General features: G+C 68.3%; 49 protein-coding genes and 1 pseudogene (1 of these 50 running past the window's edge). 30 read left to right on the top strand and 20 right to left on the bottom strand.

What is annotated here, in order from left to right; all coding sequences use genetic code 11:
- Together ACWGID_RS20195 and ACWGID_RS20200 are read left to right on the top strand one after the other, a co-directional pair.
- Window positions 1-476: pseudogene (locus tag ACWGID_RS20195) on the top strand (hypothetical protein); the annotation flags it as partial.
- On the top strand, window positions 470-1,810 hold the full coding sequence (locus tag ACWGID_RS20200) for an amidohydrolase (RefSeq protein WP_452198616.1): 1,341 nt from the start codon (window positions 470-472) through the stop codon (window positions 1,808-1,810). The pseudogene ACWGID_RS20195 and the gene ACWGID_RS20200, both read left to right, overlap by 7 nt.
- A 1-nt stretch (window position 1,811) precedes the next feature.
- On the opposite strand, the gene ACWGID_RS20205 is transcribed toward ACWGID_RS20200, so the two are convergent.
- Window positions 1,812-2,543 (bottom strand): hypothetical protein, encoded by a 732-nt coding sequence (locus ACWGID_RS20205; protein ID WP_452198618.1) that lies wholly within the window; start codon window positions 2,541-2,543, stop codon window positions 1,812-1,814.
- 161 nt (window positions 2,544-2,704) lie between these two features.
- Between ACWGID_RS20205 and ACWGID_RS20210 the strand changes: the two genes are divergently transcribed.
- From ACWGID_RS20210 to ACWGID_RS20240, 7 genes are all read left to right on the top strand, one after another.
- Window positions 2,705-3,502, top strand: a complete 798-nt coding sequence (locus tag ACWGID_RS20210) for a dienelactone hydrolase family protein (RefSeq protein WP_452198620.1) — start codon at window positions 2,705-2,707, stop codon at window positions 3,500-3,502.
- Window positions 3,503-3,658: 156 nt separating this feature from the next.
- Window positions 3,659-4,339, top strand: a complete 681-nt coding sequence (locus ACWGID_RS20215; RefSeq protein ID WP_452198622.1) for a hypothetical protein — start codon at window positions 3,659-3,661, stop codon at window positions 4,337-4,339.
- An 88-nt stretch (window positions 4,340-4,427) separates the two neighbouring features.
- Window positions 4,428-5,690, top strand: a complete 1,263-nt coding sequence (locus tag ACWGID_RS20220; RefSeq protein WP_452198624.1) for an ROK family protein — start codon at window positions 4,428-4,430, stop codon at window positions 5,688-5,690.
- A 13-nt stretch (window positions 5,691-5,703) separates the two neighbouring features.
- The gene (locus tag ACWGID_RS20225) at window positions 5,704-6,867 is read left to right on the top strand and encodes a Gfo/Idh/MocA family protein (RefSeq protein ID WP_452198626.1); all 1,164 of its coding nucleotides are present in this window, start codon (window positions 5,704-5,706) and stop codon (window positions 6,865-6,867) included.
- Complete coding sequence (gene xylA, locus ACWGID_RS20230; protein WP_452198628.1) at window positions 6,864-8,024, top strand: xylose isomerase; 1,161 nt, start codon at window positions 6,864-6,866, stop codon at window positions 8,022-8,024. The genes ACWGID_RS20225 and xylA overlap by 4 nt, the downstream gene beginning before the upstream one ends.
- Window positions 8,025-8,081: 57 nt before the next feature.
- Window positions 8,082-8,402, top strand: a complete 321-nt coding sequence (locus ACWGID_RS20235) for a hypothetical protein (RefSeq protein WP_452198630.1) — start codon at window positions 8,082-8,084, stop codon at window positions 8,400-8,402.
- 2 nt (window positions 8,403-8,404) lie between these two features.
- Window positions 8,405-9,121, top strand: a complete 717-nt coding sequence (locus tag ACWGID_RS20240; protein ID WP_452198632.1) for a YqjF family protein — start codon at window positions 8,405-8,407, stop codon at window positions 9,119-9,121.
- On the opposite strand, the gene ACWGID_RS20245 is transcribed toward ACWGID_RS20240, so the two are convergent.
- Window positions 9,111-9,833, bottom strand: coding sequence for a hypothetical protein (locus ACWGID_RS20245; protein WP_452198633.1), 723 nt, complete (start codon window positions 9,831-9,833; stop codon window positions 9,111-9,113). The two genes, ACWGID_RS20240 and ACWGID_RS20245, sit on opposite strands and share 11 nt — an antisense overlap.
- A gap of 66 nt (window positions 9,834-9,899) precedes the next feature.
- Here ACWGID_RS20245 and ACWGID_RS20250 point away from each other — a divergent pair, with 66 nt between their 5' ends.
- The 3 genes from ACWGID_RS20250 (at window position 9,900) to ACWGID_RS20260 (ending at window position 11,429) form a co-directional block, all read left to right on the top strand.
- Complete coding sequence (locus ACWGID_RS20250; protein ID WP_452198635.1) at window positions 9,900-10,394, top strand: MarR family winged helix-turn-helix transcriptional regulator; 495 nt, start codon at window positions 9,900-9,902, stop codon at window positions 10,392-10,394.
- A gap of 73 nt (window positions 10,395-10,467) precedes the next feature.
- On the top strand, window positions 10,468-10,647 hold the full coding sequence (locus ACWGID_RS20255; protein WP_452198637.1) for a hypothetical protein: 180 nt from the start codon (window positions 10,468-10,470) through the stop codon (window positions 10,645-10,647).
- Window positions 10,644-11,429 (top strand): GNAT family N-acetyltransferase, encoded by a 786-nt coding sequence (locus ACWGID_RS20260; RefSeq protein WP_452198639.1) that lies wholly within the window; start codon window positions 10,644-10,646, stop codon window positions 11,427-11,429. The genes ACWGID_RS20255 and ACWGID_RS20260 overlap by 4 nt, the downstream gene beginning before the upstream one ends.
- Here the strand turns inward: ACWGID_RS20260 and ACWGID_RS20265 are convergent.
- Window positions 11,426-12,004 carry a GNAT family N-acetyltransferase gene (locus tag ACWGID_RS20265; RefSeq protein ID WP_452198641.1) on the bottom strand — a complete coding sequence of 193 codons (579 nt, stop codon included), beginning with the start codon at window positions 12,002-12,004 and terminating at the stop codon, window positions 11,426-11,428. The genes ACWGID_RS20260 and ACWGID_RS20265 overlap by 4 nt on opposite strands.
- A complete protein-coding gene (locus ACWGID_RS20270; RefSeq protein ID WP_452198643.1) occupies window positions 12,001-12,795 on the bottom strand; it encodes an SGNH/GDSL hydrolase family protein in 795 nt (264 codons plus the stop codon). Before ACWGID_RS20270 ends, ACWGID_RS20265 begins: the two co-directional genes overlap by 4 nt.
- Before the next feature lie 42 nt (window positions 12,796-12,837).
- On the opposite strand from ACWGID_RS20270, the gene ACWGID_RS20275 reads away from it, so the two are divergent.
- The 6 genes from ACWGID_RS20275 (at window position 12,838) to ACWGID_RS20300 (ending at window position 21,548) form a co-directional block, all read left to right on the top strand.
- Entirely contained in the window at window positions 12,838-15,798 is a 2,961-nt protein-coding gene (locus tag ACWGID_RS20275) for a sacsin N-terminal ATP-binding-like domain-containing protein (protein ID WP_452198645.1), read from the top strand.
- A gap of 250 nt (window positions 15,799-16,048) precedes the next feature.
- The gene (locus tag ACWGID_RS20280; RefSeq protein ID WP_452198646.1) at window positions 16,049-17,890 is read left to right on the top strand and encodes an ABC transporter substrate-binding protein; all 1,842 of its coding nucleotides are present in this window, start codon (window positions 16,049-16,051) and stop codon (window positions 17,888-17,890) included.
- Window positions 17,887-18,981 carry an ABC transporter permease gene (locus tag ACWGID_RS20285; RefSeq protein ID WP_452198648.1) on the top strand — a complete coding sequence of 365 codons (1,095 nt, stop codon included), beginning with the start codon at window positions 17,887-17,889 and terminating at the stop codon, window positions 18,979-18,981. The genes ACWGID_RS20280 and ACWGID_RS20285 overlap by 4 nt, the downstream gene beginning before the upstream one ends.
- Window positions 18,982-18,986: 5 nt before the next feature.
- Window positions 18,987-19,862: an ABC transporter permease gene (locus ACWGID_RS20290; RefSeq protein WP_452198649.1), complete on the top strand. Its 876-nt coding sequence runs from the start codon at window positions 18,987-18,989 to the stop codon at window positions 19,860-19,862.
- Entirely contained in the window at window positions 19,855-20,664 is an 810-nt protein-coding gene (locus tag ACWGID_RS20295; protein ID WP_452198650.1) for an ABC transporter ATP-binding protein, read from the top strand. Before ACWGID_RS20290 ends, ACWGID_RS20295 begins: the two co-directional genes overlap by 8 nt.
- Complete coding sequence (locus ACWGID_RS20300) at window positions 20,661-21,548, top strand: ABC transporter ATP-binding protein (protein ID WP_452198652.1); 888 nt, start codon at window positions 20,661-20,663, stop codon at window positions 21,546-21,548. Before ACWGID_RS20295 ends, ACWGID_RS20300 begins: the two co-directional genes overlap by 4 nt.
- On the opposite strand, the gene ACWGID_RS20305 is transcribed toward ACWGID_RS20300, so the two are convergent.
- Window positions 21,545-22,318 carry a methyltransferase domain-containing protein gene (locus tag ACWGID_RS20305; protein WP_452198654.1) on the bottom strand — a complete coding sequence of 258 codons (774 nt, stop codon included), beginning with the start codon at window positions 22,316-22,318 and terminating at the stop codon, window positions 21,545-21,547. The two genes, ACWGID_RS20300 and ACWGID_RS20305, sit on opposite strands and share 4 nt — an antisense overlap.
- A 42-nt stretch (window positions 22,319-22,360) precedes the next feature.
- On the bottom strand, window positions 22,361-25,180 hold the full coding sequence (locus ACWGID_RS20310; RefSeq protein ID WP_452198655.1) for a BTAD domain-containing putative transcriptional regulator: 2,820 nt from the start codon (window positions 25,178-25,180) through the stop codon (window positions 22,361-22,363).
- Window positions 25,181-25,351: 171 nt separating this feature from the next.
- On the opposite strand from ACWGID_RS20310, the gene ACWGID_RS20315 reads away from it, so the two are divergent.
- Window positions 25,352-25,930 (top strand): LysE family translocator, encoded by a 579-nt coding sequence (locus ACWGID_RS20315; protein WP_452198657.1) that lies wholly within the window; start codon window positions 25,352-25,354, stop codon window positions 25,928-25,930.
- Here ACWGID_RS20315 and ACWGID_RS20320 read toward each other — a convergent pair.
- Window positions 25,927-27,960, bottom strand: coding sequence for a phosphocholine-specific phospholipase C (locus tag ACWGID_RS20320; RefSeq protein WP_452198659.1), 2,034 nt, complete (start codon window positions 27,958-27,960; stop codon window positions 25,927-25,929). The two genes, ACWGID_RS20315 and ACWGID_RS20320, sit on opposite strands and share 4 nt — an antisense overlap.
- Before the next feature lie 200 nt (window positions 27,961-28,160).
- Here ACWGID_RS20320 and ACWGID_RS20325 point away from each other — a divergent pair, with 200 nt between their 5' ends.
- Complete coding sequence (locus ACWGID_RS20325) at window positions 28,161-28,802, top strand: NAD(P)H-dependent oxidoreductase (protein WP_452198661.1); 642 nt, start codon at window positions 28,161-28,163, stop codon at window positions 28,800-28,802.
- A gap of 266 nt (window positions 28,803-29,068) precedes the next feature.
- Here the strand turns inward: ACWGID_RS20325 and ACWGID_RS20330 are convergent, their stop codons facing one another.
- On the bottom strand, window positions 29,069-31,060 hold the full coding sequence (locus ACWGID_RS20330) for a DUF222 domain-containing protein (RefSeq protein ID WP_452198663.1): 1,992 nt from the start codon (window positions 31,058-31,060) through the stop codon (window positions 29,069-29,071).
- Between the two features lie 202 nt (window positions 31,061-31,262).
- Between ACWGID_RS20330 and ACWGID_RS20335 the strand changes: the two genes are divergently transcribed.
- Window positions 31,263-31,904 carry a histone deacetylase gene (locus tag ACWGID_RS20335; protein WP_452198665.1) on the top strand — a complete coding sequence of 214 codons (642 nt, stop codon included), beginning with the start codon at window positions 31,263-31,265 and terminating at the stop codon, window positions 31,902-31,904.
- Here ACWGID_RS20335 and ACWGID_RS20340 read toward each other — a convergent pair.
- Complete coding sequence (locus tag ACWGID_RS20340; RefSeq protein ID WP_452198667.1) at window positions 31,869-33,911, bottom strand: M6 family metalloprotease domain-containing protein; 2,043 nt, start codon at window positions 33,909-33,911, stop codon at window positions 31,869-31,871. The genes ACWGID_RS20335 and ACWGID_RS20340 overlap by 36 nt on opposite strands.
- Window positions 33,912-34,074: 163 nt before the next feature.
- On the opposite strand from ACWGID_RS20340, the gene ACWGID_RS20345 reads away from it, so the two are divergent.
- Window positions 34,075-35,436 carry an NAD-dependent succinate-semialdehyde dehydrogenase gene (locus ACWGID_RS20345; RefSeq protein WP_452198668.1) on the top strand — a complete coding sequence of 454 codons (1,362 nt, stop codon included), beginning with the start codon at window positions 34,075-34,077 and terminating at the stop codon, window positions 35,434-35,436.
- 81 nt (window positions 35,437-35,517) lie between these two features.
- Entirely contained in the window at window positions 35,518-36,399 is an 882-nt protein-coding gene (locus ACWGID_RS20350) for a hypothetical protein (RefSeq protein WP_452198670.1), read from the top strand.
- Here ACWGID_RS20350 and ACWGID_RS20355 read toward each other — a convergent pair.
- The 3 genes from ACWGID_RS20355 to ACWGID_RS20365 form a co-directional block, all read right to left on the bottom strand.
- Entirely contained in the window at window positions 36,354-36,548 is a 195-nt protein-coding gene (locus ACWGID_RS20355) for an excalibur calcium-binding domain-containing protein (RefSeq protein ID WP_452198915.1), read from the bottom strand. The two genes, ACWGID_RS20350 and ACWGID_RS20355, sit on opposite strands and share 46 nt — an antisense overlap.
- Window positions 36,466-37,020: a hypothetical protein gene (locus ACWGID_RS20360; protein ID WP_452198918.1), complete on the bottom strand. Its 555-nt coding sequence runs from the start codon at window positions 37,018-37,020 to the stop codon at window positions 36,466-36,468. The genes ACWGID_RS20355 and ACWGID_RS20360 overlap by 83 nt, the downstream gene beginning before the upstream one ends.
- Window positions 37,021-37,118: 98 nt before the next feature.
- Window positions 37,119-37,607, bottom strand: a complete 489-nt coding sequence (locus tag ACWGID_RS20365; RefSeq protein ID WP_452198672.1) for a winged helix-turn-helix transcriptional regulator — start codon at window positions 37,605-37,607, stop codon at window positions 37,119-37,121.
- 64 nt (window positions 37,608-37,671) lie between these two features.
- Here ACWGID_RS20365 and ACWGID_RS20370 point away from each other — a divergent pair, with 64 nt between their 5' ends.
- Window positions 37,672-38,196, top strand: a complete 525-nt coding sequence (locus ACWGID_RS20370; protein WP_452198674.1) for a PaaI family thioesterase — start codon at window positions 37,672-37,674, stop codon at window positions 38,194-38,196.
- Here ACWGID_RS20370 and ACWGID_RS20375 read toward each other — a convergent pair.
- From ACWGID_RS20375 to ACWGID_RS20385, 3 genes are all read right to left on the bottom strand, one after another.
- A complete protein-coding gene (locus tag ACWGID_RS20375; RefSeq protein WP_452198675.1) occupies window positions 38,187-39,449 on the bottom strand; it encodes an aminotransferase class I/II-fold pyridoxal phosphate-dependent enzyme in 1,263 nt (420 codons plus the stop codon). The genes ACWGID_RS20370 and ACWGID_RS20375 overlap by 10 nt on opposite strands.
- A gap of 60 nt (window positions 39,450-39,509) precedes the next feature.
- A complete protein-coding gene (locus ACWGID_RS20380; protein WP_452198677.1) occupies window positions 39,510-41,903 on the bottom strand; it encodes a WD40/YVTN/BNR-like repeat-containing protein in 2,394 nt (797 codons plus the stop codon).
- 63 nt (window positions 41,904-41,966) lie between these two features.
- Entirely contained in the window at window positions 41,967-43,004 is a 1,038-nt protein-coding gene (locus tag ACWGID_RS20385; protein ID WP_452198679.1) for a hypothetical protein, read from the bottom strand.
- A 509-nt stretch (window positions 43,005-43,513) separates the two neighbouring features.
- On the opposite strand from ACWGID_RS20385, the gene ACWGID_RS20390 reads away from it, so the two are divergent.
- On the top strand, window positions 43,514-44,005 hold the full coding sequence (locus tag ACWGID_RS20390; protein WP_452198681.1) for a hypothetical protein: 492 nt from the start codon (window positions 43,514-43,516) through the stop codon (window positions 44,003-44,005).
- A 28-nt stretch (window positions 44,006-44,033) separates the two neighbouring features.
- On the opposite strand, the gene ACWGID_RS20395 is transcribed toward ACWGID_RS20390, so the two are convergent.
- Window positions 44,034-46,463 (bottom strand): transglycosylase domain-containing protein, encoded by a 2,430-nt coding sequence (locus ACWGID_RS20395; protein WP_452198682.1) that lies wholly within the window; start codon window positions 46,461-46,463, stop codon window positions 44,034-44,036.
- A gap of 123 nt (window positions 46,464-46,586) precedes the next feature.
- Entirely contained in the window at window positions 46,587-47,624 is a 1,038-nt protein-coding gene (locus ACWGID_RS20400; protein ID WP_452198684.1) for a zinc-binding dehydrogenase, read from the bottom strand.
- Window positions 47,625-47,725: 101 nt separating this feature from the next.
- On the opposite strand from ACWGID_RS20400, the gene ACWGID_RS20405 reads away from it, so the two are divergent.
- Together ACWGID_RS20405 and ACWGID_RS20410 are read left to right on the top strand one after the other, a co-directional pair.
- Window positions 47,726-48,607 (top strand): helix-turn-helix domain-containing protein, encoded by an 882-nt coding sequence (locus ACWGID_RS20405; protein ID WP_452198686.1) that lies wholly within the window; start codon window positions 47,726-47,728, stop codon window positions 48,605-48,607.
- A 4-nt stretch (window positions 48,608-48,611) separates the two neighbouring features.
- A complete protein-coding gene (locus ACWGID_RS20410; RefSeq protein WP_452198688.1) occupies window positions 48,612-49,016 on the top strand; it encodes a (R)-mandelonitrile lyase in 405 nt (134 codons plus the stop codon).
- Here ACWGID_RS20410 and ACWGID_RS20415 read toward each other — a convergent pair.
- From ACWGID_RS20415 to ACWGID_RS20425, 3 genes are read right to left on the bottom strand one after another with little or no spacing between them, the layout of a single operon-like run.
- On the bottom strand, window positions 49,007-50,788 hold the full coding sequence (locus ACWGID_RS20415) for an ABC transporter ATP-binding protein (RefSeq protein WP_452198689.1): 1,782 nt from the start codon (window positions 50,786-50,788) through the stop codon (window positions 49,007-49,009). The two genes, ACWGID_RS20410 and ACWGID_RS20415, sit on opposite strands and share 10 nt — an antisense overlap.
- A complete protein-coding gene (locus ACWGID_RS20420) occupies window positions 50,785-52,629 on the bottom strand; it encodes an ATP-binding cassette domain-containing protein (protein ID WP_452198690.1) in 1,845 nt (614 codons plus the stop codon). The genes ACWGID_RS20415 and ACWGID_RS20420 overlap by 4 nt, the downstream gene beginning before the upstream one ends.
- Entirely contained in the window at window positions 52,626-54,869 is a 2,244-nt protein-coding gene (locus ACWGID_RS20425; RefSeq protein WP_452198692.1) for a HelD family protein, read from the bottom strand. Before ACWGID_RS20425 ends, ACWGID_RS20420 begins: the two co-directional genes overlap by 4 nt.
- A 240-nt stretch (window positions 54,870-55,109) precedes the next feature.
- On the opposite strand from ACWGID_RS20425, the gene ACWGID_RS20430 reads away from it, so the two are divergent.
- The 3 genes in view from ACWGID_RS20430 to ACWGID_RS20440 are tightly spaced (at most 5 nt apart) and all read left to right on the top strand, a layout consistent with a single transcriptional unit that may run on beyond the window.
- Window positions 55,110-56,492: a ferredoxin reductase family protein gene (locus ACWGID_RS20430; protein ID WP_452198693.1), complete on the top strand. Its 1,383-nt coding sequence runs from the start codon at window positions 55,110-55,112 to the stop codon at window positions 56,490-56,492.
- A 5-nt stretch (window positions 56,493-56,497) separates the two neighbouring features.
- The gene (locus ACWGID_RS20435; RefSeq protein WP_452198695.1) at window positions 56,498-56,947 is read left to right on the top strand and encodes an FMN-binding protein; all 450 of its coding nucleotides are present in this window, start codon (window positions 56,498-56,500) and stop codon (window positions 56,945-56,947) included.
- Window positions 56,944-57,671 carry the 5' portion of an FAD:protein FMN transferase gene (locus ACWGID_RS20440; protein WP_452198697.1) on the top strand. 61 nt of this gene lie beyond the right edge of the window, so the window shows 728 of its 789 coding nt (coding positions 1-728); its start codon is at window positions 56,944-56,946; its stop codon lies beyond the right edge, outside the window. Before ACWGID_RS20435 ends, ACWGID_RS20440 begins: the two co-directional genes overlap by 4 nt.

Below are 57,671 nucleotides of genomic sequence, written 5' to 3' on the forward strand. Positions count from 1 at the left end.
TGCGCGCCGAAACCATCGGGCCGCTGCTCGCCGAACAACTCACCGAACTCGTCGGCCACGCCCCCTACACCATCAAACCCGTCATCGACCTCAACCAGACAGTCAGCGCCGACGCCTACGAAATCCCCACCAGAATCCGCAACCACATCAAACTCCTCCACCCCGTCGAACTCTTCCCCTACGGCACCCGCGAAACCCGCACCACCATCGACCTCGACCACATCCAGCCCTACAACCCCCTCGGCCCACCCCACCAAACCAACACCACCAACCTCGCCCCACTCAGCCGCTACGCCCACCGCGTCAAAACCCACGCCCACGGCTGGAACCTCCGCCGCCTCGACCACCAAACCCTCGAATGGACCACACCCCACAACTTCACCTTCCACGTCGACCCCACCGGCACGCACCGCGTGGACCCCGGGATCGACAAGACTGAGCTGGATCTACCTGGTTGTCGGGAGGATGCATGCTGATTCGCAACGTCGCCGTGCTGGTTGTCCCCGAGGTGGGGGAGTGCCGGGTCGAGGAGGCGCAGGACATCCACGTAGAGGGCGACCAGATCACGGCGATCACCCCGACCGCTCCCACCAGTCCGACCACCGGCGAGTCAGACGATGCCGAAGTGATCGACGCGACCGGACTGGTTGCGGTGCCAGGGTTGATCAACGCGCATACGCACAGCCCGATGGTGATGATGCGCGGGGCCGCGGAGGATCTGTCGATCGAGGACTGGTTCAACCAGCGGATCTGGCCCATGGAGGTGAACCTGACGCCGCAGCGGGTGCGGGTCGGTGCGCGGTTGGCGTGTGCGGAGATGTTGCTGGCCGGTGTGACCACGTTCGTCGACCACTACTTCCACGCCGACCAGATCGCCGCCGCGGCGATCGAGTCCGGGATCCGGGCCGACATTGCCCCGACGTTCTTCTCCGCAGCCGGCCGGGACGCGATCGACGCAGCGGTCGAGACCACCCGCGAACTCAACCAACTCCATCCCCGCATCACAGCGAGCCTCGGTCCACACGCCACGTACACGGTGGGCGACGAAGACTTGCGCCGTACGGCGGAACGAGCGCGGGCCGAGGGGATGCGGATCCACCTGCACGCCGCCGAGACGGATGACCAGACGCAGGCGTCGCTCGACAAGCACGGCGTGACCCCGGTGCAGGTGCTCGAGCGGACCGGAGTGCTCGACGCCGGCGTTCTGATCGCGCACGGGTGTGGGATCCGCGAGTCCGACCTCCCGATCCTCGAGCGGTACGCCGATCGTGTCGCGATCGCCTCGTGTCCGAAGGTCTACCTCAAGCTCGCGATGGGGGAGGTGACGCCGATCAAGGGTCTCCGGTCGGCCGGCGTTCCCGTCGGCATCGGGACCGACGGAGCCGCAGTTCACAACACCCTCGACGTCTGGGAAGCGATCCGCTTGGTCGCCCTTACCCAGAAGCAACGTGAGAACGACGCCGAGTGGATGACCCTGTCCGAAACCCTGCAGCTCGCCACGCGCGGCAGCGCCAACGCGGCGGGCCTTGGCAACGACATCGGCGTCCTCGAGCCAGGCCGGCAGGCCGACATCGCCCTCGTCGACCTCTCCGCTCCGCACAACCAGCCGATCCACGACCCGCGCGCTGCCCTGGTGTACTCCGTTCGCGCCTCGGATGTCGTCACGGTCGTTGTCGCGGGACAAGTCGTCGTACGCGACCGGCAACTACTGACGATGGATCGCGACCAAGTTCTCGCCGACGCGCGCGAACTCGCCCACACGCTCGTCGATCTCTCGGCCGGGGGAGCGGTTCAGCACTACGAGCCCTGAGTCAGGACGCCAGCAGGGCTTGCAGGATCAGGTCGTTGCGCGCGTTCTGCCCAGCCGGGACCGACGTGTGCACGCCTTCCCGCAGGTACGTCGTGAGGTGGGTCGGCGACGCCGCCAGCGACTCCGACCAGTGCACGACCTTCAGGTTCGAGTACTTCTTCGCGGCATCCGACAGCTGCGAGTTGATCCACGCACTGTTCCGCTGGTCTGCAAGCTGCACGGCTGCAGACTTGGCGGTTCGCGCGCACTGCACGTTGACCCAGACAACAGTTCGCTTCGAGCCGACGATCCGCATCGCCCGGTCCACCTGCGGGCCGAACGCGGGCGGGTTGAAGATGTCGTTCGTGCCGGTCGCCATCAGGATCCGGCGCGGTAGCCCGTACCGCGCGGCCCAGTTCTGCAGCGCGTCGACCGCCGGAGCCGTTGGCCGGCCGGACCAGTTGTGGACCGCGATGGTCTTGCCGCTGCGCGCGATCAGCTGCGACGCGAGCGCCTTGGCGTCCTGCACCGCGATGCTGTCGCCGAACATGTAGACGCCGTCGTTGTCGCGAACGTACGTGATCGTTGCCTCGGGCGCGATCGCGTGACTGAGGACTGTCCAGTCCCCGAGCGCGCCGGACCCGTACGGGTCGGCAGCCGCGGCGGTCCGCGCCAATGAAGCCTCGCCCGTCGCGACGACGGCGACGGTCGCCGCGGCCCCCGCCATCAGGACATGCCGCCGGTTCGGTCGCATGATGATCCCCCAGGAATGATCGGAATTCGCGTGGACCATACATCGTCACGCTCCGCAATCGTCAACCCGCCGTGACGCAATAGAGATCTGACAGACGGTTATCCGAGATCATTCCGACAACTGACCGTGAGGTTTCCTGTGGGTAGGGCAAGCTGCTCCTCATGACTGTGGATCTGTCCTCCTGGCGGAGAGCGCCGTTCACCGGTGGCGGCCTGACCTACGACTGCTTCGAGAAGGGCGCCGGACCGGGCGTCGTGCTGATCCCCGAGATCCCCGGCCTCACCCCGGACGTGGCCGCCTTCGGCGAGCACCTGGTCGGCGAAGGCTTCACGGTCGTCATCCCGTCCCCGTTCGGTACGCCGGGACGCGCGGAAACCAACGGCTACGTGCTCGGCACCCTCGCCCGGCTGTGCGTGTCGAAGGAATTCCGCTGCTTCGCCGTCAACGCCGAGCGCCCGATCACGAAGTACCTGCGGGCCGTGGCTGTCGACCTGGCGGCGCGTACGCCGGGGCGCGGGGTTGGCGTGATCGGGATGTGCTTCACCGGTGGGTTCGCACTCGCGACGGCGGTCGAGGACGTGGTGAAGGCGCCGGTGCTGAGCCAGCCTTCGACGCCGTTCCCCGTGAGCCGGAAGCGGCGGCGCGATCCCGGTCTGTCGGAGCGGGAGCTCGAGGTGATCAAGGAGCGCACCCGGGCCGATGGACTCTGTGTTCTCGGAATGCGGTTCAGCCAGGACCGGATGGCGCCGGGGGAGCGGTTCAGCACTCTCCGTACACAACTCGGCGACGCGTTCGAGGTGATCGAGCTCGATTCCGAGCCCGGAAACCCGGACGGGTACACCCGCGGGGCGCATGCGGTACTGACCCGGGACCTGCGTGAGGACCCGCCGAACTCGGCCTTCCATGCCCGTTCCAGGGCGGTCGAATTCCTCCGGACGCACCTGACAGCAACGGACTGACGACTCTCGGAATCCCTTTTGTTTTTCCTCTGGTCGGGAGCCCGCCCACATGGCACGATCTTCCACCGGGGGCACTACAGGGGACGCGTAATGGCGGGTGCCCAGGCACCGGACGAGTGAGGCTGTATGAACGGGCGGACCGCGCAGGACAAACGAATGCCGGGGAACGGAGCCGACCGCCCGAACGGGAACAACGGTCACACTCCGCAACCATCCGCTGACCTCGAAGCACCATCCGAGTGGCAGTCCGGGCAGCAGATCGCCGAGTTACGGGCCGATCAGCAGCGCGACGTGCCGCAGTCGGAGTGGTTGTCGGAAGTGCGCGACCGGCCGCGGGTCCAGCACGGTCCGGCGCTGCGCCAGTTCAACACCCCGGTCCGGGTCGACGAGATCGCGGTGGCGGCGATGACGCTCGCCGAGGATCTGCAGGCGGCGACTCAGAACATGCCCGAGTCCGTCGAGCTGCGGCGGTTCCGTCGCGACCTCGACCAGGCCGCGACGACCTTCCGCGACCTGGCGAGCAAGCTGGAGGTCACCGCCGGCAAGCTCGTCCGGCTGGCCGCGAACGAGGAGCAGGCCTGCGGCGTCGGCTGGGGCGTCTGCCCCGAGCACGGCCTCACGCTGATGAACGTCGGCGACACCGTCACCTGCCATGTGCTGGGCTGCGGCCTGGAGAACGAGGGTGAGGTCGAGCGCTGTGAGCACCCGGTCGCGTACCGGGTCGTCGACGCGGCCGGCCCGTCCCTGCTGACCTGCTCCGGCCACGCCATCGCCTGTCGCCTGTACTTCGACAACCCGGTGATCACCGCGACCTCCGACAGCATGGAGCTCTTTTAAGCCCACTCCACTGGACGGGGTCTTGACGTCTCGCGTGCCCGAACTTAGTTTGTTGGATCAACAGACTAAGTCGTGAGAAGGGTGCCGGATGACGTTGACCGACGGTCGTCGCTCGGGTGGCCGGGGCGTTGCGGCCGATCACGTCTCGCTCCGGCGGAACAACCTGTCCGTCGTCCTGAGGCACGTCCGCGACCTCGGCCCGCGGTCCCGTGCTCGCATCGCCGACGACACCGGGCTCAACAAAGCGACCGTCAGCAGCCTCGTCGCCGAGCTCGTCGAACGCGGCCTGCTGCGCGAAGGCAGCGCCGACTCCAGCCGCGCGCTTGGGCGCCCCGGACAGCTCGTCGAGCTCGACGGCGCCCGCGTCTGTGGCATCGGCGCCGAGATCAACGTCGAGTACCTCGCCGTCGTAGCGCTCGACCTGACGGGCGAGGTCGTCCTCGAGAAGCGCGTCCCCGTCGACGTCGCCCACCTCGATCCCGGTACGACGCTCGATCGCCTCACGGGCCTGGTCGAGGAAGCCGTGGCGGCGGTCGAGGCTCGCGGTGGACAGTTGGCCGGCGTCACGCTCGCCCTCCCGGGGCTGGTCCAGGTCGAGACCGGTGAGCTGAAGCTCGCGCCGAACCTGGGGTGGGGCGAGCTGGCCGTCGCTCAGGAGATGCGGAGCCGGCTGGGCGCTCCGACGTACCCACTGCACGTGGACAACGAGGCGAACCTGGCCACGCTGGCGGCGTACGCCGAACTTCGGCGGACCGGACACGAGCCGCTGCACGATCTCGTGTTGCTGACCGGTGCGGTCGGTGTCGGTGGTGGCGTGGTGTCCGGTGGGCATCTGCTGCGTGGCGGGCACGGGTACAGCGGCGAGGTCGGGCACATGCCGGTCGCGCCGCCCGGGCAGACCTGTGGCTGCGGACGGACCGGCTGCTGGGAGACCGTCGTCGGCCTGACCGCACTGTTGCGTAAGGCAACGGATGGCGACGACCCGGCACGGGATCCGGCGCTCGACGTGGAACGCCGGCTGGCCGAGATTGTCCGGCGGGCCGAGGCTGGCGACGCGCGAACGCTGGCCGCGCTGCAGGACGTCGGCAACTGGCTGGGCATCGGGGGAGCGACCCTGGTGAACATCCTGAACCCGGACGTCCTCGTGCTTGGCGGGTACTTCGCTGTGCTCGGGCCGTGGCTGCAAGCGCCGCTGGAACAGGCGATGCGCGAGCGCGTACTCGCGCCGGACGGCGGCGGCTGCCGAGTGGTCCGCTCGGAGCTCGGCTTCGCCGCAGCGGTTCGCGGCGGCGCGCAGATCGCGCTCGACCAGGTTTTCGCTGACCCGACGTATCTACCAGAGCTGAGATGAGCAGAGGAGAGTCATGACGAACCTGGGCATCGGCCTGATCGGCTACGCGTTCATGGGCGCGGCCCATTCGCAGGCCTGGCGGAGCGCGCCGCGCTTCTTCGACCTGCCGCTCGAGCCGCAGCTGAACGTCCTGTGCGGCCGCAACGCCGAGGCCGTCGAGGCGGCGCGGGTCAAGCTCGGCTGGAAGGAGGCCGAGACCGACTGGCGCAAGCTGCTCACGCGCGACGACGTCCAGCTGGTCGACGTCTGCACGCCGGGTGACAGCCACGCCGAGATCGCGATCGCGGCGCTGGAGGCCGGCAAGCACGTGCTGTGCGAGAAGCCGTTGGCCAACACCGTCGAGGAGGCCGAGGCGATGACGGCCGCGGCGGAAGCGGCCAGCGCCAAGGGGATCCGGTCGATGGTTGGTTTCACCTACCGTCGTGTTCCCGCGATCGCGCTGGCGCGGCAGCTCGTTGCCGACGGCAAGCTCGGGACGATCCGGCACGTGCGGGCGCAGTACCTGCAGGACTGGATCGCCGACCCGGAGGCACCGTTGTCCTGGCGGCTGGACAAGACCAAGGCGGGGTCGGGCGCGCTCGGTGACATCGGCGCGCACATCGTCGACATGACGCAGTACATCACCGGCGACACCATCGGTGAGGTCAGCGCCCGGCTGGAGACGTTCGTGAAGGAGCGGCCGGTCGCGGCCGAGCACTCGGGTCTGGCCGGGACGGCGGGGACCGAGCGCGGGCCGGTGACGGTGGACGACGCCGCGGTGTTCCTGGCGACCTTCCGCAGCGGTGCACTGGGCGTCTTCGAGGCCACGAGGTTCGCGACCGGGCGGAAGAACGGCATCCGGATCGAGATCAACGGCAGCCTCGGCAGCCTGGCGTTCGATTTCGAGGACATGAACCTCCTGCACTTCTACGACGCCACCGAGGACTCGAGGACGGCAGGTTTCCGCCGCATCCTCGCCACCGAACCCGTGCACCCGTACGTCGCCGCGTGGTGGCCGCCGGGGCACCTGCTCGGCTACGAGCACGGGTTCACCCACCAGGCCGTCGACCTGGTCACCGCGATCGCCGAAGGTACCGAGCCGCGACCGTCGTTCGCCGACGGCCTGCAGGTTCAGCGCGTACTGGCCGCGGTCGAGGCCAGCTCGGCATCCCGACAATGGCAGGAGATTGCTGAATGAACGACTACACCCCGACGAAGGACGACAAGTTCTCCTTCGGTCTCTGGACGGTCGGCTGGCAGGGCGTCGACGTGTTCGGTACGGCGGTCCGCCCGGCGATGGACCCGGTGCACGCGGTCGAGAAGCTCGCCGAACTCGGCGCCGCCGCGGTCACCTTCCACGACGACGACGTGGTCCCCGACGACAGCACCCGCGGGCAGGTCCTCGAGCGGTTCACGAAGGCGCTGGCCGACACCGGTATGGGCGTCGAGATGATGACGACCAACCTGTTCGCGCACCCGGTCTTCAAGGACGGCGGCCTGACCGCGAACGACCGTCAGGTACGCCGGTACGCGCTGGCGAAGGTGTTGCGGAACGTCGATCTCGCGGCCGAGCTGGGCGCGACGACGTACGTGCTGTGGGGCGGGCGTGAGGGCGCGGAGTCCGGCGGGTCGAAGGACGTGCGGGCGGCGCTGGACCGGTACAAGGAGTCGATGGACATCCTCTGCGCCTACGTGCGCGAGCAGGGGTACGACATCCGGTTCGCGATCGAGCCGAAGCCGAACGAGCCGCGGGGCGACATCCTGCTGCCGTCGATCGGGCATGCGATTGCCTTCATCAACGATCTCGCAGACCCGGGACTGGTCGGCATCAACCCCGAGGTCGGGCACGAGCAGATGGCGAGCCTGAACTACGCGCACGGGATCGCGCAGGCGTTGTGGCACGGGAAGCTCTACCACATCGACCTCAACGGGCAGCACGGTCCGCGGTTCGACCAGGACCTGCGGTTCGGGGCCGGGAACCTGCGCGAGGCGTTCTGGACTGTCGACGTACTGCAGGGCTCCGGGAACTACCCGGCGTACGACGGGCACGTCCACTTCGACTACAAGCCGCCGCGGACCGAGGACGAGGACGGTGTCTGGGAGACCGCTCGCGCCTGCATGCGGAACTACCTGATCCTGCGGGACAAGGTGCAGGCGTTCCGGGCCGACCCCGAGGTCGCCGAAGCGCTGGCCGTCGCGCGGGTCGCGGAACTGGCCGAGCCGACGCTGGCCGCGGGGGAGTCGCTCGACGACGTGCGCAACGCGACGTACGACCCGGATGCGCTGGCCGCGCGCGGTCTCGGCTTCGAGAAGCTGGACCAGCTCGCGATGGAGCACTTGCTGGGCGTTCGGTAGCGAGCACACGCCCCAGGGTTCTGCCGGTTCGGGGGCCCTGGGGCTACGCTCGGGAACATGACTGCTGAGCGGTACGTCGCGCGCATCGCGGAGGTCCCGGGGCACGGGATCAGGCTGGAGACGGTGGAGGGCGCCACGGTTCCGGAGGCGCCCACCGAGGTGAATCTGCTCGGAATGGCGATCGCGCTGGCGCTCGGCGCGGCGGGGTACCGGCATCACGCCGAGCAGCGGGACGCCGAGCTGCAGACGCTCGACGCGTTGCTGTCCGGCGATGCGGTGATGCCCTGGAAGCCGGCGGCGGACGCAGGTACGGCGTACATCGTGTGTGACCTCAACGGCGGCAAGCCGACGTGTGAGGTTCGGCCGACCGCCGACTGATCTTGGACGCGATCTGGCGGGAGGCGCCGGCGCTGCGGCGACCGCGGATCCTGCGGCAGCAGTGGCTGGACCTGACGTTCCTGCACTGGGCCGTCGATCCGTCGGAGGTCGCGCGGTTCTTCCCGCCTGGCACCCGACCGGACATCCTCGAGGGACGCACGTACGTCGGCGTCGTCCCGTTCCGGATGGTCGGCACGGGATTGCCTCATGGCCCAGCCGCGCCGTACTTCGGCTCGTTCTTGGAGACGAACATCCGGCTGTACTCCGTCGACGAGACCGGCCGGCGTGGTGTCGTCTTCCTCAGCCTCGACGCGAACCGGTTGGCCGTGGTGGCGGCGGCGCGGAGTGTCTTCGGTCTGCCGTACCGGTGGGCGCGGATGTGCCACGAACGCCACGGCAATCACCACATGTACACCTCCAACCTCCGTGGAGCAGGCGTTGAGGCTCTCGTTGGCGTGGAGATGGGGGAGCCGTTGCCGACTGGGCCGCTCGAGGAATTCCTGACCGCGCGCTGGGGGCTGCATGTCCAGCGCGGCGGCCGGACGTGGTACCTCCCGAATCGCCACCCGCCGTGGATCCTGCACCGCGCGAACCTCACCTCGCTGGACGTTGACGGGTTGCTGCGGTCGGTTGGCCTCGTTCCACCTGACCGGCCGCCGGATCACGTCGCGTTCAGCGCTGGCGTGCCCGCGGAGTTCGGCGTACCGCTCAGGCCATGAGTTCGGCCGTCTCCTGGATGATGAAGGCGATGTCCAACTGACGCGCCCAGCGGTTGACCTCGGTCGCGAGAGCGCGGGAGCCGGCGACGTCGCCCTCATCGCGGAGCAGGGTCGCGAGCATGGTCTGTTGTGCGAGCGCGGGGCGGAGGTGTCCGGCTTCCTGCAGGATTTCGGTCGACCGCTCCCATTGGGTCCGCGCGAGCGCGAGGTCACCGGCCGCGCGGGCGTGGTAGCCGAGATGGCGGAGCGCTTGGGCGGTCAGCAACTTGTCACCCAGCTCTAGCGCGGCCGTGTAGAGCTTGACGGCCTCCGTGGGATCTTCGTACACGTTGTCGGCGATCGTGCCGGCCCAGAAGCTCGCCGCGCCGCGTCGGGCGTCGTCGGGAGCCTCGTCGATGAGGGCCTGCGCGCGGTCGCGCAGGTCTCGGTCACCTGACTGGAAGAGAGCGGTTGCGTAGTCCTTCCGCAATCTCAGAAGTGCAAGGTCCCACGACTCGTCGAGGACTGCAGCTAGCGCGGCGGACGCGTGGTTGGTCTGCCGGCCGAAGTCGTGGTCGACGGTGACCTCCGCGAGTGCGAGCGCGAGGGTTGCGCGCTCGGCGGAGTCGTCGGTCCTGGCGGCGGTGAGGAGGTCGGTCGCGGCGGCCCACTGGCCGGCGCGCATCAGGTGGAGGGCCGCGGTGGCGACCTCGGTGGCTGCGAGTTGAGTCATGACCGCACGGTATTTCGACGTCGAAATATTTGACAACTAACCTTCAGTCGCTGAAAAGTTTGTCGGGTGAAGGATTTCGTGGACGAACACGTCGACCTCTGGGCCGGGCAGCTGGCCGACCTGGATCGGGACGTCGAGGGCATCACGGTCCGCCTCCAGGTGCTGACCCGGTATCTCGAGCGCCGGCGCGAGGCGGTGCTCGCGGCGTACGGGCTGCAGTTGTGGGAGTTCAAGACGCTGCACATGCTCCGCCGCGGCGGTACGCCGTACCGCGCGACACCCGGCCAGCTGGCGCAGCGACTGACCATGTCCGCGGCCGCGATGACCAACCGGCTCGATGCGCTCGAGCGGCGTGGGTACGTCGAACGCACGCACGACCGCGACGACCGCCGCAAGGTGGTCGCGACCCTGACGCCCGCCGGGAACGAGCTGTGGGAGCGCGGCATCGGCGACATCCAGCGGGTCGAGGAGGAGCTCATCCACCACCTGCCCACCGCCGAGCGGACGCTCCTCGACAACCTGCTCCGGCGGCTCGTCACGGCCTCTGAACAGGATTCCTAGGCGGGACGTGTCAAGAACGACCGTCCAGCTCCGACGTCCAGGTGAAAGCACGCTGAACCTGGAGGACAGACGGATGGAACCGCTGAACCTGATGGTCTCGCTCAGTCACTTCGCCAACGACAACCGAGACAACCAACACGGCCTGAGCGACCCCGCCGGCCGCAGCCGCCCCACCATGCCGGCCCGCGGTCACCGCAGCTGGCGGGTCCTGATCACGGCGCTGCACCTGCGTCGTGTCAGAGTCCTCCCGTGACGGATACCTTGAAGACCGCCTTGCTGGCCGTGTACGACGAGCAGTTGCGCGGGACGAGCGAGAGCGCGGACGTGCCGACCAGCACGGACGGCCCGGTGCTGCGGGTCGAGTACCCGAACCGTGGGTTCGTCAGCTACCGCTCGCTCGACGGTCTCGACAGTGCCGAGGTCGACGCCCTGATCGCCCGCCAGCGCGACTACTTCGCGGCGAAGGGCCAGGCGGTCGAGTGGAAGCTGCGCGGGCACGACCAGCCCGCCGACCTGCCAGACCGGCTGCGCGCCGCGGGGTTCGTACCCGAGGAGCAGGAGACCGTCCTGGTCGCGGAGAGCGCCGACATTGTGGAGCGGCTGCGTGGCCGCGAGTCGGTCGACGGCGTCACGATCCGGCTGGTGCACGATCGCGCGGACTTCGAGCGGATCGCCGCGATGGAGTCGACGGTGTGGAACGACGACTGGTCCTGGCTCACCGACGATCTGGTACGCCGGCACGCGGGCGGCGCGGACGTCTTCGTCGCGGAGGTCGACGGGCAGGTGGTGTCCGCGGCGTGGGCCGTTTACAAGAACGGCACCGAGTTCACCGGTCTGTGGGGTGGCTCGACGCTGGCGGAGTGGCGCGGCCGAGGAATCTACAAGGCTCTCGTCGCGGTCCGCGCGGCGCGCGCCGTCGAGCTCGGCTACAAGTACCTCCACGTCGACGCCTCCGACGACAGCTCCCCGATCCTCCAGCGCCTCGGCTTCCTCGCGGTAACCACGACCACGCCGTACGTCCACACTCCGGCTTAACGCGCTGCGCGGTACAGCGAGTAGTGGGTGGGGCCGTGGTGGGGGAGTTCTAGTTCGGCGGTGACGGTGAAGCCGAGGGACTCGTAGAAGGTGACGTTGGTGGGGTCCTGGGTTTCGCAGAAGGCCGCGGAGTGGGTGGCGTCCGCGGCGGTCAGGCCGGGTTGGATGACGGCTCGACCGAGGCCTCGGCGTTGGTACGACGGGTCGACCGCGGCGAGCCCAAGGAACCACACAGGGGTCTGCGGCCGGAAGATCGCGGCTGCCTGGTCGTATTCCGCCGTGATCGCGGCGCGGGTGCCGGAGATCTCCCGGAAGGTGTCCGCGAGCGGCGCGAAGACGTCTCGGGACGTGGTCGGCGTCGTCCAGACCGACACCGCGCTGACGTCGTCGGTGACCCAGATCCGCCCGTGGGGGAGACCGATCTCGGTGACGAACAGGCGGTGGTACGCCGTCAGCCGGTCCTCGTACCCGTCGGGGTCGAGACAAGCGCGCGTCATCGGGTAGTCGGCGAACGCCCGGCAGAGCGTGCCAACGATCGCGTCCACGTCGGCAGGCGTTGCCTCGCGGACGGTCACGTCCGGAGCACCTCGAGGACCAGGTCGGCGACGGCGCGCATGCCGGCCGCGTTCGGGTGGTACGGAACGAAACCACCGAGATTCGGCGGCAGCATCGTGAACCCGGTCGTCCACGGCTCGGCCGACCCGATCGCATGGTCCAGCGAAGCCGCCGACGCCGCCACCAGCTCGGCGCCGCTCGCCGCGGCCGCCTTCGCGAACGCACCCGCCAGCCCGTCGGCCATCATCGCGATGCTCGGCAACTGCTCCTCGTTCAGCGGTACGTCGAGCCGCGGCCGGGTAGCCGGTCCGACGAGACTGAGGTAGTCGACGAGCACGATCCGCGCCTCCGGCGACCGCTCGCGAGCGCGCTCGACGACGGTCGTCAGCGAGTCGGCGACGGTCTGGTACGACGCCTCGTCCTTGAGGTAACTGACCCGCGCGCGGATCCGGTTCGCGACGCGGCGCCCGAAGATCGTGGCAGGCTTGGCGAGCGTGTTGAGGAAACTCCCGCGCAGGAACGTTCCGACGTACTCGAGGTCGTTGCCGCCGACGGTGATCGTGACGAGCGCGGTGTCCGGGGTGAGCGCGTCGAGCTGCGCCGGCGCGTCGTCCTGCGGGGTGTCGAGCACGTGCGCCGTGGTGGCACCGGAGTACGTGACGTCGGTGAGGTCGAGGCCGAGTTCGGCGGCGACCAGGTGCGCGTAGTTGCTGCCTGACCTCCCGGCCGGTGGATGCACGATCGGGCTGATCCCCGGTCCCGCCGCGAACGAGCTGCCCAATGCCACATACCGACTGCCGGAAGCGATCACCGGGCCACGATAGCCGGAGATCCGGTACGAGATACTGCCCCGGTGACTGACGACGTGTTCGGTACGACGGGGATTCGCGAGCGGGTTCTGGCTGGTTGGGCGGCGGCACCCGTGCGGTTCCGGGAGGACGCGAACGCCGAGGAGGAGCTGGCCCTCGGTGGGTACGTCGACCGCCTCGTGATCGAGCTAGCCCAGAACGCGGCGGACGCGGCGGCGCGGGCAGGCGTGCCGGGACGCGTGCTGTTCGAGTTCCGCGGCGACACGCTCGTCGTCGCGAACACCGGCGCCGCGTTGAACGCCGACGGTGTGCAGTCCCTCGCGACGCTGCGGGCCTCGGCGAAACGCGACGATCCGCACACCCAGGTCGGCCGGTTCGGTGTCGGCTTCTCCGCCGTCCTCGCGGTGACGGACGAGCCAGTCATCCTCTCGCGCACCGGTGGCGTGCGGTTCTCCAAGGCCGACACCGCGGCGGCCATCGCCGACCTGGGATCGCTGGACACCGAGCTTCGCCGCCGCGACGGTCAGGTGCCCGTCCTCCGCCTTCCGTTCGAGGCCGATGGCGAACCGCCCGCCGGCTACGAAACCGCCGTCATGCTCCCGCTCCGCGACGAGGCTGCGGTCGCTCTCGTACGCCGCCTGCTCGCCGAGGCCGACGACGCGCTGCTGCTGGCCCTTCCCGGTCTGGCCCGGATCGAGATCGAGACCGACGAGACCCATCGAGTCCTCGAGGACGCCGAGTCCCGCTGGCACATCCACCGTGCCGAAGGCGTGTTCGACTCCACCGAACGCGAACAACTCTTCGCGGATCGCCCGACCGAAGAACGCTCCCGCCCCACCTGGTCGGTCGTCTGGGCGCTGCCCCGCACCGCAACCGAAGACCTGCCAGGCGTTGTGCACGCGCCCACCCCGACGGACGAGCCGCTCTCGCTCGGTGCGTTGCTTCTAGCAACCTTCCCGCTCGACTCCACCCGACGGCACGTCGCCAACGGCCCGTTGACGGATCGCCTTGTCCAGCAGGCCTCGACGGCGTACGGCGAGTTGTTGCGCCAGCGCGCCGACGACGGGCAAGACGTGCTGCATCTGATCCCGACCGGTCTCGCGGCGGGTGCGCTGGACCGGGCGCTCCGCGACGAGATTCTCGCAGTACTGCCGGACATCCAGCTTCTGCGAGCGGTCGAGGACGGGACCGCCTTGCGGCCGCGCGACGCCGTGCTCGTAGAGGGCGCTGACGACGCCTTCAACGCGGTGCTCGCGCCGCTCGTACCGGGTCTGATCCGAGCCCGTCGCGAGGACCGCCTCGCGCTGGATGCCCTGCGGGTACGACGACTTGAGCTGGCCGAGGTCGTGGATCAGCTCGGGGGAGAGGAGTCGCCCGACTGGTGGCGCACCCTCTACGCGTCACTGTCCACGATGGTGACCGATCCACTGATCAGAGAGTCGCTCGGCACCCTCCCGATCCCACTCGCCGACGGCAGATTGGTCCGCGGCGCCCGCGGCGTGCTGCTCCCCGGACCAGAGCTCCCGGTCGACACCCTCGCGGCCTTCGGCGAGTACGGCGTACGCGTCGTCCACCCCGACGCGGTGGATCCCGCGCTGGAGCGACTCGGCGCCATCCCCGCCACTCCACGATCGCTGCTCGAAGACAGCGCCGTCCGCACCGCCGTCGAGCACTCCGCCGACGCGGACGACCCGGACGCGATCGCCCACGCCGTCCTCAGTCTCGTCGCCGCCGACCCTTCCCAGGCCGACGGTCTGTGGTGGCTTTCCGACCTCGTACTCCGTGACGCCAACGGCGACCTCGTGCCCGCGAACGCCTTGGTGGTCAAGGGTTCCGACGCCGAGGCCGTCCTCGACGCCGACGAGGTCGCACCCGTCGCCGCGGACGTCCTCGACCGCTACGGGCGACCGGCGCTCGAGGCGGTCGGCGTCCTCGCGACCCTCGGCATCATCACCGTGTCCGACGTCGCCCTCGACCAACTCCCCGAAGTCCTCCAGGACCTCGACGCGATCGAGGACTGGGCGTACGACGTCGCGCCCGACGGATCCCGGTACGGCGCGACCGTTGGCGAGCTGCTCGCCATCCGCGACCTCGACTGGATCACCGACGACAGCTGGCCGAAAGTCCTGGAATTACTGGGTTCTTCGCCCGAACTGCGGCGCGCGCTGGTCACTCAGGTCCGCGTCGTCGGGCCCGACGACCGGCCGCTCGGCGTCCCGTCGTACGCCGCCTGGTGGATCCGGGAGCACGTCGTACTCGACGACGGCGAACCGCTGTCCGGACGGGCGGATCCGGACGCCGAGCCGGTGCTCGCGAGCTTCCTCGACGAAGCACCCGAATGGACGGCCGGCCTCGATCCAGAGGTCCGAACGGCGGCCGGGCTGGTCCGCGAGGTCGGCGACTTGGACGCCGACGGCATCGGTCTCGTCCTCGAGCGGTTGTCCGACCCGGAGCGCGAGGTCGACGAGGTCGCGATCCTCCGGCTCTGGAACCGGCTCGGCACCCTCGCGCTGTTCCCCGGCGACGCGCCCGCGCAGGTCCGCGTGCTCGGGACCGACGGCGTCACGCGGGTGACCGATGTCGACCGGGCGGTCGTCGTCGACGCGCCGATGTGGATCCAGCGGACCGACCTCGGTGGGTTCGTGGTCGGGTCCGGGGCCGCCGCGGACGGGCTGAGCGACCTGTTCGACGTTCCGCTGGCCCAAGAAGTTGCTGAGGGCAAGATTGACGGGACCGGCGCGGAGGCCGACGTACCGGCGATCGTCCGGGAACTGGTACCGGAGGTTCCTCCGGTGTGGTGGGAGCACGAGGAACTGACCGTCGACGGCGTCGAGGTCGACTGGTGGGTGGATGCGGACCGGACGCCGCACGCCGCGACCTTCGACGGTCTCGCCAAGGCGCTCGCCTGGGCCGCCGGCCGGTGGGACCAGCGGCATGTGATCCGTGCGGTTCTCAACGAACCGGACCGCAGTGTGGAACTTCTTCTCGACGCCGTCCACGACTGACCGGAACCGGCCGCGGGGCCCGAAGATACACGCTTCGTGACCGTACTTGGAAGCGTTTCCGCGTACGGCGTCACGGAGAGCGAGCCAACGTTGTCAAAGGTTGGTATATCGACTGATCTGCGGATATGACCTCGAAGTTTCAACGTGGCAATGAACTCTTGCCAACGTTGTCAGGCCTACTTATAGTCCGTGGCACCTCTCGGTCGGTGATCAGCCCGCCCGCGCAACGGAAACGGAGGTGACATTCGTCATGAACGAAGCACCGCGCCCACAATTCGAAGACGTCGAGGATGTCATTCGGTACCAGTTGAGTCGACGAAACATGCTCGGAGGAGGCGCGGCCGTCGCGGCCACGGCGTTCCTGTCGGCCTGCTCCGGTGGCGGCTCGTCGTACTCCGACAAGCCGGCGGGCAACAACAAGCCGGTCGCGACCAAGTCGATCCAGATCGGCAAGGCCAACATCCCGGTGCCCCGGGACCAGACGGTGATCGTCGGCCAGGTCGAGTACACGGTCTTCGACAGCTTCAACGGGATGATCCCGAACGGGTCGCCGTCCGGCGCCGGCGTGGAGCTGAGCACCGAACCGCTGTTCTTCCTCAGCTTCGCCACCGGCAAGCTCACGCCGTGGCTGGCGACGGAGTACAAGTACAACGACGCCTTCACCGAGCTGACCCTCAAGTTCGACCCGAAGGCGCACTGGAACGACGGCCAGCCGCTGGGCGCGAACGACTTCAAGTTCACGGTGATGCTGCTGAAGGACCGCCCGGACCTCTTCGGGGGTGGCGGTGACCTGAAGGAGTTCGTCAAGTCCGTCGCCGTTCCGGACCCGCAGACCGCGGTGGTCACGTTCCTGAAGCCGGCGCCGCGTTTCCACTACAACTTCATCGCCGCGATCTCCGGTGCTCCGAACAACATCATGCCGGAGCACATCTGGAAGTCGCAGGACCCGACGAAGTACAAGGACAACCCGCCGGTCCGCAGCGGTCCGTACAAGCTGAAGCAGGCGATCCGGAACCAGAAGATGTTCATCTGGGAGAAGGACCCGAACTACTGGAACAAGGACAAGCTCGACGTCAAGCCGCAGTACGTCGTCTTCCAGAGCACGTCGAAGCAGCTCGACCAGGCATCGCTGGCCTTCGAGCGGGCCGAGTTCGACGTCGGCTCGGTCGACGAGCAGCACGCCAAGCAGCTGCGGAACACCGGCTACCCCAACCTCGTGACCACGCAGTTCCACGACCCGAACCCGCGCGTGTTCTGGCTGAACTGCGACCCGAGCCGCGGTGTGATGGCCGAACCGAAGATGCGCTGGGCGATCAACTACTGCATCGACCGGGAGAAGATCGGCAACTCGATCTGGCCGGTGAAGGTGCCGCCCGCGCAGTACCCGTGGGCGGACTACCCGACCAACGACAAGTGGAAGAACGACGACCTCGCGAACAAGTACAAGTTCGAGTTCAGCCCCGACAAGGCGACGCAGATGCTGGACGAGATCGCGCCGAAGAACGCGGCCGGCAAGCGGACGTACAAGGGCAAGGAGATCAACCTCGAGATCATCACGGTCTCGCCGGTCGACGGCCCGGAGTACGCGATCGCCAACCTGCTGAAGACCCAGCTCGCGAAGGTCGGCGTACCGTCCACCGTGCGCAGCCTCGCCGGCAGCGTCCACGACGACAAGTTCCAGCGCGGCCAGTACGACATCGACTCCAACTGGGCCGGCTTCGCGATCGACCCGGTGCAGCTGTACACCGACTGGACCAGCGACAAGTACCAGCCGGTCGGCAAGAACTCGGCCGGTAAGAACAAGATGCGGTTCCGCAACCCCGAGTTCGACAAGATCGTCGAGCAGCTGGGTGTGCTCAACCCGGATTCGCCGGACGCCAAGCCGCTGCTCGACAAGGCGCTGGAGATCTACTTCCAGCAGATCCCCTTGCTCGCGTCGATCCAGACCGGCTACCCGTCGTACTTCAACACGGCGTTCTGGAAGGACTGGCCGACCGACGACGACCTGTACGAGGTGCCGCTGAACTGGTGGCCGCACTTCATCTTCGTGCTCGGCAAGATCAGTGCCACCGGGCAGAAGGGACCGGCGTGACGGCGGAAGCCCCGCCTGCGGTAGTCACCGACAAGAGCCAGGACTCCGCACCCGCTTCGGGGGTGCGGGCCTGGCTGTCGCGGCATCCGCTGGCGGCGTACGCCATCCGGAGATTCGGGCTCTACCTGGTGGAGCTGTGGGGCGCACTGACGATCGCGTTCTTCTTCTTCCGGATGATGCCCGGCGATCCGGTCCAGACGCTGATCCAGACGCTGCAGCAGAACTATGTCTACAACGCGCAGGCCAGTGCCGAGCTGATCGCCCGGTACCGGCACGAGTTCGGGCTCGACGGGAACCTGCTGACCCAGTACTTCAAGTACATGGAGAAGCTGGTCCTGCACGGCGATCTCGGGCCGAGCCTGATCAACTACCCGACCCCGGCGCAGACAGTGATCCTGCGGTCGTTGCCGTGGACAATCGGTCTGCTCGGCATCTCCGCCGTCATGGCCTGGATCCTCGGTGTGGTGATCGGCGCGATCGCCGGCTGGCGGCGCGGCAAGCTGGGTTCCGCGATCGCCACCAACCTGTCGATCGCGCTGTCGCACGTGCCGTACTTCTTCGTCGCGCTGATCCTGGTGTACGTCTTCGCGTACACGATGGGACTGTTGCCTGCGAGATCGGCGTACGACTCCAACATCAATCCCGGCATCAGTCTGGCGTTCATCGGCAGCGTCCTGAAGTACGGGTTGCTGCCGGGGTTGTCGATCGTGATCATCGGGACGTTCAGCTGGATCCTGTCGACCCGGATGCTGATGGTCCCGATTCTCGGCGAGGACTACCTGGTGTACGCCGAGGCGAAGGGCCTGAAGAGCTGGCGGATCCTGACCCGGTACGCGCTGCGGAACTGCTACCTCCCGCAGATCACAGCGTTCGGCATCTCGCTGGGCTTCATCTTCAACGGCAACGTGCTGGTCGAGCAGCTGTTCAACTACCCCGGACTCGGCACCACGCTGGTCACGGCGATCCAGCAGCTCGACTTCAACACGATCCTCGGTGTCACCGACATCGCGATCTTCTCGGTGCTGACCGCCGTCCTGCTCCTCGACCTCCTGCTCCCGCTGCTTGACCCGCGGGTCAAGTACTGGAAGTGATGACGATGAGACTCATGACCGCGGTACTGCGGACGATCCGGAACAGCCGGCGACTCGCGACCGGGCTGACCATTCTCGGGCTGCTGGTGCTGCTCGCGCTGCTCAGTCCGCTGATCGCCAAGGCCATCGGTGGTGGCCAGGACCCGATCGAGCTGGCGGCGTACGACAAGTGGCTGGTGCCGGGACCGAAACATCTGCTCGGCACCGACCAGTTCGGCCGGGACGTGTTCGCGATGGTGGTGAAGGCGCTGTCGGTCTCGCTGCAGATCGGTGCGATCGCCGGCGTGATCTCGACGGTCGCCGGTGTGATCGTCGCGTTCGTCGCCGGGTACAAGGGCGGGTGGATCGACAACATCCTCTCCACGTTCACCGGCATCCTGCTGGTGATCCCGACGTTCCCGTTGCTGATCGCGCTGTCGGCGTACGCGAAGAACGTCAGCCTGTTCCAGGTCGGCCTGATGATCTCGATCTTCTCCTGGCCGTTCGCCGCGAAGACGATCCGGTCCCAGGTGCTGAGCCTGCGCACCCGGCCGTACGTCGATCTGGCGCGGGTCAGCAAGGCCCGTGACCTGGAGATCATCGTCACCGAGCTGCTGCCGAACCTGCTGCCGTTCATCGGCGTCGGGTTCGCGTCGTCGGCACTCGGCGCGATCTTCGGCCTGGTCGGCCTGGAGATCATCGGTCTCGGGCCGGGTGGCGTGATCGACCTCGGGCAGATCATCTTCAACGCGATCGGGACCGGTGCGCTGACACTCGGCGCCTGGCCGATGTTCGTCGTACCGATCGCCCTGCTGACGTTGCTGTTCGCGGCGCTGAACATGGTGAACATCGGGTTGGAAGAGGTCTACAACCCGCGGCTGAGGGGAGTGGCCGGTGAATAACGTTCTCGAGGTCAAAGGGCTCGAGGTCGCGTACTCGACGAACCGTGGTGACGTGAAGGCGGTCCGCGGGATCGACCTCGACGTGCACCGCGGCGAGATCCTCGGGATCGCGGGCGAGTCCGGCAGCGGTAAGAGCACCCTCGCGGTCGCGCTGCTCCGGCTGCTGAAGCCGCCGGGCAAGGTGACCGGTGGCTCGGTGATGTTCCACCCGGCCGGCCGCTCGCCGGTCGACCTGCTCAAGGTGAACGGCGAGGAGCTGCGGGTACTGCGCTGGAGCGCGCTCTCGTACCTCCCGCAGGGCTCGATGAGTTCGCTGAACCCGGTGATGCGCGTCGAGGACCAGTTCAAGGACGTGATCCTCGAGCACGCGCCGGAGCGCAAGGAGTCCGTCGGTGAGATGATCCCGCGGCTGCTCGGGCAGGTCGGGCTCGAGCCGCGGGTCGCGCGGATGTACCCGCACGAGCTGTCCGGTGGGATGAAGCAGCGCGTGCTGATGGCGATCGCGGTCGCGCTCGAACCGGACCTGGTGATCGCGGACGAGCCGACCACCGCGCTGGACGTGACGATCCAGCGGGTGATCCTGCAGTCGCTGGCGGACCTGCGGACCGATTTCGGCGTGACGCTGATGGTGATCTCGCACGACATGGGTGTGCACGCGCAGCTCGTTGACCGGGTCGCCGTGATGTACGAGGGACGGCTCGTCGAGGTGGGCGACGTACGGCAGGTCTTCAAGGACCCGCAGGATCCGTACACCCGCCAGCTGATCGACTCGATCCCGCAGGTCGGACGGAGGGCGTCATGAAGTCGGAGCTCGAACTCAGGGGCGTACAGCAACGATTCCATGCCCGCGGGGTGGCCGACGGGTACGTGACGGCGGTGGACGACGTGAGCTTCAGCCTGGCCGCGTCGCCGCCGCAGATCGTCAGCCTGGTCGGCCAGAGCGGCAGCGGGAAGAGCACGATCGCCCGCAACGTGCTCGGCCTGCAGAAGCCCACGGCCGGGACGGTGCTGTACGGCGGCAAGGACATCTTCAAACTGAGCCGGGCCGAGTACGACGCGTACCGGCGCGACGTACAACCGGTGTTCCAGGACCCGTACGCGATCTTCAACCCGTTCTACCGGGTGGATCGCGCGCTCTGGAAGGCGGTGAAGAAGTTCAACCTGGCCGACACAAGGGAGAAGGGGCTGGCGCTGATCGAGGAGTCGTTGCGCGCGGTCCGGCTGGAGCCCGAGAACGTCCTCGGACGGTACCCGCACCAGTTGTCCGGCGGTCAGCGGCAGCGCATCATGCTCGCTCGGGTGCACATGCTGAAGCCGTCGTTCATCATCGCCGACGAGCCGGTGTCGATGCTGGACGCCCAGGTGCGCAAGCACTTCCTGGACATCCTGCTGGACTTCCAGCGTGAGCACGGGATGACGACGCTGTTCATCACCCACGATCTGTCGACGGTGTACTACCTCGGCGGCGAGGTCATGGTGATCACGAAGGGCCAGATCGTCGAACGCGGCCCGGTCTCGTCGGTGATGCACGAACCGTCGCACGCCTACACGAAGCTGCTGCTCGACTCGATCCCGCAACCCGACCCGGACCAGCGCTGGACCAGCCGGATCGCGGTCGACGAACTCGACCAGGTCGACGACAACACGCCCGCGGACACGACGCAGCCGGAGGTCCCGATCATCTAGGGGCGCTGTCCCGACGTACACAGGAACTGGTAGAACCACGCGCCGAAGGCCGGGTCGGTCATCAGCTCGCGGTAGCGGACGAGTTCCTCCGGGGTGGCACCGACGGCCAGCAGCTGCGGTTCGACCTGCTGGTTGAGGTTGCGATGCAGCAGGCAACCGTGGGTGCCACCCGTCGTCGTCTCGGAGTACTCCAAGGTGTGCACGTCGACCAGGCCGGCGGCGGTCATGCGGGACCCGGTACCGCCGGCCCAGCTGAAGCTGATGCCGCCGGCCGGGCTGACGACCTCGTGCGACAGGTACTGGATGCGCGCCCAGAGTGCCTCGTCCTCGGCGCTCGGCGTGGTGATCGGATGCAGCCGACGGCCGGTGAAGTCACCGATCACGATTCGCCCCCCGGGCGCGAGCGCGTTCACGAGGTCGGCGAAGACCTGCTCGCGTTCCGGGAGGTGCACGAGAACCAGGCGCGCGTGGATCAGGTCGAAGGTCCCGTCCACACCGAGGCCGTTGCGGAGGTCGTGCTGCCGTACGACGACGTTCGGTGCCATGTCCGTGAGCTGGCTGGTGTCGATGTCGACGGCAACGACCTCGGCGGTGCGGGCGGCCAGCCAGTTGGCGATCGCGCCGGAACCGGCGCCGATCTCCAGGCAGCGGGCCGTGGGGGAGAGGGGGCGCCGTTCGAGGGCCCAGCGGGTCGGGGCGTCGAGGATCGCACCGAGGTGATCGAGATGGTCCTGGCCGAGTTCACTGCCGGTGTCGAAGAGGTAGTTCATCCCAGCAGCGTCGCGTGATCCCGCGACCAGGCGCATCCGGAATCATCCGGATCGGGTCAAGGCCCAGGCGACAACCTCGTAGCGGCTGGTCAGGTCGAGCTTCCGCCGGACGTGGTCGAGATGCGTTTCGACGGTACGGCGAGAGATGGTCAGGGATCTCGCGATGTCGTCGTTGCTGAGGCCCTGACCGGCCAGGTCGGCGACCTCGAGCTCGCGGCGGCTCAGCGGCCGGTCGTCGACGGTCGGCGTGGCGAGCGCGTCGAAGAGCAGTTCGTCCTGCGAGAGCTCCCGGCCCGCGGCCATCAGGCGCGCGGCCCGGCGTACGCCGATGTTCCGGCGGATCCGTTCCACGGCCGCGTCGCAGAAGGTGGTCATCGTGCCCGACATCCCGCCGCCCCCGCGGCTCAAGGCGGTGGCCGCGCCGGCGAGCCGGAGCGCGGCACGCGGGCGGCCCTCGTTGGCGGCCAGGCTCATCCCGGCCCACAACCACTCCGGATCCTCGATCAGACCGGAGGCGGCGCGGATCTGCTCGGCGACGGCGACGAGTTCGTGCCGGTGCGCCGTCACGTCGCCGGCGACCGCCGCGGAGAACGCGATGCCGAGGCGTGCGGTCACGGTCATCGCGGCACCGCCACCGGCAAGGCTGATCTCGAGCGCTTCGCGGTAGTGCTCCTCGCCCTCCGCCCAGCGGCCGTCCTCGAACAGGATCAGGCCGAGAACCGTCAGCGCCCAGCCGCGACCACGTTCGTTGCCGGACCGGATGAACATCGCGAGGCTCTGTTCGCACAGTTCGGCCGCGAGCGACGTGTCGCCGCCGGAGGCCGTTGCGAGGGCGAGGTCGCGCAGGCTGCGCGCCGTACCGTGCTGGTCGCCGAAGGCGCGGCGCAGGTCGAGGCTCTGCTGGTAGGCGGTGCGCGCGGCCGGGTAGTCGCGCTGGCGCCAGGCGAGGCGTCCGACTCTGGCGAGGGCGGCCGCGCGGATCTTGGGTTCGGCCGGGGCGTGGTCGAGGTACTGCTCGATGCGCGCGCGGGCCTCGTTCACCTGGCCACGGTGCTCGGAGTAGTAGCCGAGTGTCGTGGCCAGGCGCAGCGCTAGGTCGGTCGGTTGACGACGAGCCCAGGCCAGCGCCGCGAGCAGGTTGGCCTCCTCGCGTTGCAGGTCGACGAGTGCAGCGGCACGTTCGAGGCCGCGGAGACGGGCGTCGTTGCGGCGGGCGACGGCGAGGTAGTGCTGGGCGTGGCGCCGGCGGACCGCCTCGCTGTCCGCGTCGTCGGCGAAGACAATGACGGCGTACTGGCGGACCGGTTCGAGGAGGCGGAACCGGACGCGGCCGTCGGGCAGCGATTCGGTCAGGACGAGGGAGTGGTCGACGAGAGCCGTCAAAGCGGTCAGCAGGTCGTCGCCGAGATCGGTGATCGCCTCCAGGGCATCGAGGTCGAAGCCGCCGGTGAAGACCGCGAGATGCCCGAACAGGCGTTGTTGCGTTGATTGCAGGAGGCAATAACTGGAGTCGATCGCGGCGCGCATGGTCGCGGGCCGGCCGTGCTTCTCGTGCAGGAGCTGGGTCAGCCGTTCCAGCACCTGCTGCGTGGACAGCACGCGAACCCAGGCCGCGGCCAGCTCGATGGCCAGCGGCAGCCCGTCGAGCCGTCGGCAGATCTTGTGAACGACGTCGTCCGCCGCGAAGTCTGCGGTGACGAGTCGGGCGCGATCGGAGAACAGTTCCACGGAGGTCTGCTGTTTGAGCGGCGGGAGCCGATACACGTGCTCGCCGGACGCACCCAGCGGGACCCGGCTGGTCGCCAGGATCCGTACCTGGGGGCAGGTCTGGAGAACCTCACCCACGTACTGCGCGACGTCGCTCGCGATGTGCTCGCAGTTGTCGAGCACCAGCAGCAGCTCGCCGACCGCGTCGATCCCGACCCCGGGCGCCAGCTCCAGGGCGTCGGCCATCGCACCTTCCACAGCGCAGTCGACCGACTCGTCCGCCGCGAGCTCGGCCACCACGACAGGCAAGGTCTGGCGTCCGGCGAACTCCCTGCTGATCCGGGTCTTCCCGGCCCCGGGCGGGCCTGCGACAGTCACCAGCCGCGAGCCCGCCAGCATCTGTCCGACCCTGTCCAGCTCGCCCGCCCGCCCGAAGAACCGCGTGAGCTCCGGCGCGGGCCGCCGGTTAGTGGACGGCATCGGCGTGGCGAGGAGGTCGCGGTGGAGTGCCTGTAGTTCGGGGGCTGGATCCGTGCCGAGGTCTTCGGCCAGGCGTCGGCGCAGGCTCTCGTAGCGTTCGAGCGCCTCGGCCCGCCGGCCCGCGTCCCGGAGAGCCGTGAGCAGCCGGAGCCACAGCGACTCGCGCAGCGGATAGCGGGCGATCAGCTCCTGCAGTTCGGGGATGTGATCGGCGGTGGACTCGTCGACCCGCTGCTCCCAGGCGCCGAGGAAACGCTCGACGAGGGCCGGTACCTCGTGCTCCTCGAACCACGGCGACAACCCACCGAACGGGTCACCGCGCCACAACCCCAACGCCTCCTCGACACACCCCTCGTCGAGGAAACGCCGAAAGCGCAGTACGTCGATCGACTCGACCGGCAGCGCGAGCCGGTACCCCGACGGCTCGGTGACGACCGCCTCCTCACCGACCACGCGTCGCAGCCGGCCGACGTACGTCTGCAGACTCCCGCGCAGCCGTTGCGGCGGGTCCTCGGCCCAGAGCGCATGCCCCAGACCGTCGAACGACACCGTCCGCCCACAGTGCACCGCAAGCATCGCCAGCAAGGCCCGCACCTTACGGCCCGGAACCGGAATCGCCCGGCCGTCGCGGCGGATCTCGAACGGGCCGAGCAGCCGAATGTCGAGATGTCCCATCTCACCCCCGAGAAATGTGAACTTCCCACTTTACCGAGTGATCGGGTCGTCCGGACTGACAGCGAACTGGCAGCGCCGCCTCGTACCGTCACTGGCAACGGGCGACGCACGCCCATGATCGGGGGGATCATGCCGAGCGGGACAACAGTCCTGTCCTTTTGCCTGGCGGCCATGGTGGTGCTTGTCGTACCCGGGCCGTCGGTCGCGTACGTCGTCGCGTGCAGCCTGCGCCACGGCCGAACAGCGGGCCTGGCGTCTGTCGTCGGCCTCGAGCTCGGAGCGCTGCTGCACGTCGTCGCGGCCGCCGCTGGACTCGGCGCGGTCCTCGCCTCCGCACCCGGCATGTTCCGCGTGATCAGGTACGCCGGGGCCGCCTACCTGCTCGTGATGGGTCTGCGCGAACTCCGTCCCGCGAAGGAGGCCGGTGCCAAGCACCGAGCGGTGCCGAGAAGCCCGCTGCGGATGGTCCGCGACGGCATCCTGGTCGACCTGCTGAACCCGAAGACCGTGCTGTTCTTCCTCGCGTTCCTGCCGCAGTTCGTCCGTCCGGCGGAGGGGTCCGGACCGACACAGATCCTCGTCCTCGGCAGCTGCTTCGTGCTGCTGGCGGCGGCGTGCGACGCGACGTACGCCGTGGTCGCCGGGTTCCTGGCGCACCGCATCCACCGCTCGCCAGGGGCCCGGCGCAGGCTCAGGCAGACGACGGGCGGCGTCTACCTGAGCCTGGCCGGGTTGGCCGTTTTGACCTAGACGGTCTTGATCGCCGGGTCGCTGAGCCCGGAGGTGCCGTTCTCGATGTGGCCGGCGAAGCGGCGCAGGTACGTCGAGTCGGCGGCGGTGGTGATCGAGACGTCGTACCAGCGGTTCGTGGTGGTGACGGTCGACGTCGTGGTGCCCTTGCGGACGTCGAGGGTCTTGGGCGTACCGCCGTACGCGTTGGTGATCGTGACCTGGCGGGCGGCGTTGGAGGTGAAGGTGAGGTCGACGTTGCCGGTGGTCGCGTTCTCGCGGGCGGTGATCTCCAGGCCGGTGGCGGGCTTGCCCTTGAAGGTGCGGAGGAAGCCGTTCGGGCCGTGCACGGTGAGGTCGGTGACGCCGGCGGAGTAGACCGGGTTCCAGCTGTCGGCGACGGTCTTACCGGCTTCGGTGGTGTAGGTCCACGGGCCGTCGGTGCGGTTCGCGGACGTGATCAGGAACTGCGCGCCGGCGTGTGCCCCGGAGCTGAACGTCAGCTTGTACTTGCTGTCGGCAACGATGCCGTCGACGACCGGCGCGTAGGGCAACGGCCGGGTACGGCGGCGGCCGGGCTCCTGCGCCGGGAGCTTGCCGACCGCGGGCGGCGTCGGCACGTAGTCCGGGTGCCGCTTGTTGTCCGGCGGCTGGTAGGCGCTGGTGTCCGGGAGCTTCGCGGGCTGCGTGGCCGACGTACCGAAGTCGAACGCGGAGGAGAGGTCGCCGCAGATCGCCCGGCGCCACGGCGAGATGTTCGGCTCGTGCACGCCGAACCGGCTCTCCATGAAGCGGATGATCGACGTGTGGTCGAAGACCTCGGAGCACGTGTAGCCGCCGGTGCTCCACGGCGAGACCACGAGCATCGGAACGCGCTGCCCCAGACCGTAGGCGCCGTGCGCCGCCTTGTTGCCCGTGTAGAGATCAGGGCCGGCGTCGACGGTCGACAGGCCCTGGTTCGCGTCCATCGGCGGGTACGGCGGGACGACGTGGTCGAAGAAGCCGTCGTTCTCGTCGTACGTGATGAACAGTGCGGTCTTGCTCCATACCTCGGGGTTCGCGGTGAGTGCGTCGAGGACCTGGGAGATGTACCAGGCGCCGTAGTTCGCCGGCCAGTTCGGGTGCTCGGTGAACGCCTCCGGCGCGGCGATCCAGGAGATCTTCGGAAGCTGGTTGTTCTTCACGTCCGCGGCGAGTCGCGCGAACAGGCTCTCGCCGGCCTTCGCGTTCGTGCCGGTGCGCGCCTTGTCGTACAAGGGATTCCCGGGCTGCGCGTTCCGGTAGGTGTTGAAGTAGAGCAGCGAGTTGTCGCCGTAGTTGCCGCGGTACGCGTCGTCGATCCAGCCCCAGCCGTGGTCGCCGTCGAGGCCGTCGCCGATGTCCTGGTAGATCTTCCACGACACCCCGGCCTGCTCGAGCCGCTCGGGGTACGTCGTCCAGCCGTACCCGGCCTCGTCGTTGCCGAGCACCGGGCCACCGCCGGTGCCGTCGTTGCCCGTATAGCCGGTCCACATGTAGTACCGGTTCGGGTCGGTGGAGCCCATGAACGAGCAGTGGTACGCGTCGCACACCGTGAATTTGTCGGCGAGCGCGTAGTGGAACGGGATGTCCTCGCGGGTCAGGTACGCCATCGTGGTCGACGTCTTCGCCGGGATCCACTGGTCGTACTTGCCGTTGTTCACCGCCTGGTGCGCGTCGCCCCAGCTGTGCGCGAGGTCCTGGATGAACTGCAGACCGAGGTTGTCCGCCTCCGGCCGGAACGGCAGGATCTCCTTGCCGAGGGCATTCTTCTGGTGCCACACCGGCTGACCGCTGGGCAGCGTCACCGGCCGCGGATCACCGAACCCGCGGACGCCCTTGAGGGTGCCGAAGTAGTGGTCGAACGACCGGTTCTCCTGCATGAGTACGACGATGTGCTCGACGTCCTGGATGTCCCCGAAGCGGCGATGGGCCGGGATCGCGGCGGCCTGCTCGATACTGTTTGTCATCGCGGCAAGCGCGGCCGACGCTCCGGCAAGCTGCAGGAACCTTCGGCGATTAATGTCTGGCATGCGAGTCTCCTGTCGGGCGGTGGGGCGGATGGAGTCTGAAACACCAGGAATGCATCGCAGGCACCCTAATCTGAACGATTAACTGACGGAAGATGAACTCTGCTGTCCACCCCAGGTGACTTTCAAACCATTCCGAGCAACCACTTGGTGGCTGACTGCCGAGGTGAAGTGAGTTCACCCCGGCGCCCAACGGTGCGCTCGTGGTCAGCACGGCTACGCTGACCCAGCAGGCCCGCGAGAATGGTTGTGTGACCCACGTCCACATCATCTATGCGCATCCCAGTGACCGGGGCTTCACGCGTGAGGTTCTTGACGCGTTCGTGGGCGGGCTGGACGCCGCCGGCCACACGCACACGGTCTCGGATCTCTACGCGATGGAGTTCCGGTCGGAACTGAGTCTTGAGGAGTACGAGCGCGAGTCCGGCCAGCGGCCCGATGCGTCTGTTCCCGACGATGTCGCCGGTGAGCAGGCTAAGCTTGTTGCCGCGGACGTGTGGGTGTTCGTCTATCCGGTGTGGTGGGCCGATTGCCCTGCGCGGCTCAAGGGCTGGTTCGATCGCGTGTGGACGGTGGGGTTCGCGCGTAAGCCGGCGGTCGTGCAGGTTGCTGAGCAGGCGTTGGTGCTGTGTACGGCGGGGTACACAATCGCCGAGCTTGAGTCGTCGGGCTGTTACCAGGCGATGAAGACCACGATGCTCACCGACCGGATCGGAGAGCGAGCACGGTCGAGTGAGTTCGTTGTGTTCGGCGGTTCGGTGCTGCGCGATGACGATCTCGAGCGCTGGTCGGCTCTGAGCGCGGAGCACCTGGCGCAGGCCGACAAGCTCGCGCGCTCGATCTGAACCTCTGCAGCTGGAGGTGGTCCTCCTCGGACATGGTCGCGCCGGACGTGATTGTTCCTGATGCGTTTGGGGTTGGGGTGGGGTCTGATGGGCAGGTGGGCGGTATCTGCCGTGGGGCATCGGGTCGGCCCAGCCGGGGCGGGCGCCGTGGACGACACCGTTGCTGAGGTGGATGGTCCGGCGTGCCGGCGTGCCGGCGTGCAGGCGTGCAGGTCGCGGTGGCAGCGTTCACAGAGGAGGACGAGGTTGCTGCAAGCTGGCCGCGTTTAGGCAGCGGTAGTTGTGCGAGCCTCCGCGGAGTCATGCCAACCGTCGGCAGTACAGGGGTCGAGTTTGGAACCGTCGGCAGGGCTGCACTCGTTGTCGCCAGAGACCGCGGCAAGGTCACCCCACGGGTCGAACGCGACGGTGGTGCTCGGGCTGAGGTCGCTGTGAGGATCGACCTGTGCGATCGAGCTGCCGCCGTCGCCCCAAGGATCGAAGTCAGCGGCGGGTGGGTGCGTTCGAGTGCGGGCAGGCCGTTCGTCAGGCGCGTCGCCCCAGGGGTTGAGGCGGGCGGCGTCCTCTGCGCTGATCCAGGGTGGATCGGTGTCACGCGGCCAGACCCGTGCGGGAAGGCCGGGCAGGCCTGCGCCGGGGGTGCCTGCGCCGGGCATGTCTGCGCGGGGCGTGCCTGCGCCGGGGGTGGCTGCGCCGGGTGTGTCTGCAGCGGGGGTGGCTGAGCTGGGTGTGGTTGCGGTAGACGTGGTTGCGGCGGTTGGTGGGCGGTATTTGCCGCGCGGGACGCGATCGGGCGTGGCCCAGGTGGGGCGGGTGACGTGGACGATGCCGTTGGTGATGTGGATGTCCCAGCTGCCGGCGTGCAGGTCGCGGTGGCAGCGTTTACAGAGGAGGACGAGGTTGTTGATTTTGGTTTCGCCGCCGTCGATCCAGCTGGTGACGTGGTGGGCGTCGCAGTAGATGGGTGGGGCTCCGCAGCAGACGCAGCCTTTGTCGCGGGTGATGAGAGCTTTGCGTATGGGGCCGGTGGCGAGCCGTACGGTGGTGCCGACGTCCAGGGGCTGGGAGTCCGAGCCGAGGACGATCGGCAGGATGTGGGCGTCGCAGGCGAGTCGGCGGATGGTGGCCGCGGACAGGTTGCCGCCGTAGATCAGCTGACCTGTCGCGGTCGCCGCAGCCGCCTTGAGGTCGTTGAAGTCGATGGTGACGGTGATGTGCGGCTTCACGCCGTGCCCGGCACGAGCCGGGCTCGCGCCGCCGGCACCAGCCGCGCCGCCGGAACCAGCCGCGCCGCCGGCACGAGTCGCGCCGCCGGCGGCAGCCGGGTTCGCGCCGGCACGAGTTGCACCGCCGGTCCGAGTCGCGCTGCGAGCACTCGTCGCGCTGTCGTCGGCCGAACCCGTCGCGTTCTCGGGCGTTCCCGCGCCGGCGGTGCGGTCACCTGCAAGGTTGCTGGTGCTGGTGCCGGTGTTGTAGGTGTTGTGGGCGTTGGTGCCGCCGAGGATCGTGGTGAGGGCGTCGGCCTGGCGTTTGTCGCGGCTGCGGGGGTCCAGGGCGCCGTCGATGGTTTTGTGGGGTTTCGCGTGAGTGTGGATCAGGGTGCGGAACAGTTCGGCGTTCTCGTTCGCCAGGAACCCGCTGAAGGTGACGCCGTTGTCGGCCGTTTTCAGCCGTAGTGTCTCGCGGTCGTAGGCCTTCTGCTCGGCGGGCTCGGGGCCGTCGGTGTCGAGACGATCGCGGATCTGGGTGGCGGCTTTGCGGAGGTCGAGCGGGCCGTGCGTGCGGCCGAGCTCGACCATTTCCCGCTCGGCGACCGCCAGGTCCTCGACCGGCACCGTGGTCGGCAACTTATCCAGCGCGGACACGATCGCCTCAGCCTGCGCCGGATGCAACAGCACCCCACCACCCACATCGCCCTCACCCACATCGCCCTCACCGGTGTCGCTGTGGGTGGTCTCGGGATCGTGGTCGGGATTGGGATCGGGGAGTGCGTCCGCGACCGCGGGGTACTTCGACAGCGCGTTGGCCAGGTGGACATCGCGGCGTGCCTTGGTGGCGTCGATGCGGTAGCGGAAGGTCAGGAACCGGGCCGTGGTGCCGGCACCGACGTCCTTGGCGTAGCCGATGGTCTCCAGGCCCGCGGTCAGGTGCAGAGCGAGGGTCTCGAGGCGGGCGATCTCGGCGTACGTGGCGTCGAGAGTCGACACCATCTCGCCGCCACTCATCGACCACACCGGTCGCTCCCCGAGAATCTCCATACCCACACCGTAGACACCCCCTCCGACACTTTTCAAACCCGAAAGCCCTTATTTTCAAGGGACTTCGGCAATCGAATTTATCCACAGCGCCGCAATTCTGTGCATAAGGTGCGAGGATGACTCGTGAACGTGGTAGGCCCGGCGCGACAATCGTTGCTACCAGCAACCAGTACGCCGGCTCGACGGAGGAGCGGGGAGATCTGTGGAAAGCATTTGGTACGCCGCCTATGGATCGAACCTCGCTCTCGAACGCTTCACGTGCTACATCTCCGGAGGCCGTCCACGCGGTGGCGCGCGGGTGTACCCGGGGTGCCGCAACCAGGACCCACCGCAGAAGACCACCGCCGTCACGGTTCCCGGCGGCCTGGTGTTCGCCGGCGCCTCCAAGGTCTGGGGCGGCGGCTCAGCCTTCTACAACCCGTCCGCACCCACGCAGTTGGCCGGCCGCGCGTACCTCCTCACCCCGGACCAGTTGGGCGACGTCGCAGCCCAAGAGATGTGGCGCGACCCCGGCGGCCCCTTCGCCCTCGAGGTCACCGCCCTCCTCCCGAACGTGGACCGCCTCCACGCGATCGGCCCGGGCCGCTACGAGACCCTGATCCGACTAGGCGAACTCGACGGCCTCCCGATGTTCACAGTCACCCACGGAACAGTCGCCGACCTCACCCCGGTAGCCCCAACCGCGCCGTACCTCCACTGGATAGCCACCGGCCTAGCCGAGTCCCACGGCTGGGGGATCGACCAGATCGTGGAGTACCTGTATGCGGCGCCGGGAGTCCAGAAAGCCTGGACGCCCGGCGCGTTGCGGTCAGTGCTTGATGGCGATGCAGGTGGCGGTGGATGACTTGGTGGGGTCGCTTTCGGAGGTGGCGGTGAGAGTGATTTTGGCGAGGGGGCCGGTGCCTGCCTTGGTGTAGACGGGGACGGTGGTTTGCTGGCCGGCGTTCGCGGTGGCGAGTGCATTGGGGAGGGCGATGGGCCAGCCGTTGGACTTCGCGGACAAGCGGTAGACATCGCCCTTCAGGTACGGCCCAGTACCGGCCTTGCCGGTGTTGGTCAGGCGGAAGTTACAGGTCTGGACGCCGCTGCGGTCCGGTTTCGCGGCCGTCGGCAGGAGGCGTACGCCGCGCTTCTGCGGACCCGAGCCGTCGAGGGATCGGACCGCGACGGTGTAGGACAGCTGGCCCTTGGCGTCGCGGTGCACGTTGGTGATGTAGAAGTGCAGCCGGTTTGCGGTGTCGGTGTACTCGTACTCGCTGCCCGAGTTCGTCCCCGCGTGGAACAGTGCGTCGGACAACTGACGGAAGTCGCCGATCGTGATCGGAACCTTCGTCCCGTCGGGCAGGACGTAGTCCGTCAGGTTGATGTCCTGCGGGTTCGCGTCGATGACCCACTCGAACGGCGCCCGGTCCTCGTTCTTCGTCTTCGCCAGCAGTACGCCGGAATCGGGCGTGAACGAGTCGGTGCCCATCCGGTCCACCACCTCGACCGTGTAGTTCTGGTACCCACGGCCGTCGCAGAGCGGATCCTTGGTCGCGTCACAGGGCGCGTCGAGATCACCGGTGCCACCGAGTTCGATGTTGATCCCGGACAGCTCCTTCGCGCCGGGCTCGACGCTGCGGGCCTTCACGTTTGCGATCACGACGCCGGAGGTCGCGAGGGCCTCGCGGGAGAGCCGGAGTACGTTCTGCTCGTCGACCATCTTCAGCTTGAGTTTGTTGCGGAGCATGTGTTGCGCGCCCATCGACGCGCCACCGGTCGCGGGGATCATCCACCGGCTGTGTGGACCGCCCGGGCCGTTGAAGCTGCCGCGGCTGAGCATCTCCCAGATCCCCGTGTACGCGCGCCTCGGCGGGACGCCGTACGGGTTGTTGTAGTTGTCGCCGATGCCGAGGATATGGCTGAACTCGTGCGCGAACACGGCCATCCCGGAACTCTCCGCCTGCGTGGACGATCCGCCGCCGGCGTTCGGCCAGATCGACGCGCCGGCCGCCCACGACGTCCAGTCGACGTACCGGGTCTGCGACCAGTTGGGCAGCGCCGGATCCGGCGGACCGAAGGCGTCGCTGACGTCCTCCTTGGTCGGGAACTTCATCATCCCGAACTCCTGCCAGGTCGACGACTCGTCCTGGCCGGCGCTCAGGAAGAACACGAAGTCATAGCCGGCCGGTACCTCGGTCCCTTGGTCGGCGACCCACGCGGCGCGACCGTCGGTGCGGATGTCCTTGGTGCAGGTGTCGCCGGCCGGGCAGCTCGCACCGCCCTGGAACTCCATGCCGTACTCGTGCGACTTGCCCGGCATCCGGTACGGGCCGAAGGCGGTCAGGTCGACGCCGTACCGGCCGGCGGAGTCCTCCATCCAGTACTCGTGCAGGGTGTGGCCGTGGTTCAGCGGCTCGGGGGTGTTGAGGAAGTTCCGGTAGAACTGCGCGACCTGATCCCGCGGTACGCCGTTCGCCGCGGCACTCGGATTGCCGAAGGCGGTCGACCCCTTGGGCTTGGTGATGACGAAGTCCTGGTTCGGGTAGTCGAGCAGCACGAGCGCACCCTTGAAGGTCCGCTCCGATCCCTTGACAGCCGGGTCGGCCCAGTTAGTTCCCGGTGGTTTGACGTAGTCGCTCCACGTCATGTGATCCGGGTTCTCCCAGTTCTGCGGGTCGATCGGCCCCGGCAGTCCCTGGGAGACAGTGGTCGCGACCCGCTTGTCCTGTCCAGACTCCTGCCACGGCTGCTTCTGCGGCCAATGCGGGAACTGCCAGGCGTTCACGGGATCCGGGGGAGCAGTAGCACTCGGCGAAGCAAGCGCCACCGAAGGCACCGACACAGCGGCCAGCACAGCAACCAGCCGCACAACACGACGAAACTTCCGTTGCTCAGACACGGGCGGGCATCCGATCCTCAGCGGGGCGGTACAACGGGCTCCTCGAGCATGCCTGGTGAGACGGCGGTACCACAACAGATCGGCTCACTGTATACAGTATGGTGAATTGGCGACCGCGATGGATGGAGGGTTTATGTACTCGGTGACGGATCCGGTGACGGGGGTGTTGGTGGAGGAAGTGGGGAACTCGACGGGGGAGGAGGTTCGGGCGGCGGTTGCGCGGGTGCATGCGGCGTACCCGGGGTGGCGGGGGCGGGGTGTGGGGGAGCGGGCGGCGGTCGTGGCGCGGGCGGCGGAGCTGTTTGCGGAGCGGGCGGACGAGCTCGCGGGGATCATGACGCTGGAGATGGGCAAGCGGGTCAGCGAAGGGCTGGGTGAGGTCGGCATCGTGGTCGACATCTTCCGGTACTACGCGGAGCGCGGGCCGGCGTTGCTCGCGGACGAGCCGATCGACATCAAAGGTGGTCAGGCCGTCATCACCAAGGGCCCGATCGGCGCGCTGCTCGGGATCATGCCGTGGAACTTCCCGTGCTACCAGGTGGCCCGGTTCGTCGCGCCGAATCTCGTGCTCGGGAACACGATCCTGCTGAAGCACGCCTCGATCTGCCCGCGGTCCGCGCGCGCCATCGAGGAGATCCTGCACGCGGCCGGCGTACCGGACGACGTGTACGTGAACACGTTCGCGTCGAGCCGCCAGATCCCCGCGATCCTCGAGGACCCGCGGATCGCCGGCGTCTCGCTGACCGGGAGCGAACAGGCCGGTATCGCGGTCGCCGCCGAAGCCGGGAAGAACCTCAAGAAGACCGTGCTCGAGCTCGGGGGATCGGACCCACTGGTCATCCTCGACACCGACGACCTGGACGAAACGGTCAACGCCACCGCGACCGCACGGATGCGCAACTGCGGCCAGTCCTGCAACGCACCGAAACGCATGATCGTGCTCGCCGACCTCTACGACGAGTACGTCGACCGCCTGACGAAACGCGTCGCGGAGTACTACGTCCCCGGCGACCCCTCCGATCCAGCGACGAAGCTCCCGCCGCTCGCCTCGATCGCGGCCGCCGACGAGGTCGCCGCGCAGGTCGAGAAGGCGGTCGAGCAAGGAGCGACGCTCCGCACCGGCGGCCGTCGCATCGGCCCCGGCGCGTACCTCGAGGCCACCGTCCTCACCGACGTGACTCCCGCGATGGACGCGTACTACGAAGAGATCTTCGGCCCCGTCGTGATTGTCTTCAAGGCGGCCGACGAGGACGACGCCGTACGGCTGGCGAACGACACGCCGTTCGGACTGGGCGCCTCGGTGTGGGGTACCGACCCCGATCGCAACCGCCGCGTCGCCGACCGGATCGACGCCGGCATGGTCTACCTGAACCGCGCCGGCGGCTCGCAGGCCGACCTGCCGTTCGGCGGCATCAAACGCTCCGGCCTCGGCCGCGAACTCGGCCCGGCCGGCATCGAGGAGTTCATGAACAAGAAATCCATCCGGATCCGCTGACAGGAACCGGTCATCTCGTCGTCCGCTCGTGAACAGCGCATACTGACGGCACACTCCGAGCTCGTGCCGAGGGGGCCGACGATGACCGTGCCCGGTGAGTACTCCATCAAGACCTACCGCTACCTGCGGATGGCGATGGTGGCGATGATCGTCCTCCTCGGCGCCGCCCTGGTGATCGAGTGGTCGAAGACCGATCCGCATTGCCTGCAGACCTCGATCAGCGCGTACTACTACACGCCGGTCCGCGCGATCTTCGTCGGCGGACTGATCACCATCGGCGTCTGCATGGTGGTGCTGAAGGGCAACACCGAGACCGAGGACATCCTGCTCAACGTCGCCGGAATCCTCGCGCTGGTGGTCGCGCTGGTTCCGACGCCCGGCCAAGGCGCCTGTCGCTCGGTGCCTGTCGCACTCGGCGACGCGGCGCCGAACGTCTCGAACAACATGCTGGCGGTGTTCGTGGTCGGCGTACCCTGCTTGCTGCTGACCGCGTTCTTCGTCGCCCGGGACCGGATGCGGCAGCCGGCCGGGTGGACCCCGATGTACGTGCTGGGGCTCGGGATCGCGGTACTGATCTTCGTCGGCGGGCTGGTGTGGTTCCTCGCCGACCGGTCCGGGTTCATCGGCAACGCGCACTACGCGTCCGCGATCGTGATGTTCGTCTGCATCGTCGCGGTCGTGCTGCTGAACGCGGAGCAGTACCGGCGCAAGCAACGCAAGCACGCGGTCCCGCACTCACCGGCCAACCGGTACTCCGTGATCGCGGTGGCGATGGTCGCGGTACCGCTGTTCATGTTTGTCTGGAAGAAGGCGTTCGGCTGGGACCACGCCGTGCTGTGGATCGAGGGCACGCTGATCGTGCTGTTCGCGGCCTTCTGGATCAGCCAGACGCAGGAGCTGTGGACCGCCGGGATCCGTCAGGAGTTACCGCGGTCGCCGCAGGCCACGCCGTCACCGTTGTGATCGAGCTCCGGGGAGTATCCGGGATCGCCACGGTGCAGCGGCGCCTTGCCGGCGGCCCGGACCTGGTCACAGTTCTGGTACACCACTGTGGCCGTGGTGGGAGTGGTCGTCGGAGTCGGCGGTGCTGCGGAGGTCGACGCCGTGGTCACGGCCTTCGGTGACGTCGGAGATGCAGTCGGCGTCGGTGTAGGTGTAGGTGTCGGCGTGAGGGCCGTCGAAGTGCTGGTCGATGTCGGCGAAGGTTTTGGAGTGGTCTGCACCGGAGTCGGAGTCGGCGTCTGCACGGCCACCGTCGTCGGTGTCTCGCTGACCGGCGCCGGGGTGGTGTGTGTCGCCCGTGGCAGCGTCGGTCGTGATGACGGTGCGAGTACTGGCGCCGAACTCGTGGACTCCTCGCCGCTGAACGGGTACGCGAGTACCAGTGTCATCAGCGCGACCGGGACCACGATGACCGCCAGTGCGGTCGTCCGGCGCGGTCCGCCGTACCTGCCGATCGGTCCGCGGACCGGTTTGCCGTGCTTGTCCACCCAGAACGCCCAGCGTGCCGGTGGCGGTCCCCAGGCTTCCGGCGGTTGCCATCGTCGCGGTGGTCGCCAGTCCGGTCGCGGCGGTGCGGGCCACTCCGGTGGTGCATTGAACTGCCTCACTGAATTCCTCCCCGAGGCAGCCTAGCGACTACTCGCCGGGAAGATGCAGCTACCCGCCGAATCCCTTGTATTTCATACGTTTGAGCGTCGTCGAGCTCCTGGTCCAGGACGCGGTACGGCGTCCCTCGGCGAGGTCACCGAGTGGCCTGCTTCGCACCGCAGCTCGGTGTGCACGGGCGCGCCGCAGTCGCGGTGCTCGATGCTGAGCGGCGACCCCTCGGGGCCGGCGAGGTACTTGTCGCCCCAGTCCCGGATCGCGATCAGGATCGGGTAGAGATCGAGGCCCTGCTCGGTGAGGCGGTACTCGTACCGCTGCCGCGCGCCCGGTTCGCGGTACGGCGTCCGGCGCAGGATCCCGTGCTCGACGAGCGTGGCGAGCCGGTTGGACAGCACCTGACGCGGAATGTCGGTGCGCACCCGGAGATCGTCGAACCGGCGGATGCCGTTGAACACCTCACGCAGTACGACGACCGTCCAGCGTTCGCCGAGGATCTCCATGGTTCGCCCGATCGGGCAGTTCTCCACCGACCAGTCGAGCGCGTTGTAGGTGGTCAGGCTCATCCGATCAGCGTAATGCGCTCTAGGTCTCGTTGACAGACCCAGCTGGTGATGTGAGGCTCGGTCCATGACGGAGACTCAGACCGGGACTCAGCAGACGGCCCGGAGCCGGACGTTCACCTGGACGGACCCGGCCGAGACGGCGGCGCAGATCGGCCGCGCGTCCGGGCTGGAGACGCTGCGGGCGATGCAGGACGGGCGACTGCCGGCGCCGCCGATCCTGCAACTGGTCGGGGCGACCGGGTTCGAAGCCGAAGAGGGCAAGGTGACTGTGTCCATGCCGGCAGCCGAGTTCCACTACAACCCGCTCGGCTCGATGCACGGCGGTGTGATCGCGACCCTGCTCGACACCGCCGCCGGCTGCACCGTCCACTCGACGCTGCCGGCCGGCGTCGGCTACACCTCGCTGGACCTGATGACGCGGTTCATCAAGCCCGTGACGGTCGACTCAGGCGTACTGCGTTGCGTGGGAGCCATCATCAGCCGCGGTCGTCGTACGGCGGTCGCGGAGTCCCACCTGTACGACGAACGCGGCAAGCTGCTCGCCCACGCGACGTCGACCTGCCTGATCTTCGAGCTGCCTCAGGCCTGATCGGCGAGCAGCTTCTCGCCCGCGACCAGCCGCACGCAGGTGGCCAGACCGGTGATCGCGGCCTCGACCTCCGGCAGCTCCGGGTACGTCGGGGCGATCCGGATCACCTGGTCCGTCGGGTCGTCGCCGTACGGGTGGGTGGCGCCGGCCGGCGTGATCGCGATCCCGGCCGCCTTCGCCTTCGCGACCACCTCGCGGGCGCAGCCCTCCGGAACCTCCAGGCTGATGAAGTAGCCACCGGCCGGGGCGGTCCAGGACGCGAAGTCGGTGCCACCGAGCTCAGCCGTGAGGATCTTGTCGACCACGTCGAACTTCGGCCGGATCAGGTCGGCCAGCGTCCGCATGTGATCGCGCAGCCCGTCGGCGTCCCGCAGGAACTGCACGTGCCGCAGCTGGTTGATCTTGTCCGGGCCGATGCTCCGCTTGATCGTGTGGCTCAGCCACCACTTGATGTTGTCCGGCGACGATCCGAAGAACGCGACGCCTGCGCCGGCGAAGGTGATCTTCGAGCTCGACCCGAACACGAACGCGCGGTCCGGGTGCCCGTTCTCGGCGCACAGCGCGAGGACGTCGGCGAGCTGTGCGGGGGAGTCGGTCAGGTGGTGCACGGCGTACGCGTTGTCCCAGAAGATCCGGAAGTCCGGCGCCGCGGTCTCCATCGCGGCCAGCCGCCGGACCGTCTCGTCGGAGTACACCGTGCCGTCCGGGTTGCTGTACTTCGGGACGCACCAGATGCCCTTGATCGCGGAGTCCTCGGCGACCAGCCGCTCGACGACATCCATGTCCGGGCCCTCGGGCGTCATCGGCACCGGGATCATCTTGATCCCGTAGCGCTCGCAGATGCCGAAGTGCCGGTCGTAGCCCGGGACCGGGCAGAGGAACGACAGCCCTTCCACGTCGGCCCAGCGGGTCTCCGCGCCTGGCACCTTCCCGAGCAGCGCGAAGACGACCGCGTCGTGCATCAGCTCGAGGCTCGAGTTCCCGGCGGCGAGCAGCTGCTCGACCGGCACCTGGAGGTCCTCGGCGAAGATCGCCCGTACCTCGGGCAGCCCCTGCAGGCCGCCGTAGTTCCGCAGGTCGGTCCCGTCCGCGCTGACCGGCTCACCGCTCAGCTCGAGCACGCCGTTCGCCGCATCGAGCTGCTTGGGCGACGGCTTCCCGCGCGTCAGATCCAGCTTGAGACCCTTGGCCACCAGCGCCTCGTAGTCCTGGCGCGCACGCTCGACCTGGGCAGTCAGCTCATCGACACTCACGGGGAGTCCTTTCACAAGTACCGGGGGATTCGCCCCAAGCCTAGTGACCTCCACCACGCCCTACTTCGGGAGGTCCATCTCCACCGTGTAATACCCACCCCCGGCCGGCGGCACATCAAACGCAGCCACCAACAACTTCCCACCATCGACCACCCCCGCCACCAGCCCCTGCCGCCCAGCCCCCTTAGCCCGGCCACCCGGAACCGCGATCGCCTTCCACACCCGCCCATCCCGACTGAACCAGGCAGCCGCGTCGACCTCGTCGTCAACGCCCGTGTTCCCGACCGCCACAAGCCCACCAGGCACCGGGACCAGACCCGCGATGAACGCCCGGCTCGCGGCACCGATCTGGTTCGTCCAGGTCAGACCGCCGTCCTTCGACGTCCATGTCACCCAACCGCCCTCTGCGTCGCCGTCCTTGCGGACGTAACTGCCGGCGGCGACCAACGTGTTGCCGATCTGTGCGAGTGACTGGACGCCCGCCCCGGTCACGCCTTTCGCGAACGGCAGGTCGACCACGGTCTTCCAGTCGGCACCGGTCGGCGACAACCAGACCGCCTGGGTGCCGTCGCCACGATCACCGGCGGCCACGAATCGCGACCCGACCGCCAGCACGGCCTGCATCTCGGCCTCACCCGAGCCGACGGACCGCAGGTTCTGCCCGGTGGTCCGCCGAGTCGTGCTGTCGGGACTTGACTTCGCCGCCAGCACCTTGCCGCCCACACCCTCGGCCCAGGACTTTCCGTCCTTCGAGTACGCCGACCACGCGTCGGAGTGCCCGTCGCCATCGGTCCGCTGGCCGACCACGACCCAGCCCGACGGCCCGACGGCGATCGCGCGTGCGTCCGGCCCGCCGTACGGCGATCGCGCACCGACGCCGAACACCGGTGAGTCGGCCTCGGACCATTGGCCGTTCGCACCCCTGACCCAGACCGCGGCTCGCTGACCGATCGGGAGCGCCTTCACTCCCACCCCGACCGCGCGACCGTCCCTGGTCACCGCTGCGTTCTGCAAGTCCTGTGGTACGCCGACCTTCCGCCCGGGCAGCGTGGTGGCCTGCCAGGTCGAACCGGACCGAGTCCACCCGGTTGGGCTGTTCGCCACGTCGCCGACCGCGACGAGGTCCTTGCCTGCGCGGAGCAGATTGTTCACTCGCGAGGAAGGGCGGCCCTCGGACGCGCCGGCCGGCAATCCGACCGGCGTCACGCGCGCGTCGGCGTACCGCCAGATCGCAGCCTCCGTCGATCCGGTGCGGTCGTCGGAGCCGACCAGCACAGCGGTACCGTCGACTGCGACCGAAGCGGCGACGGTCTGCGTGCCGCGAGCGCGTTGGCTCCGCACGTCGGTGGCGTCGGCGAGCTGAGCCCAGGTCGGCCCGACAGCGACGGTGGTGTTCTCGGTGGTCGTCGAGACCTGGGTGGTGGCGACCCAGTCCTTCCCGGCCTTGACCAGCGTGCCAGGGACGTCCTCGTAGGCCGAGCCCAGCATCCAGGGCGTGGCGGCGACCCGCCAGGAAGCGCCCGTGGAGCCGCCCTCGACCACCACCGCGTCCCACGAGTTGTGCTCCTCGTCGAAGCCGCTGCCCTGGACGAGAGCGACGAACTTGCCGTCGCTGACCGTGAGCGCATTGTTGTAGACGCGCGAGTCGGTGGCGATGGTGCCTTGGACGGCCGCGGCCCGGAAGTGCCGACCGCCGTCGGTGGAGTACCAGTACTGCAGCCGGTCGCTGTGTTCGGCGTCGTCCGGCGTGGACAGGTTGCCGGAGACCACCAGGGTCTTGCCGGAGGCAACGATCTGGTCGCCGGTCGCATCTCCCGGAGTCGAGGGGGCGAGTCCGATCGCGGGCCCGTCGGTCCGGCGCCAGGTGCTGCCATCGGTGGACTGCCAGTACACGAGCTTGCCGTCGGCAAGGGTGCTGCCGCCGATCATCGCGAATCCGGTCGGGGTCGCGGTGATCGCGTTGAGGACGTCGGTCGAGCGGAACACCTTGGGGTCGATGGACAGTCGTTGCCAGGTCGTCCCGTCGGTGCTGCGCCAGATCGCGCTGCCGGAGCTTGCGTCGCCGATGGCAACGAATCCCGCCGGGCCGGCGGCCAGACCGAGCGCACCTTCGTAGGTCGACGATCGGCCGACGGATTCGTTGTCGAGCTGGCGGCGGGTCCACGTCTTACCGGCATCGTCGCTGCTGAGGAACAACGGACGACTGAGGTTGTCGGACTGCTCGAACCCAGCGGCGACCACCCGTCCGCCGTGCGTGGCGACCGCCTTCAGAACCTGGTCGGTGCGATCGCCGGCAGGAGCGGCTTTCTCGGCAGCCTGTGACGCCGTCGGTTGGCTGAAGTCCACGGGCTTCGCCGCCGGGCGGTCCGGCGGGCCGGACGTGGACGACGACGTGCAGGCTGCCAGGCTGATGAGTAGGCAGGTGGTGATGATGCGGAGCCCCAGGCGCTTCATGGTGGGGAGTTTACGGAGAGTCAGCGGCTCCTTGGGGCTTCGAGATGGAACCTGTGGATAACTTCAACCGATTGTTGTCAGGAACAACGACTGGCCGGTGTCGGTCTTGGTGGCGTCGACGCCGTTGGACCGGGTGAAGTCGTCCTGTTCGTGGCCGGCCCAGTCGTTGATCGGCTTGCCGTTCTGGGACAGGTGCTGGTACGTCGTTCCGTTCCAGCCGAACTGGTGCACGGTGTGCGGCTTGGCGAGGTACGGCTCGTAAGGCCCGCCTGCCTTGGTCTGCTTCGTCAGGGTGTTGTTGAAGAAGACGTTCTGCGGCCCGCTCGCGCCGGACCACTTGACCGCCTTCTGGCCGGCGGCCCACCAGATCGGGAACCAGGTGGAGTCGTCCTTCTCCTCGCCGCCCTCGCCACCGCAGTTCGACTTGCAGTTCGACGAGCGGTGCTCGAACGGGACGTGCACCGTGTTCAGCTCGAACAGGTTGCGGCGTTCCCAGCCGCCGTGCAGGTTCAGGTCGGAGTCCAGGTCGTTGCCAATGACAACATTGCCCGAGGAGGACCACTGCAGGGTGAGGTGCCGCAGGCCGCGGGAGATGTTGCGGGCGTAGACCGAGTCCCAGACCCGCGAGCCGCGCAGGTACCCGTTGCCGCCCTTGCCCTTGTTCCAGGCACCGTCGAAGACGTTGTCCTGGATCTGCAGGTTCTTGGCCTCCTCGGTGACGATCGCGTGCGAGCCGGTCATCGTGGTCCGGATACCGCGCACCCACGAGTTCGCCGCCCACTTCAGCACGATGCCGTGCATCTCGTCGGCGGGCGCCAGGTTGCCGTAGTTGTGAACCGCGTCGGCGCGCTTGGCGTCGACCGGCTGGGTGATCGAGAAGTTCTCCAGGCCGACGCCGAGCACCGGGTCGACGAGCGGCGAGAGCTTCGACGGATACACCTTCTTGGCGATCTTCTCCGACCCGTCCGACGTCGAGTCGACCGGTACGTCGTACTCCAGCGGCTTGTCGATCGTGACGGTGTGCTGTGCCTCGTCGACTGCCTTGACGGTGAAGATCTGCTGCCGCATGTGCAGGTTCTGAAGGTCGTGGTCGGTCGGCAACGCCTGCTGCTGTTGGGTAGAACTTCATCGTGTTCGCGGACCGGACGTTCACGTACCCGCCGGGCTTCACGGTGTCCAGCTTGGCCTTCTCGTCCAGGTAGATCACCGTTTCGCCGGTCTTCGCCGAGAAGCCCGCACCACCAGGCTTCTCGCGCAGCTTCAGGCCCGCCTTCCAGTGCACGTTGACGGTGCCCTCGAAGAGGTCCTTGCGGTTCGCCGGTGCCTTCTCGTACGCCTCCTGGTAGTCCGGATCCACCGCCCGGCTCTGCACCCGGAACAGCCCGCGGCCCGGCCACAGCCAGCCTCCGGTGCCGTCCTCGAACTCCATCCCGTCCTCGTCCCAGTCGCCGCCGTCCTTGGTCAGGGCGTCGTACCGGGTGTTCTCGTCCGGGCGGAACACGAACGTGGTCTGGTCCGCCCCGGCGCCGCGGACGACCAGGTAGTCCGCGTCGACGCCGAGCTGCTTCGAGACGTCGAGCTGACCCGCGGGCAGCTCGATCAGCGAGAGCTTGTCGTACGACGCCTGCGCCGAGCAGCCGGTCCGGATCGCGTCGATCGCCTTCTGCAGACCGTCGGAATCGTCCTTCGAGTCGTTCGGCACGACGCCGTACTCGCTCTGCAGCCGGTCGGCGCCGATGCGGCACTTCTGGTCCGGGCTGTGCTTCGAGTCGTCGGGCAGGCCGGCGCCTTCGCGGTACCCGGCCTTGGTCCAGTCCGGCAGACCGGGGACCGGCGTACGACGGTTCGCCGTGGTCAGGTTGAGGGTCGGGAGCTTCGCGGTGATCGGCGTCGCGGTCGGCACCGGAGCCGTTCCGCTGGCCGGCGGTGGTGCGGAGGCGCTCGACTTGCCGGCCTTCTTCGCCGACGCGTCCGCCGGCGAGCCGTCGCGGGTCACCAGTACGACGATGACGGTGGCGATCAGCGCCCCCAGCACGAAACCAATCAGACCAGTGACCGCGATCTTGCGACGCCGCACTGTCCCCACCCCCCAGGTCGGTTAGACCTCCGAAGGGTAGGGGAGCGGCAGGGTCAGCCCTGGCCCTTGCACTTGGGGTAGCGCGGGTCCCAGGGGCCACAGGTCGGGAAGCCCGGCGGCGGCTTGATGGTCGGCGGCGTCCCTGGCGGCGGCGGAGTGACCGGTGGCGTCACCGGCGGCGGGGTGGTCGGCTTCGCCCTGCTGCCGTTCGAGATGTACAGCAGGATCATCGCGCCGGCCGGCGCACCGTCCTCCTGCCGCGGGTTCGTCCGGGCGACCATGCCCGCCGGTGCGTCCGAGTCGACCTGCGGGCCGTGGTCCATCTGGACTTTGAAGCCCATCGACAGCAGCTTCGCGGCGGCGTCCGCGGGCGTCATACCCTTCAGGTACGGCAGATCCTTGACGTTACCGCGGATGATCAGGTCGTCCGGCTTGACGAAGGTGCTGGTCGGAATCCCCTGCAGCGCCAGCTGCATCGCGGTCTCCCAGACCGGGCCGGCCGTTCCCGAACCCGACGCGTCGCCGATCTTCTTACCGTTCAGCGTCAGCTTCGCGAGGTCCTCGTACTTCGGATCCGCGTCCGCGACCACCGACGCGGCGGCCATCTTGGACGAGTAGCCGGCGAACCAGACTGCGAAGTTGTTGTTGATGGTACCGGTCTTACCGGCCAGGGCGCTCTTGCCGAACTTCAGCTTGGCGCCCGTGCCGCCCTTCACCATCACCTGCTGCAGCACGTAGTTGACGCCGTCCGCGACCCCCGGCGACAGCACCCGGTGGCAGTTCGGGCCCGGCGTCGGGGTCGACTTGCCGGTCTTCAGCGAGGTGATCGAGAGGATGATCTGCGGGTTGCAGTACATCCCGCGCGCGGCGAACGTCGCGTACGCGTTCGACAGCATCAGCGGCGTGACCTGACCCACCGACCCGAGCGTGAACGAGGGCACCTGCAGGAGCGGCTTCATCGTCTGCGCGTCGTACATGCCGAGCTTGGACGCGATCGTCGCGATCGGGCACAGACCGATCTGCTCGGACAGTTGCAGGAAGTAGGTGTTGGTCGAGGCCCGGGCCGCGTCGACCATCGACGGGTCGGCGATCGTCTTGGTCGAGTTCTTCGGGGTGTAGTCCGGGGCCGATGTGGTCCCGCTGCAGGTGCTGAACACCTTGCCGCTGAGGTCGAGCCGCTGCGGCGAATTGATCCGGTACGTCGTCGGTACGCTCTTACCGAGCGCGGCGGCGATCGTGAACGCCTTCATCGTGGAGCCGTTCTGGAACCCGCCGTACCCGCCGGCGTAGGACTTCTCGACGTTGTAGTTGTACGCCGTCTGCCCCTTCTTGCTGCCGTACGCACGGCTCTGCGCCATCGCCTTCACCAGACCGGTGCCGGGCTCGACCATCGTGACCGCCGCGACAGCCTGGTCGCCGGCCTTGGAGTGCTGATTGATCGAGGCCTGCGCCGCCGCTTGGACGCGCTGGTCGAGCGACGTCTTGATCACCAGACCGGAGGTCTCGATGTAGTTCTCGCGCTCCTCGGCGGTCTTGCCGAACGCCGCGTTCGCCTTCAGCTTCGAGACGACGTACTCACAGAAGAACGGGTACTTCGAGTTCGCGCAGCCGCTCGGGATGACGCGGACCTTCTTCGGGTCGATCACCGGGGTCTTGAGCGCGTCGGCGGCCTGCTTGGGGGTGATGACGTTCAGTTCCTGCATCCGCCGCAGGACGACGTCGCGCCGGGCCTTGGCGCGCTTCGGGTTGTCGATCGGGTCGTACCCGGTCGGGTTCTTCACCAGGCCGGCCAGCATCGCGGCCTGCGGGAGGTTCAGCTTCGCGGCGTGGACGCCGAAGTAGTGCTGGGCCGCCGCGTCGACGCCGTACGAGCGGTCGCCGAAGAAGGCCAGGTTCAGGTAGCGGTTCAGGATCTCGTTCTTGCTGAGCTCCTTCTCGACCGCGATCGCGTACCGGACCTCGGCGATCTTCCGCTCGTAGGTCTCGGCCGTGGCCTGCTTGACCTCCTGCGGCGTGCGCGCCTTGTTGATCAGGCTGAGCTTCACGTACTGCTGGGTAATGCTCGAGCCGCCCTGTTGCACGCCGCCGGCGGACTGGTTGCGGAGCAGCGCGCGGAAGGTGCCCTTGGCATCCAGTGCGCCGTGCTCGTAGAAGCGGTCGTCCTCGATCGCGACGATTGCCTTGAGCATCAGCGGGCTGATCTGCTTCAGCGTCACCGGCGTCCGGTTCTGCTGGTACAGCGTCGCGATGGTCCGGCCCTCGGAGTCCTGGATGACGCTCTTCTCGGCCACTGGTGCCGTCTCGAGGTCCTGGGGCAGGTACTGGACCGTGTCGTGCGCTGTCGCCGCGGTGACGCCGGCCAGCCCGGCGAACGGGAGGGCCAGCCCGGCGGTCAGTGCTCCGGCCAGCAAGCTGACCACCAGGAACACGAACACCGACCACACGACGTTGGGCCGCTTGGCCCGCCGTTCGCCTCTGTGCATGGTTGGGCAGGTTACGTGAGGTGAGGGCTTTCCGGGAGTCTCCTCGTTACAGAATTTACACATTTGGCTACAGATCTCACTACAAGTGACCGATTCCTCACGCCGTGCCGCCCAACTCTACGGTCATGGCCGGATCAGGACCTTCAGGGCCTCGCGGTTGTCCATGGCGCGGTAACCGTCCGCGATGCCGTCGAAGTCGACGGTGCGGTCGAAGACCTTGCCCGGGTTGACGGTCCCGTCCAGGACACCCGGCAGGAGCCGCTCGATGTACGCGCGGGCCGGCGCCGGACCTCCGGTCAGGGTGATGTTCGGCAGGAAGAGCGTCCCGAAGCCGATCGGCGCCTCGTCGTACTGCGGGACTCCGACGCGACTGATCACGCCGCCCGGACGCACGACCCCGAGTGCCTGCTCGTACGCCGGGAAGTGGCCGACCGCCTCGAGGACGACATGCGTCCCGTCGCCGCCCGTCAGCTCCCGCACCTTGGCGATCCCTTCCGCGCCGCGTTCCGCGACCACGTCGGTCGCGCCGAACTCGACGCCGAGGTCGGTCCGGTCCTTGTGCCGGCCCATCAGCACGATCCGTTCGGCGCCGAACTGCTTCGCCGCGAGGACGGCGAGCAGCCCGACCGCGCCGTCGCCGATCACGGTCACCGTGGTCTTCGCCGACACGCCGCCTTTGAGCCCCGCGTGGTACCCGGTGCCGTAGACGTCGGACAACGTCAGCAGTGAGGGGAGCAGCGCGGGGTCCTCGCCGCCGGGAACCTTCACGAGGGTCCCGTCCGCCTGCGGTACCCGGACCGCTTCGGCCTGGCCGCCGTCGACCCCGTTGGCGTTCCAGAAGCCGCCGTCCCGGCAGGACGTCTGCAGGTCCTCCTGGCAGAAGTCGCAGGTACCGTCGGACCAGGCGAACGGCGCGATCACGAAGTCGCCCTTCCGCAGTGTGGTCACGTCGCGGCCGATGTCCTCGACGACCCCCACGAACTCGTGGCCGATCGTCTTGCCGTCAGGCGTGGTGGGCAGGTTGTGGAAGGGGTGCAGGTCGCTGCCGCAGATGCAGGACCTGACAACCCGCACGACGGCGTCCGTTGGTTGCTGGATCGCCGGATCCGGCACGTCGATCACGCGCACGTCTCCGGCGCCGTAGATGTAAGTCGCTCGCATGGCTCCAGTGAAGGTCCACGGGCGCGCCCGTGGCAGTGCCTGTCGTTCCAGGTAATGCCAGTGCCTCCCTGATCATCACGACCGTCCGTACTGTGGAAGTCATGGACCACCGGGCCGAGATCAAGGAATTCCTCAGCTCCCGGCGTGCTCGAATCACCCCCGAGCAGGCGGGACTGCCGGCGTACGGCGGCAATCGCCGCGTGAAAGGCCTGCGGCGCGAGGAAGTCGCCCTGCTCGCGGGTGTCTCGGTGGACTACTACGTCCGGATCGAGCGCGGGCACCTCGCCGGCGCGTCGGAGAGCGTCCTGGAGGCGCTCGCACGGGCGCTGCAGCTGGACGATGCCGAACGCGATCATCTGTTCGCGCTCGCCCGTGAGTCCGACGCCACCCCGGTACGGCGGCGCCCGGCGACCAAGGGCATCCGCCCCGCGCTGCAGCAGGTCCTGGACGCGATCACCGACGCGCCTGCCTGGATCCGCAACGCGCAGTTCGACATTCTCGCGGCGAACCGGATGTCACGGGCGCTGTACTCCGCCCTGTTCGCCGACCCGCACCGGCCGCCGAACACCGCCCGGTTCACGTTCCTCGACCCGGTCGCGCAGGAGTTCTTCGTGGACTGGGAGCGGGCCGCCGACGACATCGCCGCCGTACTGCGTCTCCAGGCCGGGAAGAACCCGCACGACAAGGCGCTCAGCGACCTGATCGGTGAGTTGTCCACGCGGAGCGAGACCTTCCGGACCCGGTGGGCGGACCACAACGTCCGCTTCCACCGGTCCGGCCGCAAGAAGCTGCACCACCCGGTGGTCGGCGACCTCGACATCGACTTCGAGGCGATGGAGTTCCCCTCCGATCCCGGCCTGACCCTGGTCGTCTACACCGCCCCCGCCGGCAGCCCGACCGCCGACGCGCTGCAGCTGCTGGCCAGCTGGGCGGCCACCCAAGAAACCGTTGCTCAAGACTCGGTTGCTCAAGACAAGGAATAGTTCTGTGCAGATCCTCCCCAAACCGCCGACCGGAAAAGGCCCGGCGGAGTGGTTCGCCGGTGACGTCTGGTTCGACGTCATCATCCGCGGCGAAGCCCCGTCCCGCGTCCGGGTGAACACCGTCCGCTTCGCCCCCGGCGCGCACACCGCCTGGCACCGGCACGCGAACGGCCAGACCCTGCACGTCACCGACGGCATCGGTCTGGTCCAGTCCCGCGGCGGCGAGGTCACCGTGATCCGCCCCGGGGACGTGATCTACACGCCCCCGGGCGAATGGCACTGGCACGGCGCCTGCCCCGACAACTTCATGACCCACACCGCCATCTGGGAAGCCCCCACGACAGACGACCCCGAAACCGAATGGGGCGACCACGTCACCGAAGCGGAGTACGTCGTACCTCAGCGGTAACCGCGGGCTTGGAGCTCGTACAGCTCGGCGTAGTGGCCCTGGTTGGCGAGCAGCTCGGTGTGCGAGCCGACCTCGATGACTCGGCCGCGGTCGAGAACCACGACGAGATCGGCGGCGGCCACGGTGGAGAACCGGTGCGTCACCAGCAGCGTGACTCCGCCGTTCCGGCCAGCCTCGCGCCCTGCCGCGGTGTACCGCTCGAACAGTGCGTGTTCGGTGGCAGCGTCGAGGGCGGCGGTCGGTTCGTCGAGGATCAGTAACAGCGGCGATCGGCGCAGCATGCCGCGCGCGATGGCGATCCGCTGCCATTGACCGCCGGACAGATCGACCCCGCCGGGCCAGGTGGTGCCCAGTTGGGTGTCGAGCCCGGCCGGAAGTGCGGCCAGGAGGTCCTCGGCCGCGGCGTCCTGCAGGGCCCGCTGTACGCGTTCGCGATCGTCCAGTACGGCGAGATCACCCGAGCCGATGGATCTCTGGGCAACGAGCTCGAACCTGGCATGGTCCTGGAACGCTCCGGACATCCGGGACCGCCAGCTGATCAGATCCAGATCGGCGAGGTCGCAGCCGTCGACGAGGGCGCGACCCTGAATGGGCCGGTAGAGCCCGGCGAGGATCTTCACGAGCGTCGACTTGCCGGCGCCGTTCTCGCCGACGAGTGCCACAACCGAACCAGCCGGCAGATCCACGGTGATGTCCGTCAACGAGTCGCGCGAGGACTCGCCGTACCTGAAGCTGAGTCCTTCGATCCGGATCCCGTCGGACAGCCGGTCCGGTGGCGTCTTCCGGCCGGTCTGTGCAGCGGTTGCCTCGTCCGCATAGTCGCGGAGCCAAAGGAACCTGGCGCAGTTCCGTCCAACCTTCGTGATGCTGCCGATCGCGCCGGCAAACGACGAACTGACGCTCTGGAGGCCCTGCAGTACGCCGATTGCGACCACCAGGGACTGCACCGAGACCGATCCGGCGAGCACGTCCCGAGTCATCCACATCAGCACGACAACTGCGGTGACGAAGAAGAGGCTCGAGTTCGCGAGAGCCAGCCATGCGTTGCGGTCGGCGGAGCGGACCGCTGGCCGCCGCCATCGGCCGGCTGCGCCTCTGATGCGCACCCGCAGCTCACGCTCGTGCTCGAACACTCGCGTCTCGGCGCCGCCGGCTGGGGAGGTGGCGAGGTCGATCAGGTGCCTCGTCAACCGACCCGGCGCCGCGCTGTCCTTCTCGGCGCGCTTCTCCCACCGCATCGACCATCCGGCGGTGAACAATCGCGCGGCGCCGACCGCGACCAGGATCAGCAGACGCGAGTCAGCCGCGACTGCGACAAGCAGCACGCTGATCGCGTAGGCGACCGTGTTCGCCGTGTTGAGCAACGTGTTGAGTGCGCCACCGAGGGCGTTCTCGTTGTCGCGCAGGATCTGCAGCTCGTCGTGGAAGCGAGCACTCTCCAGATGGTCGAGCGTCGGGATCCGTGCGGTCAGCTCGGCGATCCGCGCGTCGAAGATGTGGCCGACCAGCTCGAGTTGCCGAACGCGGGCGTTGACGCCGACCGCCTGTAGCGCCGTGTTCGCCGCGGTCGAACCGACCAAGGCCGCGCTCGCGAACAACATCCGGCCGAGATCCTGCGCGAGCGCGCCGGCGGCGAAGATTCCGATGAACAGCGGGGACAACGCGGCGAGCACCTTGCCGAGCGTCTCGAACAGGCACAGCACGGACTGCCACGGACCGACCCGAACAGCGGTGGCGAGCACCAGACCCATCCCTCGCAGTGCCCGAGTCATGACACCACCGGTGCCGGGTCGTCGTCCTGCGCGAATCGGCGGGCCTGCAGCGCGAACAGGGCGGCGTACCGGCCGCCGAGACGCATCAATTCGTCGTGACTGCCGTCCTCGACGATGCCGTGCTCGTTGTCAGCAGGATCGGCGAGTACGACGATCCGTTCGGCGTGCCGAACACTCGACAACCGGTGGCTGACCAGGATCGTGGTCACGCCCCGGGTGACGTCGAGGAACCGATCGAACAGCGCGGCCTCCGCCCGCACGTCCAACGCCGCCGTGGGTTCGTCCAGCACCAGTACGCCGGCGCCACCGGCGACCGCCGCCAGGGCACGCGCCAGCGCGACCCGCTGCCATTGACCGCCTGACAGGTCCGTGCCGCCGTCGTACTCCGCGGACAACACCGTGTCCCACCCTGCCTCCAGGCCCTCCAACAGCGGCAGCCCGCCCGCGTCGGTCAACGCTTGACGCACTACGCCGTCATCGTGGCTCGCGTCGCCGAGTACGACGTTGTCCCGGAGCGGAAGGTGGTATCGGACGAAGTCCTGGAAGATGACTGCCACGCGGCGGCGGGCGCCGTCGTCGACGGCCGGATCGGCTCCGTCGACCCGAATGGTCCCTTGATCCAGTTCGTACAGCCCACACAGGAGCTTGATCAGTGTGGACTTTCCCGCGCCGTTGACACCAACGACGGCGATCGACTGGCCGGCGGGGATGCGCAGGGTCAGGTCGGACACGGCTTGTGTCGTACGGCTCGGATAGCCGAAACCGACACCTTCGAGCCGGACCTCGGCAGCGCCGATTGGCGCTGCGGTGGGGGCTTCCGAACTTCCATGCCCGACGGGCTTGATGGCAGGGAGACCGAGATCCTGGCGAATGCTGACCAGCGCACGAAGCAACGAGGTGCTCCGAGCGAGCGCCGTACCGGAATCACCGAGGACGCCGAAGTTCTGCAGACGCAGGATCGCCTGTGCCATCGTGACCGCACCGGCGAGCGAGACCGTTCCCGCTGCGACGTCGAGCCCGATCAGAGCGAAGGCCCCACCAACGGTCAGTGCCGTCGTCAGACAGGTGAGCAGGACGGGACCGAGGCCGCTGCGTCGCGCCCGCCAGAGGTGCGTCATCGCCTCGAACCAGGTCGAGCGGTACACATCGGTGAGCCAGTCGGTCAGACCGAACAACCGGACCTCTTTCGCGGATTCAGGCCGGACCAGCAGACCGCGAAGGTAACTCGCGCGGCGGCGCTCGTCGCCGGTGGTCTCCAACAGCTTGTCGAAGGCAAGGCTGATCCAGCCCATGAACACATGGGAGACCAGCAGGAACGAAGCCGCCACCACGAACGGCACCCACCACCGCCACGGGAGCAGAACCGCGATGGCACCTACCCCGGCGAGCCGGGGGCCGATGATCGACCACGTCGCACCGGCACCTGCCACGAAGGACCAGTCCCGGGTCGCGTCCACGACAGCCCGAATCCGGCTCGACGAACCAGGGGAGTCCAGGTGCCTGATCCCGTGCGGATGAACTCCGACCTCGGTGACGAGATCGAGGACATGAACCAGGTACGCCGCTGAGCACCTCGCCGTGACCGCTGTCAGCGCCGACTGCAGGACCGGACCGACGAGCAACAGGACCGCCACGACGAGAAACCATCGCCAGGTCTGCGCGGCGTCGCCCGACGTCGGAAGAGACCCCACGAACTGCCCGATTGCGATCATCAGAAACGTGCGTGCTACCGCCTCGAGCACCGTCAGTGCAAGCGCCGACGTCGACCAGAGTGGCGAGGCGCGCCAGAGCACCAAGGTGTGCTGCAGGTAGCGCGATAGTCCATCGGTTGCGCGCTTCACCGCTTGAGAACCTCCGGGAGGTCTCCCAGGACGGTTAGGTGCTTGGTGGCTCGGGTGATGGCTACGTAGAGGTCGGAGAGGCCTCGGTCGGAGTCTGTGGTGATGCCGGCGGGGTCGGCGATCACGACGGCGTCGAACTCGAGGCCTTTGGACTGGGGTTTGTCGAGTAGGGCGACCGTGCCGTCGAGGACGGACGGGTCGTGGGTGTGGGCGACGTCGGGGAGTACGGCGGCGAACTCGTCGTACCGGGAGACCGGGACGATGACGGCGAGGCGGCCGTCGCCGATCGTGTCCTGCTCGGACTTGATCGTGGCGCGGAGGGTGTCGGCGAGGGCGTCGGCGGGAACGGGGTCGATGTAGGGCTCGGTGCCGGTCTCGCGGACCGAGGTCGGTGGTTGCAGGGTGGGGTCGATCGCGGCGAGGACGTCGGCGGCGACGGTCATGATCTCGGCCGGGGTGCGGTAGTTGACGGTGAGTTCGGCGGTCCGCCAGCGGCGGGGTGCGTAGTGGTCGAGGAGTTCGGCCCACGAGCGGACGCCGGCGGCCGAGCCGGTCTGCGCGATGTCGCCGACCAGCGTCATCGAGCGGCGTGGGCAGCGGCGCATCAGCATCCGCCAGTCCATCGCGGACAGTTCCTGGGCCTCGTCGACGATGACGTGCCCGAACACCCAGTCGCGGTCGTATGCGGCGCGTTCGGATGGATCCGACGGCCGGTCGAACTGCCGGGTGCGCTGGGCGATCAGGTCCTTGAACTGCTCGATCTCCCACGACTCGATCGTGATCCGCTCGGCGGTCAGTTCGATGTCCACGACGCCGCGGGCGTACTCGCGGCCCGCTTCCTCCGCGGCGTCCTCTTCCGCGGCGCGACGTTTGCGTCCGGCAACGACTTCCGAGGTCTCGCCGAGCAGTTCGGCCGCTTCGTCGAGCAGCGCCACATCCGACGGCGTCCAGTCGGCTGCGAGTGGCCGCAGTACGGCGGAACGCTCGGCACCGGTCAGGTACGGCGCGGCCGCGGCGAGCCGATCGCCTGACGAGAGCAGAAGCGACACCAAGAGCTGCGGCGTGAGCTCGGGCCACAAGCGGTCGAGCAGTTCCAGAACCCGGTCGTCCTCGAACAGCTCCTGCTGGATGTCCTCGATGTCCGCGTCGCCGACGTACTGCCGGCCGATCCGGTCGACGATCTGGTTCGTCAGCGTCTTGAGGATCCTCCGCACGAACAGCGGCCGCGCCCGGTTGTGCTGGCTCTGTGCCGCCAGCGCGCCCTTCTGCGCCTTGCGGATCGCGTCGGGTCGCAGTACGAGCTCGTCCTGGTTGGCCTTGAACCGGATCGGCTCGGCCGGAACGACCCGGAAGCCGGCAATCGCCCGCTCGATCACCTCGGCCATCGCCGACTCGCCCTTGATCCGCGCCGCCGCGGCCGACTCCGGCGCGGTACCGGCTACGCCCGGGAACAGCTCGCCGACCGTCGCGAGCACCACGTCGTTCTCACCGAGCGAGGGGAGCACCTGATCGATGTAGCGCAGGAATGTGGTGTTCGGCCCCACAACCAGTACGCCGCTCCGCCCGAGCTGCTCGCGGTACGTATAGAGCAGGTACGCCGCCCTGTGCAGCGCGACCACGGTCTTTCCGGTACCCGGACCGCCCTGGACGACGAGCACGCCAGGCAGCCCGGACCGGATGATCTCGTCCTGCTCCGACTGGATCGTCGCGACGATCTCGTTCATCCGGCCGGTGCGGCTCGCACCGAGCGACGACAGCAGCGCCGCCTCACCGATCAGCGTGCCGCGCTCGCCGTCGGCCAGCGCCTCAAGATCGAGTACGTCGTCGTCCACGCCGACCACAGTCCGGCCGTGCAACCGGATGTGCCGCCGGCGTTTGACCCCGAGCGGCTCGGCTGCGGTGGCGCGGTAGAAAACCTGCGCGACCGGCGTCCGCCAGTCGATCAGCAGCGGATTGTACTCGTCGTCGAACAATCCGATTCGCCCGATGTGGAACCGCTCGCCGGCGGTCTCGTCGATCCGCCCGAAACACAATCCGCGTTCCACCGACGACAACTGCGAGAACCGTCCGGAAAACAGGTCCGTGAACGATTCCCGTTCGGTCCGGGCCTGATCCGTCCCGGTGGTTTCCTCCAGCTGCACGCGGCCGAGCTCGCCGCGGGCCTTGTCCCGCAGCTCGTCCAGCCGCTCGTACATCGCCGTCACGTCGCCCTGTTCCGCGGCGATCTCCTGTTCCAGCACGCTGCCCCCTGATCCGCTTCTTGCGTAAACCCGGAATGGTTTGATATTCTGAATTCAGAAGCCCCGGAGAGGGCTTCTTTTCATTTCCCACACAAATACCCAAAGATACTCTTTCCGGGGTTTGGTGGCAACGGGTTCCCCTCAAACAACCGCTTCACAGCAGGCTGCCAGGAAAGCCGAAGGATCCGCTCAGCGCGCGACTCGACACTGAGGTGAGTTCACCCCAGCGAGGAGTCGTCCATGACCGGTTCGCCCGTCGCCGTGCTGTCAGGCCGGCGGGCCCGCAACGACAGCGCCGTACGGCTCGGGGCCCTGGCGGTCCTGTGGCTGAGCCTGCTGCTCGTCACGTACTGGTGGGTCGTCGACGGTGGAGTCCAGGAGCTCGGCGGCTGGGCCACCGGCCTCACGTCGCTCGGGCGCCTCACCGGCCTGGGCGCAGCGGTGCTGTTGCTGGCGCAGGTCGTGCTGATGGCCCGCGTACCGCTGCTGGAAGCGGCGTTCGGCCAGGATCACCTGGCGCGGATCCACCGCGTCACCGGGTTCACCTCGTTCAACCTGATGCTCGCGCACCTGGTCACGATCACCTGGGGTTACGCGGCGGGGGAGTTGCACACGACGCCGGCGACGCTGTGGGACCTGACCGTCAACTACCCGGGCATGCTGCTCGCCGTTGGTGGCACCATCGGTCTCTGCCTGAGCGTGCTGACCAGCATCCGTGCCGCCCGCCGGCGGATCCGCTACGAGTCGTGGCACCTGCTGCACCTGTACGCGTACCTCGGCGTCGGGATCGCCCTCCCGCATCAGCTCTGGACCGGACAGGAGTTCCTGTCGTCGACCGGCCGGACGGTGTTCTGGTGGACGGCGTGGGCGGTCGGCGCCGCGACCGTCCTGGTCTACCGGATCGGGCTGCCGGTCTGGCGCAACGCGCGACACCGGCTTCGCGTCACAGCCGTCGTACCGGAGACCGACCAGATCGTGTCCGTGTACGTCGCTGGTCGGCGACTGGAAAGCCTGCCGGCCGAGGCGGGCCAGTTCTTCTCATGGCGGTTCCTCGGCCGGCCGGGGTGGACCCGGGCGAACCCGTACTCCCTGTCGGCTGCACCGGACGGACGCGGTCTGCGGATCACCGTCCAATACGCCGGTGACGGCAGCGAAGCCCTCGGCTCGGTGCAGCCCGGTACGCGCGTTCTCGTCGAGGGACCGTTCGGCCGGATGAGTCCGCGAGCCCGCACCCAGCACAAGATCGCCTTGATCGGAGCCGGCGTCGGAGTCACGCCGCTGCGCGCGCTCGCCGAGGGACTCAGCTATGCGCCCGGCGATGCTGTGCTCGTTCAGCGGTACACCGACAAGCCCTTGTTCTACGACGAGTTCCAGGCGCTGTGGCGCGACCGCGGGCTGTCCTTGCTGACGTTGCCCGGTCCGCGGCGGAGCCCGGATTCGTGGTTCGGCGCCGGCGTCGGGGAACTCGACGACCTGCACGCGTTGCTGCACTGGATCCCGGACATCGCCGAGCGCGACGTCTACCTGTGCGGACCCGAGGCATGGACCCAACTGGTCCGGGCCACGCTCACCGCCGCCGGTCTGCCGACCGAACGGCTCCATCTCGAATCCTTCAAGTGGTGACCGCTGTGAAACGCATCGTCCTCTGGTTCCTCGGTACGGCGTCGGCCGTCGTCCTCATGTTCGGGTACCACACCTCGACCTCAGGCCCGGAAACCACACCACTGGCCGGCGGAACCGTCGGCAGCACTCCCGTACCGACCCCCTCCACCGAACCCTCATCGACACCGTCGTCCTCGACGGCCTCGGCGACTGTGACGGGTCAGGTGGCGCAGACGCAGTGGGGCCCGGTCCAGGTGCAGCTCACCGTCCAATCCGGCAAGATCACCGCCGTCAACGTCGTGCAGTACCCGAACGGGAACCACCGCGACGCCGAGATCAACGACTACGCGCTGCCGATCCTGATCAACGAGACCGTGCAGGCGCAGAGCGCCCAGATCGACATGGTCAGCGGCGCGACCGTCACCAGCGACGGCTACATCCGCTCACTGCAGAGCGCCCTGGACCAGTCGAAATGACCACCCGGTACGTCGAACACCTGATGGGAATGCCCATCAGCCTGGCGCTGCGCGGCCGCCACACCGACGACGCGGCCGCGGCACACGCCTGGGCCGCGGCCCTAGACATCCTCCGTACGGCGGATCGCGTGTTCAGCACGTACCGTCCGGACTCCTACATCTCCCGCCTCAACCGCGAAGAGCTGACCGTCGCCGACTGCCCACCCGAGGTCGCCGAGGTGCTCGCACTCGGTGAGCAGGCCCGCCTCGAGTCGGACGGCGCCTTCGACGTCCGCCGCTCCTCGGGCCTCGACCCGAGCGGCGTGGTGAAGGGCTGGGCGGTCGAACGCGCCGCACAACCCCTGAACGAACTCGCCGCCACGGACTACTGCCTTTCGGCCGGCGGCGACATGACCTGCCGAGTCTCCACGCAGGACGCCGAGGCCTGGCGCATCGGTATCGAGGACCCGTTCAACCCGCAGAAGGTGGTGGCCGTCGTCCCGATCCGCAACGGCGCCATCGCAACCTCCGGCCTCTACCGCCGCGGTTCACACCTGATCGATGCGCGCACCGGTACGACCCCAACGGCCCTGGCCTCGGTCACCGTCCTCCACCGCTCCCTAACCCAAGCCGACATCGACGCCACCGCAGCCTTCGTCCTAGGCCCCGCCGCCCTCACCTGGCTCCAGTCCCGCCCCAACCGCACCGGCCTGGTGATCCTGGCCGACGGAACGCGTCAGGTTTT

The sequence above is a fragment of the Kribbella sp. NPDC054772 genome, assembly GCF_053611945.1.

Bases quoted from the DNA above. Each gene is read 5' to 3' on its own strand.
- ACWGID_RS20300 (WP_452198652.1), top strand. From the start codon at position 20,661: ATGAAGTCGGAGCTCGAACTCAGGGGCGTACAGCAACGATTCCATGCC.
- ACWGID_RS20405 (WP_452198686.1), top strand. From the start codon at position 47,726: ATGGACCACCGGGCCGAGATCAAGGAATTCCTCAGCTCCCGGCGTGCT.
- xylA (WP_452198628.1), top strand. From the start codon at position 6,864: ATGAACGACTACACCCCGACGAAGGACGACAAGTTCTCCTTCGGTCTC.
- ACWGID_RS20310 (WP_452198655.1), bottom strand. From the start codon at position 25,180: ATGGGACATCTCGACATTCGGCTGCTCGGCCCGTTCGAGATCCGCCGC.
- ACWGID_RS20430 (WP_452198693.1), top strand. From the start codon at position 55,110: ATGACCGGTTCGCCCGTCGCCGTGCTGTCAGGCCGGCGGGCCCGCAAC.
- ACWGID_RS20225 (WP_452198626.1), top strand. From the start codon at position 5,704: ATGACGAACCTGGGCATCGGCCTGATCGGCTACGCGTTCATGGGCGCG.
- ACWGID_RS20200 (WP_452198616.1), top strand. From the start codon at position 470: ATGCTGATTCGCAACGTCGCCGTGCTGGTTGTCCCCGAGGTGGGGGAG.
- ACWGID_RS20380 (WP_452198677.1), bottom strand. From the start codon at position 41,903: ATGAAGCGCCTGGGGCTCCGCATCATCACCACCTGCCTACTCATCAGC.
- ACWGID_RS20395 (WP_452198682.1), bottom strand. From the start codon at position 46,463: ATGCACAGAGGCGAACGGCGGGCCAAGCGGCCCAACGTCGTGTGGTCG.
- ACWGID_RS20290 (WP_452198649.1), top strand. From the start codon at position 18,987: ATGAGACTCATGACCGCGGTACTGCGGACGATCCGGAACAGCCGGCGA.
- ACWGID_RS20415 (WP_452198689.1), bottom strand. From the start codon at position 50,788: ATGACTCGGGCACTGCGAGGGATGGGTCTGGTGCTCGCCACCGCTGTT.
- ACWGID_RS20365 (WP_452198672.1), bottom strand. From the start codon at position 37,607: ATGAGCCTGACCACCTACAACGCGCTCGACTGGTCGGTGGAGAACTGC.
- ACWGID_RS20280 (WP_452198646.1), top strand. From the start codon at position 16,049: ATGAACGAAGCACCGCGCCCACAATTCGAAGACGTCGAGGATGTCATT.
- ACWGID_RS20220 (WP_452198624.1), top strand. From the start codon at position 4,428: ATGACGTTGACCGACGGTCGTCGCTCGGGTGGCCGGGGCGTTGCGGCC.
- ACWGID_RS20315 (WP_452198657.1), top strand. From the start codon at position 25,352: ATGGTGGTGCTTGTCGTACCCGGGCCGTCGGTCGCGTACGTCGTCGCG.
- ACWGID_RS20320 (WP_452198659.1), bottom strand. From the start codon at position 27,960: ATGCCAGACATTAATCGCCGAAGGTTCCTGCAGCTTGCCGGAGCGTCG.
- ACWGID_RS20400 (WP_452198684.1), bottom strand. From the start codon at position 47,624: ATGCGAGCGACTTACATCTACGGCGCCGGAGACGTGCGCGTGATCGAC.
- ACWGID_RS20235 (WP_452198630.1), top strand. From the start codon at position 8,082: ATGACTGCTGAGCGGTACGTCGCGCGCATCGCGGAGGTCCCGGGGCAC.
- ACWGID_RS20245 (WP_452198633.1), bottom strand. From the start codon at position 9,833: ATGACTCAACTCGCAGCCACCGAGGTCGCCACCGCGGCCCTCCACCTG.
- ACWGID_RS20215 (WP_452198622.1), top strand. From the start codon at position 3,659: ATGCCGGGGAACGGAGCCGACCGCCCGAACGGGAACAACGGTCACACT.
- ACWGID_RS20330 (WP_452198663.1), bottom strand. From the start codon at position 31,060: ATGGAGATTCTCGGGGAGCGACCGGTGTGGTCGATGAGTGGCGGCGAG.
- ACWGID_RS20345 (WP_452198668.1), top strand. From the start codon at position 34,075: ATGTACTCGGTGACGGATCCGGTGACGGGGGTGTTGGTGGAGGAAGTG.
- ACWGID_RS20350 (WP_452198670.1), top strand. From the start codon at position 35,518: ATGACCGTGCCCGGTGAGTACTCCATCAAGACCTACCGCTACCTGCGG.
- ACWGID_RS20205 (WP_452198618.1), bottom strand. From the start codon at position 2,543: ATGCGACCGAACCGGCGGCATGTCCTGATGGCGGGGGCCGCGGCGACC.
- ACWGID_RS20305 (WP_452198654.1), bottom strand. From the start codon at position 22,318: ATGAACTACCTCTTCGACACCGGCAGTGAACTCGGCCAGGACCATCTC.
- ACWGID_RS20255 (WP_452198637.1), top strand. From the start codon at position 10,468: ATGGAACCGCTGAACCTGATGGTCTCGCTCAGTCACTTCGCCAACGAC.
- ACWGID_RS20210 (WP_452198620.1), top strand. From the start codon at position 2,705: ATGACTGTGGATCTGTCCTCCTGGCGGAGAGCGCCGTTCACCGGTGGC.
- ACWGID_RS20370 (WP_452198674.1), top strand. From the start codon at position 37,672: ATGACGGAGACTCAGACCGGGACTCAGCAGACGGCCCGGAGCCGGACG.